The organism is Planotetraspora sp. GP83, assembly GCF_041262585.1.
Lineage (GTDB): Bacteria > Actinomycetota > Actinomycetes > Streptosporangiales > Streptosporangiaceae > JAOEGB01.
In genome coordinates this window covers 1-55,963 of sequence record NZ_JBGCBZ010000022.1, presented here as the reverse complement: position 1 = coordinate 55,963, position 55,963 = coordinate 1, and the positions used below count along the sequence as shown (strand labels likewise).

At 71.6% G+C, this 55,963-nt stretch carries 54 protein-coding genes and 2 pseudogenes (1 of these 56 cut by a window edge); 17 read left to right on the top strand and 39 right to left on the bottom strand.

Going from position 1 to position 55,963, the window contains the following annotated elements; all coding sequences use genetic code 11:
* From ABH927_RS26920 to ABH927_RS26880, 9 genes are all read right to left on the bottom strand, one after another.
* Nucleotides 1-194, bottom strand: the beginning of a protein-coding gene (locus ABH927_RS26920; RefSeq protein ID WP_370026018.1) for a 5-guanidino-2-oxopentanoate decarboxylase. Its footprint begins 1,399 nt before the window's first position; only the first 194 of its 1,593 coding nucleotides appear in the window; it begins with the start codon at nt 192-194; the stop codon falls past the left edge of the window.
* Nucleotides 191-2,197, bottom strand: coding sequence for an acetate--CoA ligase family protein (locus ABH927_RS26915; RefSeq protein ID WP_370026016.1), 2,007 nt, complete (start codon nt 2,195-2,197; stop codon nt 191-193). Before ABH927_RS26915 ends, ABH927_RS26920 begins: the two co-directional genes overlap by 4 nt.
* Nucleotides 2,194-3,363, bottom strand: a complete 1,170-nt coding sequence (locus ABH927_RS26910; protein WP_370026014.1) for an acyl-CoA dehydrogenase family protein — start codon at nt 3,361-3,363, stop codon at nt 2,194-2,196. Before ABH927_RS26910 ends, ABH927_RS26915 begins: the two co-directional genes overlap by 4 nt.
* A gap of 13 nt (nt 3,364-3,376) precedes the next feature.
* On the bottom strand, nt 3,377-4,384 hold the full coding sequence (locus tag ABH927_RS26905; protein WP_370026012.1) for an ABC transporter ATP-binding protein: 1,008 nt from the start codon (nt 4,382-4,384) through the stop codon (nt 3,377-3,379).
* On the bottom strand, nt 4,381-5,211 hold the full coding sequence (locus ABH927_RS26900; RefSeq protein WP_370026010.1) for an ABC transporter permease: 831 nt from the start codon (nt 5,209-5,211) through the stop codon (nt 4,381-4,383). The genes ABH927_RS26905 and ABH927_RS26900 overlap by 4 nt, the downstream gene beginning before the upstream one ends.
* A complete protein-coding gene (locus ABH927_RS26895) occupies nt 5,208-6,044 on the bottom strand; it encodes an ABC transporter permease (protein WP_370026008.1) in 837 nt (278 codons plus the stop codon). The genes ABH927_RS26900 and ABH927_RS26895 overlap by 4 nt, the downstream gene beginning before the upstream one ends.
* Nucleotides 6,041-7,087 carry an ABC transporter substrate-binding protein gene (locus tag ABH927_RS26890; protein ID WP_370026006.1) on the bottom strand — a complete coding sequence of 349 codons (1,047 nt, stop codon included), beginning with the start codon at nt 7,085-7,087 and terminating at the stop codon, nt 6,041-6,043. Before ABH927_RS26890 ends, ABH927_RS26895 begins: the two co-directional genes overlap by 4 nt.
* Before the next feature lie 112 nt (nt 7,088-7,199).
* A complete protein-coding gene (locus tag ABH927_RS26885) occupies nt 7,200-7,793 on the bottom strand; it encodes a TetR/AcrR family transcriptional regulator (RefSeq protein WP_370026004.1) in 594 nt (197 codons plus the stop codon).
* Nucleotides 7,794-7,861: 68 nt separating this feature from the next.
* Nucleotides 7,862-8,407, bottom strand: a complete 546-nt coding sequence (locus tag ABH927_RS26880) for a DoxX family protein (protein ID WP_370026002.1) — start codon at nt 8,405-8,407, stop codon at nt 7,862-7,864.
* 234 nt (nt 8,408-8,641) lie between these two features.
* Between ABH927_RS26880 and ABH927_RS26875 the strand changes: the two genes are divergently transcribed.
* A complete protein-coding gene (locus tag ABH927_RS26875) occupies nt 8,642-9,832 on the top strand; it encodes an NAD(P)/FAD-dependent oxidoreductase (protein WP_370026000.1) in 1,191 nt (396 codons plus the stop codon).
* 8 nt (nt 9,833-9,840) lie between these two features.
* Here ABH927_RS26875 and ABH927_RS26870 read toward each other — a convergent pair whose 3' ends face one another.
* The 3 genes from ABH927_RS26870 to ABH927_RS26860 all read right to left on the bottom strand — a co-directional run bounded on the left by ABH927_RS26870 (nt 9,841) and on the right by ABH927_RS26860 (nt 13,183).
* Nucleotides 9,841-10,953: a GNAT family N-acetyltransferase gene (locus ABH927_RS26870; RefSeq protein ID WP_370025998.1), complete on the bottom strand. Its 1,113-nt coding sequence runs from the start codon at nt 10,951-10,953 to the stop codon at nt 9,841-9,843.
* Nucleotides 10,950-12,347 (bottom strand): DUF6002 family protein, encoded by a 1,398-nt coding sequence (locus ABH927_RS26865; RefSeq protein WP_370025997.1) that lies wholly within the window; start codon nt 12,345-12,347, stop codon nt 10,950-10,952. The genes ABH927_RS26870 and ABH927_RS26865 overlap by 4 nt, the downstream gene beginning before the upstream one ends.
* 86 nt (nt 12,348-12,433) lie before the next feature.
* The gene (locus ABH927_RS26860) at nt 12,434-13,183 is read right to left on the bottom strand and encodes a sigma-70 family RNA polymerase sigma factor (RefSeq protein WP_370025996.1); all 750 of its coding nucleotides are present in this window, start codon (nt 13,181-13,183) and stop codon (nt 12,434-12,436) included.
* Between the two features lie 361 nt (nt 13,184-13,544).
* Here ABH927_RS26860 and ABH927_RS26855 point away from each other — a divergent pair, with 361 nt between their 5' ends.
* From ABH927_RS26855 to ABH927_RS26845, 3 genes are read left to right on the top strand one after another with little or no spacing between them, the layout of a single operon-like run.
* On the top strand, nt 13,545-14,255 hold the full coding sequence (locus tag ABH927_RS26855) for a TauD/TfdA family dioxygenase (protein WP_370025995.1): 711 nt from the start codon (nt 13,545-13,547) through the stop codon (nt 14,253-14,255).
* Nucleotides 14,256-14,273: 18 nt separating this feature from the next.
* A complete protein-coding gene (gene panD / locus ABH927_RS26850; RefSeq protein ID WP_370025992.1) occupies nt 14,274-14,696 on the top strand; it encodes an aspartate 1-decarboxylase in 423 nt (140 codons plus the stop codon).
* Between the two features lie 8 nt (nt 14,697-14,704).
* Complete coding sequence (locus ABH927_RS26845; protein WP_370025990.1) at nt 14,705-15,796, top strand: hypothetical protein; 1,092 nt, start codon at nt 14,705-14,707, stop codon at nt 15,794-15,796.
* A gap of 30 nt (nt 15,797-15,826) precedes the next feature.
* Here the strand turns inward: ABH927_RS26845 and ABH927_RS26840 are convergent, their stop codons facing one another.
* Nucleotides 15,827-16,651, bottom strand: coding sequence for a methyltransferase domain-containing protein (locus ABH927_RS26840; protein WP_370025988.1), 825 nt, complete (start codon nt 16,649-16,651; stop codon nt 15,827-15,829).
* Nucleotides 16,652-16,796: 145 nt separating this feature from the next.
* Between ABH927_RS26840 and ABH927_RS26835 the strand changes: the two genes are divergently transcribed.
* Nucleotides 16,797-18,047 carry an MFS transporter gene (locus tag ABH927_RS26835; protein ID WP_370025986.1) on the top strand — a complete coding sequence of 417 codons (1,251 nt, stop codon included), beginning with the start codon at nt 16,797-16,799 and terminating at the stop codon, nt 18,045-18,047.
* Between the two features lie 15 nt (nt 18,048-18,062).
* On the opposite strand, the gene ABH927_RS26830 is transcribed toward ABH927_RS26835, so the two are convergent.
* Nucleotides 18,063-19,238, bottom strand: a complete 1,176-nt coding sequence (locus tag ABH927_RS26830; protein ID WP_370025984.1) for an aminotransferase class V-fold PLP-dependent enzyme — start codon at nt 19,236-19,238, stop codon at nt 18,063-18,065.
* Between the two features lie 134 nt (nt 19,239-19,372).
* Nucleotides 19,373-20,488 (bottom strand): glycoside hydrolase family 88 protein, encoded by a 1,116-nt coding sequence (locus ABH927_RS26825; protein ID WP_370025982.1) that lies wholly within the window; start codon nt 20,486-20,488, stop codon nt 19,373-19,375.
* 430 nt (nt 20,489-20,918) lie between these two features.
* Here ABH927_RS26825 and ABH927_RS26820 point away from each other — a divergent pair, with 430 nt between their 5' ends.
* From ABH927_RS26820 to ABH927_RS26805, 4 genes are all read left to right on the top strand, one after another.
* Nucleotides 20,919-22,406, top strand: coding sequence for an acyl-CoA carboxylase subunit beta (locus ABH927_RS26820; protein WP_370025980.1), 1,488 nt, complete (start codon nt 20,919-20,921; stop codon nt 22,404-22,406).
* 68 nt (nt 22,407-22,474) lie between these two features.
* A complete protein-coding gene (locus ABH927_RS26815; RefSeq protein WP_370025978.1) occupies nt 22,475-23,233 on the top strand; it encodes a thioesterase II family protein in 759 nt (252 codons plus the stop codon).
* Complete coding sequence (locus ABH927_RS26810) at nt 23,230-24,072, top strand: metallophosphoesterase (protein ID WP_370025976.1); 843 nt, start codon at nt 23,230-23,232, stop codon at nt 24,070-24,072. The genes ABH927_RS26815 and ABH927_RS26810 overlap by 4 nt, the downstream gene beginning before the upstream one ends.
* Complete coding sequence (locus ABH927_RS26805) at nt 24,069-24,713, top strand: 4'-phosphopantetheinyl transferase (protein WP_370025974.1); 645 nt, start codon at nt 24,069-24,071, stop codon at nt 24,711-24,713. The genes ABH927_RS26810 and ABH927_RS26805 overlap by 4 nt, the downstream gene beginning before the upstream one ends.
* 16 nt (nt 24,714-24,729) lie before the next feature.
* Here the strand turns inward: ABH927_RS26805 and ABH927_RS26800 are convergent, their stop codons facing one another.
* The gene (locus ABH927_RS26800; protein WP_370025972.1) at nt 24,730-25,434 is read right to left on the bottom strand and encodes a TetR/AcrR family transcriptional regulator; all 705 of its coding nucleotides are present in this window, start codon (nt 25,432-25,434) and stop codon (nt 24,730-24,732) included.
* Between the two features lie 95 nt (nt 25,435-25,529).
* Here ABH927_RS26800 and ABH927_RS26795 point away from each other — a divergent pair, with 95 nt between their 5' ends.
* Complete coding sequence (locus ABH927_RS26795) at nt 25,530-26,945, top strand: DHA2 family efflux MFS transporter permease subunit (RefSeq protein WP_370025970.1); 1,416 nt, start codon at nt 25,530-25,532, stop codon at nt 26,943-26,945.
* A 221-nt stretch (nt 26,946-27,166) separates the two neighbouring features.
* Here ABH927_RS26795 and ABH927_RS26790 read toward each other — a convergent pair whose 3' ends face one another.
* Both ABH927_RS26790 and ABH927_RS26785 read right to left on the bottom strand, forming a co-directional pair.
* Entirely contained in the window at nt 27,167-27,517 is a 351-nt protein-coding gene (locus ABH927_RS26790; protein ID WP_370025969.1) for a hypothetical protein, read from the bottom strand.
* Nucleotides 27,518-27,840: 323 nt separating this feature from the next.
* Complete coding sequence (locus ABH927_RS26785; RefSeq protein ID WP_370025968.1) at nt 27,841-30,762, bottom strand: DUF222 domain-containing protein; 2,922 nt, start codon at nt 30,760-30,762, stop codon at nt 27,841-27,843.
* Nucleotides 30,763-31,252: 490 nt separating this feature from the next.
* Here ABH927_RS26785 and ABH927_RS26780 point away from each other — a divergent pair, with 490 nt between their 5' ends.
* Both ABH927_RS26780 and ABH927_RS26775 read left to right on the top strand, forming a co-directional pair.
* Nucleotides 31,253-32,020, top strand: a complete 768-nt coding sequence (locus ABH927_RS26780; protein WP_370025967.1) for a VOC family protein — start codon at nt 31,253-31,255, stop codon at nt 32,018-32,020.
* A gap of 424 nt (nt 32,021-32,444) precedes the next feature.
* Nucleotides 32,445-33,149 (top strand): endonuclease V, encoded by a 705-nt coding sequence (locus ABH927_RS26775; protein WP_370025966.1) that lies wholly within the window; start codon nt 32,445-32,447, stop codon nt 33,147-33,149.
* Here the strand turns inward: ABH927_RS26775 and ABH927_RS26770 are convergent.
* On the bottom strand, nt 33,131-33,475 hold the full coding sequence (locus tag ABH927_RS26770; protein WP_370025965.1) for an MmcQ/YjbR family DNA-binding protein: 345 nt from the start codon (nt 33,473-33,475) through the stop codon (nt 33,131-33,133). The two genes, ABH927_RS26775 and ABH927_RS26770, sit on opposite strands and share 19 nt — an antisense overlap.
* A complete protein-coding gene (locus tag ABH927_RS26765; protein ID WP_315967895.1) occupies nt 33,472-33,771 on the bottom strand; it encodes an MTH1187 family thiamine-binding protein in 300 nt (99 codons plus the stop codon). Before ABH927_RS26765 ends, ABH927_RS26770 begins: the two co-directional genes overlap by 4 nt.
* A 144-nt stretch (nt 33,772-33,915) precedes the next feature.
* Between ABH927_RS26765 and ABH927_RS26760 the strand changes: the two genes are divergently transcribed.
* Nucleotides 33,916-35,004: an NAD(P)-binding domain-containing protein gene (locus tag ABH927_RS26760; protein WP_370025964.1), complete on the top strand. Its 1,089-nt coding sequence runs from the start codon at nt 33,916-33,918 to the stop codon at nt 35,002-35,004.
* 42 nt (nt 35,005-35,046) lie between these two features.
* Here the strand turns inward: ABH927_RS26760 and ABH927_RS26755 are convergent, their stop codons facing one another.
* Together ABH927_RS26755 and murQ are read right to left on the bottom strand one after the other, a co-directional pair.
* Entirely contained in the window at nt 35,047-36,105 is a 1,059-nt protein-coding gene (locus tag ABH927_RS26755) for a serine hydrolase domain-containing protein (protein ID WP_370025963.1), read from the bottom strand.
* Nucleotides 36,102-37,013, bottom strand: coding sequence for an N-acetylmuramic acid 6-phosphate etherase (murQ, locus tag ABH927_RS26750; RefSeq protein WP_370025962.1), 912 nt, complete (start codon nt 37,011-37,013; stop codon nt 36,102-36,104). The genes ABH927_RS26755 and murQ overlap by 4 nt, the downstream gene beginning before the upstream one ends.
* Before the next feature lie 53 nt (nt 37,014-37,066).
* Here murQ and ABH927_RS26745 point away from each other — a divergent pair, with 53 nt between their 5' ends.
* A complete protein-coding gene (locus ABH927_RS26745; RefSeq protein ID WP_370025960.1) occupies nt 37,067-38,203 on the top strand; it encodes an exo-beta-N-acetylmuramidase NamZ domain-containing protein in 1,137 nt (378 codons plus the stop codon).
* On the opposite strand, the gene ABH927_RS26740 is transcribed toward ABH927_RS26745, so the two are convergent.
* From ABH927_RS26740 to ABH927_RS26695, 10 genes and pseudogenes are all read right to left on the bottom strand, one after another.
* On the bottom strand, nt 38,182-39,072 hold the full coding sequence (locus ABH927_RS26740; protein WP_370025959.1) for a GNAT family N-acetyltransferase: 891 nt from the start codon (nt 39,070-39,072) through the stop codon (nt 38,182-38,184). The two genes, ABH927_RS26745 and ABH927_RS26740, sit on opposite strands and share 22 nt — an antisense overlap.
* A complete protein-coding gene (locus tag ABH927_RS26735; protein ID WP_370025957.1) occupies nt 39,069-40,076 on the bottom strand; it encodes an ABC transporter ATP-binding protein in 1,008 nt (335 codons plus the stop codon). Before ABH927_RS26735 ends, ABH927_RS26740 begins: the two co-directional genes overlap by 4 nt.
* Nucleotides 40,073-41,101, bottom strand: coding sequence for an ABC transporter ATP-binding protein (locus ABH927_RS26730; RefSeq protein ID WP_370025955.1), 1,029 nt, complete (start codon nt 41,099-41,101; stop codon nt 40,073-40,075). The genes ABH927_RS26735 and ABH927_RS26730 overlap by 4 nt, the downstream gene beginning before the upstream one ends.
* A 3-nt stretch (nt 41,102-41,104) precedes the next feature.
* On the bottom strand, nt 41,105-42,016 hold the full coding sequence (locus ABH927_RS26725; RefSeq protein ID WP_370025953.1) for an ABC transporter permease: 912 nt from the start codon (nt 42,014-42,016) through the stop codon (nt 41,105-41,107).
* Nucleotides 42,013-43,032 carry an ABC transporter permease gene (locus tag ABH927_RS26720; RefSeq protein WP_370025951.1) on the bottom strand — a complete coding sequence of 340 codons (1,020 nt, stop codon included), beginning with the start codon at nt 43,030-43,032 and terminating at the stop codon, nt 42,013-42,015. Before ABH927_RS26720 ends, ABH927_RS26725 begins: the two co-directional genes overlap by 4 nt.
* Nucleotides 43,029-44,843 carry an ABC transporter substrate-binding protein gene (locus ABH927_RS26715; protein ID WP_370025949.1) on the bottom strand — a complete coding sequence of 605 codons (1,815 nt, stop codon included), beginning with the start codon at nt 44,841-44,843 and terminating at the stop codon, nt 43,029-43,031. Before ABH927_RS26715 ends, ABH927_RS26720 begins: the two co-directional genes overlap by 4 nt.
* Nucleotides 44,844-44,931: 88 nt before the next feature.
* The gene (locus ABH927_RS26710; protein WP_370025947.1) at nt 44,932-45,954 is read right to left on the bottom strand and encodes a MurR/RpiR family transcriptional regulator; all 1,023 of its coding nucleotides are present in this window, start codon (nt 45,952-45,954) and stop codon (nt 44,932-44,934) included.
* Between the two features lie 60 nt (nt 45,955-46,014).
* Nucleotides 46,015-47,499, bottom strand: coding sequence for a glycoside hydrolase family 3 protein (locus ABH927_RS26705; protein WP_370025945.1), 1,485 nt, complete (start codon nt 47,497-47,499; stop codon nt 46,015-46,017).
* A complete protein-coding gene (locus ABH927_RS26700) occupies nt 47,496-48,482 on the bottom strand; it encodes an N-acetylglucosamine kinase (RefSeq protein WP_370025943.1) in 987 nt (328 codons plus the stop codon). The genes ABH927_RS26705 and ABH927_RS26700 overlap by 4 nt, the downstream gene beginning before the upstream one ends.
* Before the next feature lie 152 nt (nt 48,483-48,634).
* Nucleotides 48,635-48,937: pseudogene (locus ABH927_RS26695) on the bottom strand (beta-1,3-glucanase family protein); the annotation flags it as partial.
* A gap of 26 nt (nt 48,938-48,963) precedes the next feature.
* Between ABH927_RS26695 and ABH927_RS26690 the strand changes: the two are divergent.
* Nucleotides 48,964-49,275: pseudogene (locus ABH927_RS26690) on the top strand (hypothetical protein); the annotation flags it as partial.
* Nucleotides 49,276-49,283: 8 nt separating this feature from the next.
* Here the strand turns inward: ABH927_RS26690 and ABH927_RS26685 are convergent.
* From ABH927_RS26685 to ABH927_RS26660, 6 genes are all read right to left on the bottom strand, one after another.
* Nucleotides 49,284-49,508 carry a hypothetical protein gene (locus tag ABH927_RS26685; protein WP_370025941.1) on the bottom strand — a complete coding sequence of 75 codons (225 nt, stop codon included), beginning with the start codon at nt 49,506-49,508 and terminating at the stop codon, nt 49,284-49,286.
* 75 nt (nt 49,509-49,583) lie between these two features.
* A complete protein-coding gene (locus ABH927_RS26680; RefSeq protein WP_370025939.1) occupies nt 49,584-51,686 on the bottom strand; it encodes a xanthine dehydrogenase family protein molybdopterin-binding subunit in 2,103 nt (700 codons plus the stop codon).
* The gene (locus tag ABH927_RS26675) at nt 51,683-52,678 is read right to left on the bottom strand and encodes a xanthine dehydrogenase family protein subunit M (protein ID WP_370025937.1); all 996 of its coding nucleotides are present in this window, start codon (nt 52,676-52,678) and stop codon (nt 51,683-51,685) included. Before ABH927_RS26675 ends, ABH927_RS26680 begins: the two co-directional genes overlap by 4 nt.
* The gene (locus tag ABH927_RS26670) at nt 52,675-53,262 is read right to left on the bottom strand and encodes a (2Fe-2S)-binding protein (protein WP_370025935.1); all 588 of its coding nucleotides are present in this window, start codon (nt 53,260-53,262) and stop codon (nt 52,675-52,677) included. Before ABH927_RS26670 ends, ABH927_RS26675 begins: the two co-directional genes overlap by 4 nt.
* 132 nt (nt 53,263-53,394) lie before the next feature.
* The gene (fmdA, locus tag ABH927_RS26665; protein WP_370025933.1) at nt 53,395-54,672 is read right to left on the bottom strand and encodes a formamidase; all 1,278 of its coding nucleotides are present in this window, start codon (nt 54,670-54,672) and stop codon (nt 53,395-53,397) included.
* A 37-nt stretch (nt 54,673-54,709) separates the two neighbouring features.
* On the bottom strand, nt 54,710-54,931 hold the full coding sequence (locus ABH927_RS26660) for an FmdB family zinc ribbon protein (protein WP_370025931.1): 222 nt from the start codon (nt 54,929-54,931) through the stop codon (nt 54,710-54,712).
* Nucleotides 54,932-55,037: 106 nt separating this feature from the next.
* Here ABH927_RS26660 and ABH927_RS26655 point away from each other — a divergent pair, with 106 nt between their 5' ends.
* Nucleotides 55,038-55,286 (top strand): DUF6400 family protein, encoded by a 249-nt coding sequence (locus ABH927_RS26655; RefSeq protein ID WP_370025929.1) that lies wholly within the window; start codon nt 55,038-55,040, stop codon nt 55,284-55,286.
* Nucleotides 55,273-55,503: a hypothetical protein gene (locus ABH927_RS26650; protein ID WP_370025927.1), complete on the top strand. Its 231-nt coding sequence runs from the start codon at nt 55,273-55,275 to the stop codon at nt 55,501-55,503. The genes ABH927_RS26655 and ABH927_RS26650 overlap by 14 nt, the downstream gene beginning before the upstream one ends.
* Nucleotides 55,504-55,584: 81 nt before the next feature.
* Here the strand turns inward: ABH927_RS26650 and ABH927_RS26645 are convergent, their stop codons facing one another.
* Nucleotides 55,585-55,728, bottom strand: coding sequence for a hypothetical protein (locus ABH927_RS26645; RefSeq protein ID WP_370025925.1), 144 nt, complete (start codon nt 55,726-55,728; stop codon nt 55,585-55,587).
* Between the last annotated feature and the right edge of the window lie 235 nt (nt 55,729-55,963).

The window sequence follows — 55,963 nt, the reverse complement described above, 5'->3', positions numbered from 1 at the left end:
CCCGTGAGCCTGGCGTAGCCGTCGGCGGCGTACCCGGCGCCCTGCTCGTGCCGCATGCCGACGTGCCGCAGGCCATACGCCGGGAGGTGCCGGTAGATCGGCAGGTTGTGGGTGCCGGGGATGCCGAAGACCGTGTCGACGCCATGCGCCGCCAGCGCCCGGACGAGGGCCTCTCCCCCCGTGACCGCGTTCATCGGGACACCACCAGCGCGTCCACGGCCAGGGCCCCGCCGGGGCCGACCCGCAAGGGATTGATCTCGCACTCCTCGATGCCCGGCCGCTCGGCGACCAGCCGGGAGACCGCGGCCACCACCGCCGCGGCGCCCTCCAGTGACACCGCCGGGCGTCCTCGCCAGCCGGTGAGCAGGGGCAGGATACGCAACCGCCGGAGCATGTCCATCGCCACCTCCTCCGTGACCGGGGCCAGCTCCACCGCGACGTCCCGGTAGACCTCGGCGTTGACGCCGCCCGCGCCCACCATGACGAGGGGCCCGAACGACGGGTCCCGCCGGGCGCCCACGATCAGCTCGGCCACGTGGGGCCGGGTGTCCATCTCCTCCAGGGCGTACTCCCCGGCTCCCAGCCGGGCGGTCATCGCGTCGAGCGCGTCGGCGGCCTCCGCCGCCCCGGCCAGGCCCACGACGACTCCCGCCGCCTCGGTCTTGTGCTCCAGCCAGGCGGCCTTGAGCACATACGGCGGGCGCAGCGGGGCGGCGAGCACGTCGTCGCGGTCGCGGACGGCCACCGCGGCGGGGTAGGCCACGCCGTACTCGCCGAGGAGCGCCCTCGCCCCGAGATAGCCCTCGGGAGGGGTGCCCATGACCTGTGCCGGACTGCTCACTGGGCGGGGCGTCCGGAGGGCCAGCTCGGTGGCGAGGCCGAGCGACCGGCCGGCCGCGTCGATCGTGTGGTAGGTCGGCATGCCGTGCTCGCGCAGTGCCGTCACGGCGGGGTTGCCGAGGCCCATGGTGTGCACCACCACGGGCAGCCCGGCCGCCCGCCCGGCGTCGCCGAGCATCCCGATCACCCGGTGCTCGGCGGCGGCCAGGCTGGGGGCGTCCTGACCGTACGAGCCGAAGTAGCCGGTCAGCAGCACGGCGTCCACCTCGCCGCTGCCGAGCAGCGTGGAGATGAGGGTCGCGTAGCTGGTCAGGTCGCGCTCGCCCGCCCCGGCGAGGTCGACGGGGTTGCGGGCTCCCGCGCCCTCCGGGAGCGTGCGGCCGAGGGCGGCGACCGTGGCGCCCGACAGCTGCGGAACCTCCAGCCCCGCCCGGGACAGCGTGTCGGCCGCCAGGGCCCCCTGACCGCCGCTGTCCCCCACGACCGCGACCCGCCTGCCGACAGGACGGGCGCCGTCGAGCAGCATCTGCGCGAGATCCACCGCCTGTGCCGGGGTCTCGGCGAGGATCGCCCCGGCGGCCCGGCAGGCGGCCTCCACCACGTCGGACGACGCGGTCAGCGCCCCCGTGTGGGAGCGCGCCGCCGCCCGGCTCGCCTCGCTCGCCCCGACGGTGAGGACGACGACCGGCTTGCCGCGCTCGCGCAGCGTCTGGAGCGTTCCCAGCAGGGCCCGGCCGTCGCCGAAGCTCTCCAGATAGACGACCACGACCCTGGTGAGGTCGTGGGACGCCAGGTCTGCCAGGATCTCCGCCGCGGAGACGTCGGCCTGGTTGCCGACCGACACGAACCGGGAGACCCCGATGCCGGCCTCGCCGGCCAGCCCGGCCAGCTCCAGCCCGAGCTGCCCCGACTGGGAGACGATGCCGAGCGAGCCGGGGGTGAAGTTGCCCCAGGCCAGCTCCAGCGCGGTCGCGGCGTCGTAGATGCCGAGGCAGTTGGGCCCGACGAGGCGGGCGCCCGCCGCCTGGACTCGGGCCGCCAGCCGGGCGTCCTCGGTCCCGGCGGTGATGGCGAGGAAGCCCCGCACGCCGAGCTCCAGGCCCTCCCCCATGACCTGCTCGATGGAGGACGGCGGCACGCAGAGCACGGCCAGCTCGGGCGTCTCCGGCAGGTCGCTCAGGCTGGGCCGGCTCGCGACGCCCTCCACGACCGCGCCCGACCGGCTCACCAGGTGGACCGTACGGCGGTGCGCCCCGCGGAGCGCTCCCCTGGCCAGCCAGTGACCCCACTTGGCCGGGTCGGCCGAGGCGCCGATCACCGCGACCGACCGCGGGTCGGCGAAGACCCCGAGACTCATGCCGACCGGGCCAGCGAGCGGGAGATGATGAGCCGCTGGATGTCCGAGGTGCCCTCCTCGATCTCCTCGAGCTTGGCGTCCCGCATCCACTTCTCGACGAGGAACTCGCGGGAATAGCCCCAGCCGCCGTGCGTCTGGACGGCGGCCCAGGTGCACCACATGGCGTTGTCGGAGGCCGTGAGCTTGGCGATCGCCGCCTCCTCCGTGGCGGGCTCGCCCGAGTCGTGCAGGGCGGCGGCGCGCATGGTCAGCAGGTGCGACGCGTCCACCCTGGCGGCCATCTCGGCGAGCCGGAACGCGACGGCCTGGTGCTCGATGATCGGCACGCCGAACTGGCGGCGCTCCTTGGCGTAGGCCAGGGAGGTGTCCAGGGCGGCCCGCGCGAGCCCGGTCGCCGCCGCGCCGATCAGGATGCGGGAGGCGTCGAAGGTCCGCATCATGCCGTAGAAGCCCTGCCCCTCCTCGCCCAGCCGGTTCTCGGCGGGGACCCGGACCTGGTCGAGCACCACCTCGGCGCTCACGATGGCCCGCTGGCCCATCTTCGGGATCGGCCGCCCCACCGAAAGGCCCGGCGTGTCACGGGCGACCACGAATGCCGTGACACCGCGCGAGCGCAGCGACGGGTCCACCGTCGCGAAGATCACGAACCACTTGGCGTAGGGCGCGTTCGAGATCCACGTCTTGGTGCCGCTCAGCACGTACTCGTCGCCGTCGCGGACGGCCCGCGTCTGCAGGGCGGCGGCGTCCGAGCCGACGTCGGGCTCGGTCACCGCGAGCGCCGTCAGCGGCGGCTCCTCACCGCAGAGCGGGCTGAGCCAGCGCCCGCGCTGCTCCTCGGTGCCGAGCGCCTCCACCGGCCCGGCGAAGAACCCGTTCGAGGTCAGCAGGTTGCCGATGCCGATGTCGCCGTAGCACAGCTCCTCGGTCACCAGGGCCTGGGTCACCAGGTCGGTCACCCCTCCGCCGCCGTACTCGGAGGGCAGCATGAACGAGGTGAAGCCCATCTTGGCCGCCCTCGCCCACAGGTCGAGGGGCGACTCGTGGTCGGCCTCGTCGACGTCGCGCGCCCTCGGGCGGATCTCGCGCATCGCGAACTCGCGGGCCAGCTCGACGAAGTCCAGCTGGTCGGACGTGAGGTGCAGGCCGTCACGGACGGGACGCGGCATGCGGTACTCCTTCTCATTCATCATCGGACACCACGACCGACGTCTCGGGATGCCAGTGCACGATCGCGGGATCCCCGGGCTTGGGGACGTGCGGCCCGCGCGCCGCCGTGCGGGCCACGACGCGCTGACCGGAGCGGAGCTCGACCTCGACCCGCAGGCCGCTGCCGAGGTAGACGACCTCGCGGACGTCGCAGTCGTACGCCTCGTGGTCCTGGGGCAGGCCCTCGCCCTGAGGGAGGACCCCGAGGTGCTCGGGCCGTACGACCAGGACGGTGCCGGCGTCGCGCCCGGGGAAGAGGTTGGACTCGCCGAGGAACTCGGCGGTGTAGCGGCTGGAGGGCCGCTCGTACAGCTCCTCGGGGGTGCCGGCCTGCACGATCCGGCCGTCTCGCAGCAGCGCGATCCGGTCGGACATGGTGAGGGCCTCCTCCTGGTCGTGCGTCACGAAGACGAACGTGATGCCGAGCTCCCGGTGCAGCCTTTTCATCTCCAACTGCAACTGCTCGCGCAGCCGCTTGTCCAGCGCGCTCAGCGGCTCGTCCATGAGCAGCACCCGCGGCCGGAACACGATGGCCCTGGCCAGCGCGACCCGCTGCTGCTGCCCTCCGGACAGCTGCGCCGGGAGCCGCTTGGCCAGCGCCCCGAGCCCGACGACCTCGAGCGCCTGCTCGACGCGGGTGCGCAGCTCGTCGCCCCGCACGCGCCTGCGGCGCAGCGGGAAGGCCACGTTGTCCCACACCGTCATGTGCGGGAACAGCGCGTAGTGCTGGAACACCATGCCGAGGCCGCGCCGGTACGGCGGGACCGTGGTGATGTCCCGGCCGTCCACCGCCACGCTGCCCGAGGTCGGCTCGGTGAACCCGGCGATCACGCCGAGGAGGGTCGACTTGCCCGAGCCGCTCGCGCCGAGCAGGGTGACGAACTCGCCGCCCGGCACGTGCAGGGTCACGTCGTCGAGAGCCAGGGTGTCCCTGTAGCGCTTGACGACGCCCCGGACGTCGACCGATCCGCCGTCGCTCAACTGCTTCTCCGTTCTCTGACGCCGCTGACTTTCACGCGGCGGGCCAGGCGGGCCAGCCCGGCCACGGCGAACAGGGCCAGCGTGACGAGCAGCAACATGCTCGACACCGCCGCCACCGTCGGGTCGATGCGGACCCGCACGCCCGACCACATCTGGACGGGCAGGGTCGTGAAGTCGGGCCCGGACAGGAAGACGCTCGTGACCACCTCGTCGAAGGAGGTGACGAACGCGAACACCGCGCCGCTCAGCACGCTCGGCAGGATCACCGGCAGCGTCACCCGGGCGAACGTGACGACCGGCGCGGCGCCGAGGCTCATCGCCGCGTTCTCCAGCCGCCGGTCGAAGGACATCAGCGCCGACGACACCGTGATCACGACGTACGGCACGGCCAGCGCCGTGTGCACCAGCACGAAGCCGAGCAGCGTCTCGGTCAGCCCGAGGTCCAGGAAGACGGCGTAGACGGCCAGGCCGATGATGACGTACGGCACCAGCACGGGAGCCATCACCAGGGCGGAGACGAGGGCCTTCAGTGGGTAGCGGCCGCGGACCATGCCGAGCGCCGCGGCCGTGCCGAGGACGACGGCGCACAGGGTGACGAGCACGCCCACCTGGACGCTGGACACCAGGCTGGAGACCCAGGTCTCGTCTCCCAGGAAGTTCTCGTACCACCGCCACGACCACGCCTTGGGCGGGAACTCCAGGAACGCGCTGTCGGAGAACGACATCGGGATCACGATGAAGACCGGCAGCACGAGGTAGAGGCCGGTGAGCACGGCGAGGGCCCCGAGGGACGCCCGGACGAGCCGCCTGCTCGTCATGCCGCTCATCGGGCGCCTCCCAGCAGCCGCCGGAGATCGACCAGGCGTGACATAAGCATGAGCAGCCCGCCCGTGACCACCAGCAGGATGACCGCGAGCGCGGAGGCGAAGCCCCACCGCAGCACGCCGGAGAGCTGCTGCACGATGAGCTCGCCGATCATTATGTTCTTGGGGCCGCCGAGCAGCGCGGGCGTCACGTAGAAGCCGAGGCTGGAGACGAAGACCAGCAGGGCCGACGCCGCGACGCCGGGCACGGCCAGCGGCGCGTAGATCCGCCAGAACGCGAACGCCGGGCGGGCGCCGAGCCCCTCGGCCGCCTGCAGCAGGCGGCGGTCGATGCCGCGCATCGCCGCGTACATCGGGAGCACCGCGAACGGCAGCATGACCTGGACCATGCCGATCAGCACGCCGGGCAGGTTCCGCAGCAGCGGCACCGGCGGGCCGGGGAGCAGCTCGTTGACGACGCCGGTGTCGCGCAGGATCAGCACCCACGCGAACGTGCGCACGAGCAGGCTCGTCCAGAACGGCACCAGCACCGCCAGCATGAGCGCCCCCCGCCAGAACGGCGAGGCCAGCGTCATCAGGTAGGAGTACGGGAAGCCGAGCAGCAGCGTGACGAGCGTGACCAGCCCGGCCGTGACGAACGTGTTGACCAGCACGTCGAGGTAGACCGGGGAGTGGAAGAACGCGAGGTAGTTCTCCACGCCGGGCTCCGGGTCGGTGAAGCTGCGCAGCAGGACGGCCGTGAGCGGCCACACGAGCACGGCGAGCAGGAATCCCGCCAGAGGCAGGACCAGCAGCCCCCACCGGTCGAGGCGTGGGAGCCCGCGCCTGACGGTCACTGCGCCATCCACTCGTTCAGCCGCTCGCTGACCTTGTCGTAGTTGTCGGCCCAGTAGGAGTAGTCGATGATCGCGGCACGCTTCGGCGCGTTCTCCGGGCTCGTGGGGATCTCCTTGCGGACATCGGGGGTCACGAAGTCCAGCGCCGCGTCGTTGGCGGGGGCGTAGGCGCTGTGGTTGGTGTAGATCGCCTGCGCCTTGGGGTTGTTGAGGAACCAGTTCAGCCACTGCTGGGCGAGGTCGGCCCGCTTGTATCCGGCGGGGATGACGAGCTGGTCGTAGGACAGCAGGTGCTGGTTCCACTCGTTGGCGACCGGCTTGCCCTCCTTGGCCGCCGCGAAGATCCGGCCGTTCCAGGCCTGGATCAGCGGGGTCTCGCCGCTGGAGACGAGTTGCTGCTGCTGCTCGCCGGTCTCGTAGAAGACGATGTCCTTCTTGATCGTGTCGAGCTTGCGGAAGGCGCGGTCGATGTCGAGCGGGTACAGCTTGTCCGCCGGGACGCCGTCCGCGAGGAGCGCGGCCTCGAACATGGCGCCCGTGGCGTACTTCCAGAAGCCGCGCTTGCCGGGGAATCGCTTGGTGTCGAAGAACTCGGCCCAGGTCCTGGGGTGGTTCTGGGCGCTGAACACCGTGGTGTTGTAGCCGATGGTGAAGGCGTACTGCAGGGTCGGCACCGCGCAGTCGCCCACGAGCTTCTGGTCGAGCTTCGACGTGTCGATCTTAGATTTGTCGATCTTGAGCGCCCAGCCGCTCTTGCAGGCGGTGACGGCGAAGTTGGGCTCGACCTCGACGACGCCCCAGCTCACCTTCTTGGCCTCGACCTGGGCGCGGAACTTGGCGTAGTCGGTGGGCGAATCCTGCTTGATCTTGACGCCCTGCTCCTTGCCCCACGGCTCGACATAGGCGGAGACCGCCTTCTGCTGGTCGTCGCCGCCCCACATGACGACGGTCAGTTCCTTCGCGTCGCCGCCGGAACCGCCGCAGCCGGCCAGCGCTACGAGCGCGCACGCGGACACGGCCGCTCGTCCCCTACCTGCCCACATGCCGCCTCCATAATTGACTGGCGGGTCAGTTATTTATGGGAGTGTGGCGTGCGCCACTCGCGGCTGTCAACGGTTAAGAGCGACCGAATTAGGGTGAAACGGAAGGCTGCCTTCAGGCGGTTTCGAGCTCGCGCACGAAGGCGTCGATGACGAAGCGCATGCGTCCCGCGGGCATGTTCCGCGAGCCGAGCATGACCTGGATGGCGAGCCCGTCGATCATGCCGATGAGCACGTTGGCGATGGTGACGGGATCGCCTCCGCGGAGCTGGCCGCGGTCCTGGCCGTCGCGGACGATCCCCGCGACGACCCGCCGCCAGTCGCCGTAAACGCGCTCGTTGAGCTCCTGCAGGTCCGGGTCGCGCAGGGCCTCTCCCCACAGCTCGATCCAGACCCGCCAGGCCTGCCGGGTCTCCGCGTCCTCCGGCAGGTAGGAGCCGAGAAAGGCGCGGAGCCGCTCACGGGGATCCTCATGGGCGGCCAGGATCGGCCGCCGCCGCTCGATCGAGCACTCGAAGTTGAACTCGAACGCGGCGTTGACGAGGTCACGCTTGGTGGCGAAGTAGTAGTGCACCGTGCCGTGGCTCATGCCGGCCTCCTTGGCCACGTCCGCGACGCGGAGAGAGCGGAGCCCCTTGTCGGCGATGACCGCGCACGCGCCCCGCAGGATCTGCTCCCGGCGCTCGACCTCCACACTGGGACGCGGCATGTCCGGCTCCTCCCCTGTGGCAGACGCGACGGCAGAACGCGGCGGCTGTTTCTCGACCGGCCAGCCAGTTATTCTGGCAGATCTTCACGCCGCCCGGAGGACGAGCCCCCGGCGGATCCGCTCACCGGCACCGCGGCGCCCCGCTCCGGCAGCTCCTCCGGCGACCCCGCCCCGGGCAGTCCCGAGCCGGACGGCCCAGCCGTGACGGCCGCCCGCCGCCGCCAGAGGCGATCGACGGCGAGGGCCCCGCCGCCGCTGAAGGCGAGCATCACGCACGCCCCGGCCAGCGCCAGGACGTACTCGTAGCCGCCGTCCTGGTTGCTGAACCCGTGGGAGCCGTGCACGAACACGATCGCGCCGACCATGGTGAGCGCGAGCAGGCTGCAGAAGAACGGCAGCGCCGCGCCGGCGATGAGGGCGACCCCTCCCACCAGTTCCAGGATCGCGATCCCTGGGCCGGCGAGCCCGGCCGCCGGGACGCCCGCGGCCTGGAAGTGCGCCGTCACCCCCGGCAGTCCTGTGACGGCGACCTTCGTCCAGCCGTGGAAGATGAAGATCACCCCGACGATCACCCGGCCCACCAGCACCGAGACACCCCGCAATTGATCGAGCATGACGACTCCCCCGAAATCCTGCTTGTGACCTGCGAGAACATGGCGAATCCATTCAACGTGCCGGAGCGGCCGGTCCCCCGCGCGAAACGCCGTGGGCGGTGGCCGATCATCGAAATCCGGCCCGGAGACACCCGTCGCGCGGGGCTGCCGTTTCGTACAGCATGAAGAGATCTTCGAAACGGAGGCCATGCCGTGGATCGCGCACCGAGGGTCGAAGACTGGGACGATTCAGGTATGCGCACATCGACACCCACGTCACGGGACCAGCACGCCGTCGTGATCGGGAGCGGCATCGTCGGAGCGAGCGCCGCCTACCACCTGAGCCTCCGGGGCGTCGCCGTGACCGTCGTCGACGGGGCGGACACCGGGCAGGCGACCGGCGCCGGGGCGGGGATCATCTGCCCGTGGGTCGACCACGAGGGAGCCGATGACTGGTACCGGCTGGCGCTCGAGGGCGCCCGCTACTACGCGCCGCTCCTGGAACTGCTGGGCGCGGACGGCGAGCACGACGTCAGCCACGCCCGCGTCGGCGCGCTCCTGGTGGCCGACGACCCGGCCGAGCTGGCCCCGGTGGAGACGCTGCTGAAGAGCAGGCGGGCGGCCGCGCCCGACATGGGGACGATCTCCCCGGTCGACCGGCCCGCCGACCTGTTCCCCCCGCTCCGCCCCGATGTGGCCGCCCTCCATCTCGACGGTCCCTCACGGGTCGACGGGCGCGTGGTCCGCGACGCCCTGCTGCGCGCCGCCGTACGACACGGCACGCGGGTGGTCTCGGGGACGGCCGCCCTCACGCCCGCGGGCGGGCTGCTGGTGGACGGCTCGCCGCTCGCCGCGGACGTGGTCGTGGTGGCGGCCGGGGCGTGGACGGGCGAGCTGTGCCGCCCGCTGGGGCTCGAGGTTCCGGTCGTGCCCCGGCGCGGCCAGATCGCGCACGCGGAGCTCGCCGGGGCCGAGACCGCGGGCTGGCCGATCGTGCTGCCCAGGCGCGGGCCGTACCTGCTGGGTTTCCCCGGGTCGCGGGTGGTGCTCGGCGCGACCGTGGAGGACGCCGGCTTCGACGCGCGGGTGACGGCCGGCGGTCTCGGCGAGGTGCTGGCGACCGGCGTGGCGCTCGCCCCCGGCCTGGCCTCCGCCGCCCTGGTCGAGACGCGGGTGGGCTTCCGTCCCGTGACCGCGGACGGCTTGCCGCTGATCGGCCACCTCGCCGACAGGGTGGTCGTCGCCACGGGACTCAGCGCGTACGGCCTGACCGCCGGGCCGTACACGGGCCTGATCGCCGCTCGGCTGGCTCTCGGGGAGACACCGCCGCTGGACGCCGGGCCGTTCTCCCCCCACCGCACGGCCTCACCTCACGGCACTGGGACGCCGGGCACGGCGGCTCCCGCCTGGGCGTCCTCCCGGAGCGCCCAGGTCGCCGAAGGGTGAGCGCCGGCCTATCCGTCCAGGAACTCGTCGAGGTCGACCAGCCGCGCCTCGCCGAGTGAGCGCGCCTTGGCGCTGATCTCCGTACGCGCCGCGCGGGCGGCGTCGTGGAAGTAGACCGGCCGCATGCCGCCCGACGGGCCGATCTCCAGGAGCGGGTTGGCCACCAGGAAGTCCCTGACCCGGGCGGTGTCGCGGCGCACGGACACGTACAGCCGCTTGGTGGCGAAGTGGTTGGGCGGCAGGACGACGTGCGGGCCGAACTTGCGCTTCCACTGGAAGATGCCCTTGGCGACGAACGCCTCCGTGCCGTAGAAGTCCACGGCGGGCACTCCCCGGTCGGCCGCCCAGCCCAGCAGCAGGTGGTAGACGGCCTTGAACGCGCCCGAGTCGTAGTGCCGCGCGTCGCCGTCGAGCACGCCGAGCAGCCGCGTGGTGAGCGTGCCGCCGCTCTCGTGACACAGGACGCCCGCGACCGGGCGGCCGTCCTCGGTCAGGAAGAACAGCCGGCCCCGGCGCAGGATGTGGTCGCGGGCGACCGTGAAGGCCTCGGTGCGGCTCTGCTCCCGGTGGCGCGCGGCCATGGTGGGCAGATGCATACGCTGGTAGAAGAACCGAAGGGCCTCGGCGGAGCCGTCCTCCACGAGCGCCCAGTCGTGGTGGCGGGAGTTCCTGCCGAACTCCCAGCGCTCCCGCTTGGAGATCGCGGCCCGGACCGCGTCCCGGCCTCCGGACGTGTCCACGACGAGGTGGACACGGAACGGCGCGATGACGGCGCGGGCGGCGGGGAGCCGCCGCACCCGGGCCTCCTCCGCGCCGACGAGCACGATGTCGGCCTCGGGGAACCGGCCCCGCCGGAGGTCCGGCCAGGTGACCGGCACGGTCCGCAGGAGCGGCTCGCCGCCGCCGAGTGCGGTCCTGCGGCGTTCGAGCAGCCGCAGGACGTTCAGGTGGCCGATCGGCAGGCCGGCGTAGGCCAGGCTGACGTCGAAGGCGGGGTCGTCGGACCGTACGGCCTGCCGCACCGGGCCGAGGGTGTCGACGAGACGGCGGGCCGCCCGCGCCGCGGGGTTGCCCGCGTTGTTCCAGTGGTAGCGCGCCGCGGCGACGGCGGCCCCGCTCATCCCACCGACTCCAGCTCGGGCAGCGTGATCCGGTCCCGCACGGCGAGGGCGTCGCACACCGCCCGCTTGACGGCTGCCACGTCGCCGGCCATGTGGAGATATTCCGGCGATATGAGGCAGAAGTCCTCGTCGGAGTAGCTGCCCGAGCCGTGGACGAGGATGTCGTCGTCGTCCACGAGCCCGCGATCGATGGCGTTGAGGACGCCGGTGAACGCCATCACGAGCGACCACTCGCGGAGCCGCCGCGGGTCGGCGGGCAGGGTGACGCTGGTGCCTCCGAGCAGCGCGCGGATCTCCGCGTACCGTCCGAGGCACTCGTGCAGCGAGACGACGACGCCGCCGCCGCCCCGGGTCCGGATCAGCTCGTTCATCGCGGCCGACGTCGGAGGGTTGTGGGTGTAGAACGTCGGGTCGAGCCGTTCCGCCGGGTCGTAGGTCGAATGCGGGAAGTGCGGGTCGGCCGCCTGCCGGTAGAGCCCGGCCGCCGCGTCGTACTCGTAGGCGGGCATCAGGTCGCGGGAGGCCGAGCCGTACAGCAGGCTGAGCACCATGTCGGGCGTGCCGAGGTGCTGCACCAGGAAGTATCGGGGCGGCGCCCCGGCGCCCGGCCGCCGCGCGTGCCCGAGGGCGTGCCCCAGCAGGCCGTACGCGCTGGACACCGAATGGACGTGCAGCCGCCCCCGCGTCTCGTCGGGCGCGTGGAAGTCGTACTCGAACAGGGCCCGCACGGCGTCGGCGCACCGGTAGTTGTCGATGTCGAGCGTGTACCAGACGTCGGCGCCGGTGAGCTCGCGCAGCCTTCCGGCGTACTTGTCGTAGAACCGGCGGGCGAGCGCCTTGACCCCGGCGGGGTCGGGCCCCTGGTAGACGACGACCGGGTTGCGCACGCGCAGCACCGGGTCGGTGCTCAGCGGCGACGACCACAGCTTCGGATAGGACGACTCCGGCACCACGGTGGTGATCTGGAGCTGGTCCGACTCGACCAGGCCGCAGCGGAGCGCGCGCAGCACGGCGTCGCGCAGCGCGGTGGCCTTGTTGGCCGACGAGGGGGTGAGCAGCATCACCCGGCGGCCGGTGCGGCGGACGTGCTCCACGGCGCGGGCCACCATGATGAGCGACGCGAGCGACTTGGTGGTGCGGGTGCCCGGGTTGCGCATCAGGTCGAGCAGGGCGAGCCGGCTGCCCCGGTAGCCGGCGAGGGAGTGGACCGCCACGCTCGACGGAGCGAAGAAGCGCACCATTTCGTCATCGAGCGGGGGCAACTCGAATCCGGGATTGAAATCGTTTCCCGCGCCGCGGCCGGCCAGCGTGCAGAGGAGGTGCTGAATGTTCCCGTAATAGCGCTCGATGACATTGTTGACGACGAGTGTGCGCGCCGCCGCTGTTTCACTCATGTGGCCACTCCGGGGTCTGGTTGGGATCTGGGTAGTCCCACCCCGGGCGTGGCGTGAAACAAGCGGCGGGGATTATCCGCCAATGATCAGCGCCAGTCGAGCGGGACGCCGATCAGGCGGCGAAGCCGGTCGAGCGCGTGGGTGCGCAGCCGTGACACCTGCATTTGCGACACCCCGACGATCTCGGCGATCCGCCGCTGCGAAACCTCCTGCATGACGCACAACTGGACGACGAAGCGTTCCCGCTCGGGCAGGGCGCACATCAGGGCGTCGACGCTCTCGCGCCGCTCCACCGCCTCGATGGCGGCGTCGTCCCTGCCGATCACCTCCCGGAGCGGAACCTCGGTGCCCGCGGCCGGCGAGTCGAGTGAGCGGGGGAACCGCATCCGGTCGGCGACGAGCGCCTCCACGACCGCCGACTCCTCGATCTCCACACGGTCGGCGAGGACGCGCGGGCCCGGCGCGGCCTGGCCGTCCCCGGCCAGCTCCTCCGACGCCGACCGCAGGCGCGTCTGCAGTTCCTGCAGCGTGCGGGGCACGCGGACGGTGCCGGGGTAGTCGCGCAGGTAACGCCAGAGCTCACCGGAGATCTTCGGTACGGCGTAGCCGACGAACGGCACCTCGAAACGCGGGTCGTAGTCGTCCACCGACTTGATCAGCCCGATGGCCGCCACCTGTTCCATGTCCTCCAGCGGCTCCACCTTCGACCAGTGCCGCCGCGCCAGCCGCCGGGAGAGCGGCAGGTTCAGCACGATGAGATCGTCGCGGATCCGGCGCCGGGCGGGGTCTCCCGGCTGCAGGTCGTGCATGCGTGCGAAGAGCGCCTGGTTCTCCATCCTCAGGCTTTCCTTCCCGTGGGCTTCGGCAGCACGGGTCCACGGAGTTCCCGGGTGGACTTCCGGCAAACATGACTTCTGGTAATGATCTCAGCAAAACATCCGATCCGCGAAAGTCGTGACCTCCGCTATCGCCGGGCGGGGCGCCGGGAACGTTCGGCGCTCGACGCTGTTTCATTCGCGGCGGCCCGTGGGACTAGGTGGGCCGGAGGAACTTTCCTCCGCCTTTCTCATCGTTTTCCGCATTCCCGCGTCAAAGCGTGGCAGCACGAAATCCCCATCTCAATCCCCTGCCCTATCCCCCGCCCCCCTCTCTAGAAAGGGTCGTCACATGCCCGCATCACCGTTGAGCATTCTCTCGTTGCGCGATTTCAACGGAGATCCGCTCTCACCGGAACTGCTGCACCGCACCTTCTCCGAGCTCATGGCCGACCACGGCTACGTCTACATGTGCAACGTGCCGGAGGAGTTCGACCCGGTGGCGTTCTGCCGGAAACTCGGTGGGTTCGTGCCCAACTACAGCGGCGCGGTCGTCGGCGACGTCCGGCCCGAGCCGGGCATGGACGACGTCTACCACGCCGGCAACACCCGCAGCCTCACCCCGCACACCGAGGGCTACGACTTCGCCATCACACCGCCCCGCTACATCGCCCTGTGGTGCGTCACACCCTGCCACGGGGCCGGAGGCGAGACGACGCTCGCGGACGCCCACCGCTGGCTGGAGCAGCTCGGCGAGGAGCGGCGCGAGTTCCTGCGCGGCCGCACCTACGAGTGGAAGACCACCGAGGGCATCCAGCGGCTGGGGCTCGACCTGCACACCAAGCATCCGGTGCTGGAGGAGACCGACCGCGGCACGATCGTCCGGTTCTCCTGCAACAACCTGATCAGGGACGACGACGACCCGGTGGCCGAGCTCCAGCTCAGGGGGCGCGAGTTCTTCGACGCCAACCACGTGGCCATCGAGTACGACCGGGGGGACATGCTCGTCTGGGACAACTGGCGGATGCTGCACTCCCGGAACGCCTTCACCGACACCGGCCGCCACCTGCGCCGGATCCAGATCGCCGCCTGAGGCCCGAGGGGGTTCCGCGTGTACCGCACGATGCTCAAGTCGAAGATCCACAGAGCTACCGTCACCCAGGCCGACCTGCACTACGTCGGCTCGCTGACCCTGTGCCGCGACCTGATGGAGGCCTCCGACCTCCTGCCGGGCGAGCGGGTGGACATCGTCGACATCGACAACGGCAACCGCCTGTCGACCTACGTCATCGAGGGCCCTCCGGGCTCCGGGATCATCGGGATCAACGGAGCGGCGGCACGGCTCATCTCCCCGGGCGACCTGGTGATCATCATCGGGTACGGCTCCTACACCGACGAGGAGATCCGGACGCTGGAGCCGCGCGTTGTCTTCGTCGACCGTGACAACCGCATCACCGGCACCGGTCACGACGCCGCCGAGCCCCCGCAGGGGTCCGGCACGCTGCGCGGCGACCACGTGCACGCGCCGGTATGAGGACCGGCATGAGGACGCCGACGGTCGTGGTGGCCGGCACCGGCGCGCTCGCCGGGACCGTCTGCCACGCCCTCGCGGCGCGGCCCGGCCCGCCGGCGCGGGTCGTGGTGGTCGGCCGCCGGACGGAAGCGGCCGGCCGCCTCGCCCGGAGCGCGGGAGAGGTCTCGGCGGCCCTGCGCCTGCCGCGGAGCTTCACCGCGCACCCCGTGGACACCGACGGCGCAACTGGCATGGCGGACGCCGTGGCGTCGCACCGCCCGGACGTGGTGGTCCAGTGCGCCTCGTGGCACTACCCGTGGGAGGCGCGCGAGCGGCCCTCCGCCTGGACCGACCTGATCCGGGAAGCCGGGTTCGGCGCGACGCTGCCGCTCCAGGCCGCGCCCGCCGCGCTGGTGGCCGCCGCCGTGCCCGGCGCGGCGTTCGTCAACGGCTGCCTGCCCGACATGGCCAACCCGGTGCTGCGCGGCCTCGGGCTGCCCGTCTTCTGCGGGATCGGCAACGCCGCCACGCTCTGGGACGGCCTGGCCGCCCGTCCCGGCTGCGGGCCGATCCGGCTGCTGGCCCACCACCTCCATCTCCACCAGCCTGACTCCCCCGCCGACGAGGCCCTGGCCTGGGAGGGAGAGCGGCAGGTCGCGGACGTGGGCGAGCGCCTGCGCCCCCTGCGGTCGCTGCCCCGCGCCGAGCTCAACGACCGGGCGGGAGGGCCCGCCGCCCTGCTGGTGTCGGCCGTCCTCGGCGACGCGGAGGCCCGGATGAGCGTGCCGGGGCCCCTCGGCCTGCCCGGCGGCTACCCGGTCGTGGTCAGCGGCCCGGAGATCCGGCTGGACCTCCCCGCCGGCATGTCCGAGGACGTGGCGGTGGCCTGGAACCACCGCATGTCCGTGCTCGACGGCGCCGCGGTGGAGGCGTCGGGGCGTGTCGCCGCCGGTCCTGCAGCGACCCTGGCGCTGCTGCCCCACCTGCCGCGCTACGCCGGCGGCTTCGACCTCGACGACCTGTCCGCCGTCGCCCGCGCGCTCACCGGCCTCCGCGACCGGCTGCGCCGGGCCCCCTCGGCCGGCACGTCCCCCCTGCCACCCCGGGCGGTGACAACGTGACCTGGCCCGGCCGCGGTGACGGAGCGGGCCTCACCGTGACGCCCCCGGCACCCTTCCCCACGCCTGGAAGAGGGTCGCATGGAGCACGATCGTGCCGGGGTCGTCGAGGTGCGCGCTCAGCTCGCGGACGCACTCGTCGAGCTCGGCCCCGGTGATCAGGCCGCGTTCCACCAGGGCGTCGCGGCACTGCTCGGCCCGCGTCACCATGAGCCGCTGGTACGGCTCGCCGTGGGTGAACACGCGGGCGGCGGCATGCGCGCCGACACCGGTGACACCGGCCCGGCGCAGCATGTGCGGCAGCCGCCGCCCGATGTGCACGTCCATGCCGTTCAGCCGCCACAGCTCGGCGATCACGCCGACGATGCGGTCCCAGGCCGGATGCGGCGGCTCGCAGATGCGCGAGACCCAGTCGACGTCCTGGACGGCGACGACCCCGCCGGGCCGTACGAGCGAGACCATCTCGCCGAGGACGGCATCCGCGTGGGGGACGTTCATGAGGACGAGACGGGTGTGGGCGAGGTCGAACCCGCCCTTGGGCAGGCCGGTGGCTCCGCCGTCGCTCGTGACGAGCGTGACGTTGCCGAGCCTCTTCTCGGCCACGGTCTCCTTGGCGAGCTCCAGCATGCGGGGTTCACTGTCGAGGCCGACCACCTCCCCGGCCGTGCCGACCCGCTCGGAGAGCAGGTCCATCACCCCGAGCGGGCCGCAGCCGACGTCGATGGCGCGCCAGCCCGGCTGGATGCCACACTGGTCGAGCAGCCGCTCGGCCTCCGGGCGGAACATCTCGCCCTGGACCAGCAGCCGTTCGCGCTCGCTCGTGCTCGCGCCGAGCAGATATCCGGATGTCGTGGTCATCGCTGTCTCCCTTGGTCAGTGGACGGCGGCCGGCTGGTGAACGGCCTGCTAGTCCCACGGCGTACCGGCCGTGAAACACGCGGGCTGTTTCAGGGCCGCCGGACGGTGGGACTACAGGGGCCCGCGGACGGAGAGGACCAGCGCATTGGAACAGCAGTCAGATCAGCGGGCGATCGTCAGGCGGCTGCTGTGGGCCCAGGGAGTCAACGGGTTCGGCGACGGCCTGTGGTTCAGCATCTGGGCGATCTTCTTCACCCGGATCCAGGGGATCCCGGCCGGGAGCATGGGGCTCGCGGTGGGGCTCGGAGGCGCGGTCGGCCTGCTGGCCGCCACGCCGGTCGGCGTGCTGGCCGACCACCGGGGGCCGCGCGAGGTCCTCGGCGTCATCATCGTGCTCCGCGGCCTCGCCATGGCGGCCTATGCCTTCGTCGGCGGCTTCTGGTCGCTGCTGCTGGTCGGCTCGCTGTTCTCGGCCGTCCAGAGCTCGGGCGCGGGTGTCCGGGTGACGCTCGTCTACGGGCTGATGCCGGAGGAGAACCGGCTCCGCACGCTCGCGCAGTCGCGGGTCGTGCAGCACATCACCTACGCGCTGGGCGCGGGGGCGGCGGCCCTCGTCCTCGCCAACGGCACCCGGCCGGCGTTCGTGGCGGCGGTCCTGCTGAACGCGGCGACGTTCCTCGTCACCGCCGTCATCACCCTGAGCGTTCCCAGGGTCCCCGCCGTTCCCGCCGAGCGCCGCCGGAAGAGCACGCAGGCCATCCGGGACGTGCCGTACGTCGCGATCGTGGCGACGACGGCGATCCTGTCCCTGTGCTGGTCGATCCTGTCCAGTGGCCTGCCGCTCTGGATCGCGGGCGACACGAAGGCCCCGGTCTGGACGGCCGCGCTCGCCGTCGCGCTCAGTTCGGCCGCCATCGCGCTGTTCCAGGTGCGGGTCACCCGGCAGGGCGAGGGGGTGCCCGGCGCGGTCCGGGCGGCCCGGTTCTCCAGCGCGGCGCTCGCCCTGTGCTGCGTCGTCTTCGCGCTGGCCGCGTGGCCCGCGTCGGCCGCCGTCGCGATGATCGTCGTCGTGCTGGGCGTGGGGGCGCACGTGCTGGGCGAGCTCTACTACGTGTCCGCGCAGTGGGGGCTCTCGCTCGGGCTGATGGCGCGCGACGCGGAGGGCCAGTATCAGGGTGTCGCGGCCAGCGCGGAGGCCGCGATCGTCGCACTGGGACCGGCGATCGTCACGACGCTCATCACCGGCATGCGCGGAGCGGGATGGCTCATCCTCGGGGGGATCCTCCTCCTCGCCGTGGCCCCGACCGGTGCCCTGGCCCGCCGGGCGATGCGCGACGGCTACCGGGTGGCCGCGGCCAGGCCGCTCATCATACCGACCGTCCAGGAGGGATCGTGACCCCTCCGAGCGCCGCTACGCGGTCTTCGGGAGCGCGGCGCAGAGCCGGTCCAGCTCGTCCTCGGTGTTGTAGTAGTGGACCGAGGCGCGCACCAGTGAGGGCAGCCCCCGCGACTCGAAGTCCCAGCGGGCCGAGGAGGCGCTGGAGACCGACACGTTGACGGCCTTGGCGGCGAGCCGGCCGGCGATCTCCTGGCTGTCGTGACCGGCGACCGTGAACGTGACGATCCCGGACCGCCGTGCTCCCGTGTCGTGGACGGTCACGCCGGGCAGCGCGGCGAGCCGCCGCCGCAGCTCCTCCGCGAGCGCGGTGACGCGCTCCTCGATGGCGTCCAGGCCCAGGTCGAGGGCGTAGTCCGCGGCCACCCCGAGGCCGATCTTCCCGGCCTGGTAGGTCTCCCAGTTCTCGAAGCGCCGCGCGTCGTCCCTGACGCTGTAGGAGTCCCGGGAGTCCCAGGTAGCGGAGTGGAGGTCGAGGAACGGCGGCTCCAGGCTCTCCAGGACGCGGCGGGAGCAGTAGAGGAACCCGGTGCCGCGCGGGCCGCGGAGGAACTTGCGCCCGGTCGCGGACAGCAGGTCGCAGCCGATCTCCTCCACGTCGACGCGCATCTGGCCGACCGACTGGCAGGCGTCGAGCAGGTAGGTCACCCCGGCCTCCCGGGCGACCTCCCCGATCTCGGCCGCCGGGTTGACGAGGCCGCCCTGGGTGGGCACGTGGGTCACGGCGATCAGCTTCACCGTCTCGTCCAGCATGCGCCGCAGCGCGTCGACGGATAACTGGCCGCTGTCGTCGTCGGGCACGACGTCCACCCGCACACCGTGGCGGCGGGCGATCTGCAGGAACGGGATGACGTTGCTGGCGTACTCGGCGCGGGCCGTGAGGATGCGGTCTCCCGGCCGCCAGGGCAGGGAGTAGAAGGCCATGTCCCACGCGACGGTGGCGTTCTCCACCACGGCGATCTCGTCGCGGCCGGCGCCGACCAGACGGGCGAGCGCGTCGTAGGTGTGCTCGATCAGGTCGCTCCGCGCGGCGGCCGCCTCGTAGCCCCCGATCCGCTCCTCCAGCCGGAGGTGCTCCACGACGGCGTCGGTGACCTGGCGCGGCGGCAGCGAGGAGCCCGCGTTGTTGAAGTGGGCGACGTGTTCGCATCCGGCCGTGTCGGCCCGCACCCGCTCGACGTCGATTCCCACGCCCACCCCTCCCCCGCCACATCCAAGTCGCACCGCGTGTCTATTGTGCCGCGAGGGTCGTCGGCGGGCGCCGCCCTGTGCGTCGTGACGGTACGGCGCGGCGCCCGCGACTGAACGCGACGTCAGACGGCCGGTCAGACGGCGAGGGCGGCGACCTCCGTGCCGGCGAGGAGGAACGCGCCGACCCCGTAGGGCTGGGTGCTGGTGGCCGACCAGGGGTAGTTGTCGCTCGGCTTCGCGCCGGGCCCCTGGACGTAACCGAGCAGGCCGTCGCTCCGCAGCGCGACGGAGATCATCCCCTGCCAGGCCCGCTCCACCACGGGCAGGTAGGTGGCGGCGTCCAGCAGCCCGTGGTTGATCCCGTAGGCCAGGCCGTACGTGAAGAAGGCGGTGCCGCTGGTCTCCGGACCGGCGTAGTTCACCGGGTCGGTCAGGCTCGCGTTCCAGAAGCCGTCGGCGCGCTGGAGCGGCTTGAGGGCGGCGGCCATGCTCCGCAGGTTGTCGGCGTACTCGCTGTAGTGTGCCGCGGTCGACGGGAGGGCGGCGAGGACCTTGGCGTGGGCCGCGATGGACCAGCCGTTGCCGCGCGACCAGTAGGTCGAGCTGCGGACGTAGTTGTTGTCACGCCACCACAGGCGCTGCGTGGGGCTCCAGAGCCCGGTCCGCTTGCTGGTCTGCGACTTGGTGTAGGTGTAGCTGTTGTAGAGGTAGTCGAGGTGCGCCGTGCTGCTCTTCAGGACGCCGAGCCGGGCGAAGACGGGCATGGCCATGTGCAGCGCGTCCACCCAGGTCCAGTAGTTCGTCCTGCCGCCGGCGATCTGGGCGCTGATCCGGTTCACGGTCGCGTCGATGTAGTGCGGCTGGGGGTCCAGCGCGTACAGGTCGAGGTAGACCTGCCCGGCCGCCTCGTGGTCGGCGTGGAACGGCGTGCTGCCGTCAGCCATCAGCTGGTAGTCGTGGTGCTCGGCCCAGGCCTTGCTGAAGTCGCGGTATTTCACGTCCTGCGTCAGCCGGTAGAGGGCCATGTTGCCGCTGTGGAACGTGGCGTTGTGCCAGTTGTTGTCATTGCTGTACATGGGCGTCCGGGACAGCCAGTAGTCGGCCGCCCGGCGGGTGTCGGCGATCACCTGCGTCCTTGACAGGGAGGTGGCGCCGGCCGCGGCGGCGGTCGCCCGGCCGCCGAGGACTGCCGCTCCCGCGAGCAGGCCGGAGGTGGCGAGGAAACCGCGTCGCGTGGGTCGGATGCTCAATGTGCCTCAGTCTCCTAGTGGTGCGCGTTCTCTCCAGGAGTGCCCCGGCTCCCAAAGCGCGCAGTGGTCACAATCTGATAGATAGGATCCTTAACGAATGGAGAGATCGTCAAGGGCTGATTTCCGGCGACCGGCGCCCTTAAAGGTCGGACCGTTTCTCGGGAGATACCCTCTAAATCGGTAGGCATTGTTGACAATGCGGCCGTCGGCCCTGCAAGTTGTTCCATGGGCACAGCGTCTCGGGAGCCGAGGCCCTGGGCGGCAAGACGACTGTTTTGAAGGTGAGCCACGCCTTTGGTTCGCCCCACACTGACGAGATGCCGGTCGGCCGTTCCGCCATCCCCACCACCCCCACCATCCCCACGGTCCTCACCGCCATCACCCAACGCCCACGCCCACGGCCTCACATCGGGCAGAACGGGAGCTGACGATGACCCACACCACCCCGACGACCCCCGCCACCCCGACGACCCCAGCCACCCCGACGACCCCAGCCATCACGACGACCCCGGCCCGGGAGCCGGAGGAGGCCGATCATCGCTCGCCTCGGGTACGGCTCTCGCAGCTCCTCGACGAAGGCTCCATGGTCGCCCTGCACGCCCCGGACGGCAGCGGCGTCACCGCCGTGCGCGGCCGGATCGGCGGCGAGAGGGTGGTGGCCTACTGCACCGACGCGACCTCCATGGGTGGGGCGCTCGGCGCGCGGGGCAGCCTTCACATCGTGGAGGCGATCGACCTGGCGGTCCGGCGGCGCTGCCCGGTGGTCGGCCTGTGGCACTCGGGCGGCGCGCGGCTGGCGGACGGCGTGGAGTCGATGGACGGTGTCGGCAGGATGTTCGCCGCCATGATCCGCGCCTCGGGGCGGGTCCCGCAGATCTCCGTCGTCCTCGGCCCGGCCGCGGGCGCGGCGGCCTACGGCCCGGCGCTCACCGACATCGTGATCATGTCCGAGGCCGGGCGGGTCTTCGTCACCGGACCCGACGTGGTCCGCGCCGTGACGGGCGAGCAGATCGACATGGACGGCCTGGGCGGGGCCGAGGTGCACTCCCGCAAGTCTGGAGTCGTCCACGTGGTGGCGGCCACGGAGGCCGAGGCGTACCTGCGGGCCCGCCGCATCACGGGCCTGCTGGCCCGCCAGGGGTCGTTCGACCTCGGCGCCTGCCGGGACGACGACCCGGACATCCGTACGCTGCTTCCCGAACAGCCGCGACGCGCCTACGACGTGCGGCCGCTGATCCGCCGGGTCCTCGACCCGGGAGGAGACGCGTTCGAGGAGCTCCAGCCGAAATGGGCGCCGAACATGGTGATCGGGCTCGGGCGGCTGGCCGGCCGGTCCGTCGGGGTGCTGGCGAACAACCCACTGCGCAAGGGCGGCTGCCTCGACTCCCTCAGCGCCGAGAAAGCGGCCCGTTTCGTCAGGATGTGCGACGCCTTCGGCGTTCCGCTGCTCGTGATCGTGGACGTCCCGGGATATCTGCCCGGCGTCGGCCAGGAGTGGGACGGTGTCGTACGGCGAGGCGCCAAGCTTCTGCACGCGTTCGGTGAGGCGGTCGTGCCCCGGGTCACGCTCGTCACCCGCAAGTCGTACGGCGGGGCGTACATCGCCATGAACTCCCGGTCGCTGGGCGCGACGACGGTCCTGGCGTGGCCGGAGGCCGAGGTGGCGGTGATGGCCGCGGAGGCGGCCGTCGGGGTGCTGCACCGCAAGAAGCTGGCGGCGGCTCCCGACGAGGAGCGCGAGACGTTGCGAGCGGCACTGGTCGAGGAGCATCGGCGGCTCGCGGGCGGCGTCGGCCGAGGGCTGGCGCTCGGCGTCATCGACGAGGTCATCGATCCGCCCTCCACCCGGCGACGGCTGGTGGAGGCCTTCCACTCCGCTCCGCCGGCGCGCGGAATCCATGGCAACATCCCCCTCTGAGTGGGCAGTGGCCGTACCGGACCGTCAACGTCAGCACGAGCACGTCAGCACGAGCAGGAGGAACCGCGGTGACCACCCTTGCCGACGTCTGGATCCGGCGCTTCCATCCCGCGCGGGAGGGCGCGGCGCGGCTGGTGTGCTTTCCGCACGCCGGAGGATCGGCCAGCGCCTACCACTCCCTGTCGGCCGCGCTGTCGCCCCACGTGGAGGTGCTGGCGCTCCAGTATCCGGGCCGCCAGGACCGTCGCAAGGAACCGCTGATCACGGACATCGCGACGCTGTGCGGCCAGGCGGCGGAGGCCCTGCGGCATCTCTCACCCACCGGGCCTTATGCGTCTCAGGGGTTGCCTGTGGCGTTCTTCGGGCACAGCATGGGAGCGATCGTGGCGTTCGAGATCGCCCGGCGGTTCGACGGCGTGACGACGCTGTTCGCCTCCGGGAGGCGGGCGCCGTCCAGGGCGCGGCACGAGGACGTTCACCTCCGGGACGACGCCCAGGTGATGAACGAGCTCAACGCGCTGCGGGGCACCGACAGCGCCGTGCTGATGGACGAGGAGATGCTGGAGTTGATCCTGCCGGCTGTGCGCGCCGACTACACGGCGATCGAGACCTACAGGTACGCGGAGGGGCCGGGACTCACCTGCCCCGTCGTCGCCCTCGTGGGCGACGCCGACCCGCTGACCACGGCCGAGGAGGCACGCGCCTGGCAGGAGCACACGACCGGCCCGTTCGACCTGCGCTTGTTCCCCGGCGGCCACTTCTTCCTGGGCGACCACGAGACCGCCGTCAGGGACGTGATCCTCACGTCTCTCCGGGCCGGTTCATGAGCACGCTGTACGGCATCAGCGACCTGCACGTCGGCTACCGGGAGAACCGCGAGATCGTCTCCAAGCTGGAGCCCGACGAGGACGGCGACTGGCTGATCGTCGCGGGCGACGTCGCGGAGACGCCGGCCGCCGTCGAGTGGGCGCTCGGCACGCTGGCGGAGCGCTACGCGAAGGTGATCTGGTCGCCCGGCAACCACGAGCTCTGGACCACGGCGGACGATCCGGTCCGCCTGCGCGGCATGGCGCGGTACGAGCATCTCGTCCGCATCTGCCGCGACCTGGGCGTGGCGACGCCCGAGGATCCCTACCCGGTGTGGAACGGACCGGAGGGGCCGGTCGCGGTCGCCCCGCTGTTCCTCCTGTACGACTACAGCTTCCTCCCCGAGGGGACCTCCACGAAGGAGGAGGGGTTGGAGTACGCGCACGGCACGGGGATCGTGTGCTCGGACGAGTTCGTGCTGCACCCCGACCCGTACCCGACCCGGGAGGCGTGGTGCGAGGCGAGGGTCGCGCAGACAGAGCGCCGCCTCGCCGCCCTCGAAATGCCGACCGTGCTGGTCAACCACTATCCCCTCGTCCGGGAGCCGACGCGGATCCTCCGTCACCCCGAGTTCGCCATGTGGTGTGGCACCGAGCGCACCGCCGACTGGCACACGCGCTTCCGCGCGGCGGCGGTCGTCTACGGGCACCTGCACATCCCCAGGACCACCTGGTACGACGGCGTCCGGTTCGAGGAGGTGTCCCTCGGTTACCCGAGGGAGTGGCGCATCCGCCAGGCCGGGCCGTCCCGTCCGCGTGCCGTGCTGTCCCCTCGCCGGGACGCCGGGGGCGCGGCGTGATCGACAAGATCCTTCCGTCCTGGGTGGTGACGGCCGAGGAGTTCGGCGACGTGCCGGACGCGACGCTGTTCCCCGAAGAGGAGGGGCTGATCGCGAACGCGGTGGCGGTCCGGCGTGGGGAGTTCGTCACCGGGCGGCACTGCGCGCGGCGGGCGCTGGGCCGCCTGGGGGTGCCTCCGGGGCCGATCCTGCGCGGCGAGCGCGGGGCGCCGCTGTGGCCGCCGGGCACGATCGGCAGCATCACCCACTGCGCCGGTTATCGCGCGGCCGCCGTCGCTTCTGAACGGGACGCGGCCATGCTCGGCATCGACGCGGAGCCCCACGGGCCGCTGCCGTCCGGCGTGCTGGAGGCGATCGCCCGGCCCGAGGAGATCGTCGCCCTGCGACTGCTCCGGAAGGCGGACCCGGCGGTGTGCTGGGACAGGATCCTGTTCAGCGCCAAGGAGTCGGTCTACAAGACGTGGTTCCCCGTCACGGGGCGGTGGCTCGAGTTCTCCGAGGCCTCGGTGGACATCGACACCTCGGGCGGGTTCACCGCACGGCTTCTGGTGACCGACGCCCGCATGGGCACAGACGTACTCTCGGGCCGCTGGCTGGTCGCCGACGGGCTGCTCGCCACCTCCATCGCCCGTGCCCGCTAAAGGCTGAACCTCTCGGTCAGGCGCCGGCCCCCTGCCGTGTGGCCCCCTGCCGTGTGCCCCGCTGCCGTGCGGGCCGGCGCCTCGCCTGGGCGGCGAAGGCACGCAGGAACGTGCGGACGCCCGCCCGCACCGACTGGTCCAGCTCGCCGGGACTGACCGGCCGCGTTCCGAGCGCCGAGAGCGCGGGGAGGTTTCCGGCGACCAACGCCATGAACTGGTTCGCGGCGACCACCGGGTCGTCGATGTCCAGGTGCCCCCGGTTGGCCAGGCTTGCCAGCCTGCCCGCGAGGACGTTGAGCGCTGGCGTCCCGCCCCTCGCGACCACCTCGTCGTACAGGTCGGGCAGGCGAGCCGCCTCGGCGTAGAGCAGCCGTTGCAGCGCCCACCCCGCCTCGCTGAGCTGGCACTCCACCATCAGGTGGGCGACCCTGGTGAGCTCGCCCTCCAGGTCGGCCCCGTCGTCCGGCAGAGTGGCGAAGGCCGCGATGATCCTGGCCGCCGTGCGGTCGGCGGAGTCCCGCATGACCGTGCGGAACAGGGTCTCCTTGTCCTGGAAGTGGTTGTACACGGTCGGCTTGGCGACGCCCGCGACGCTCGCGATCGCGTCGATGCTCGCCTGCGCGTAGCCCTCCTGCGAGAAGACCTTCACGGCGGCGCTGAGGATCGCGGTCCGCTTGTCGATCCGTCCTCTGCTCTGGGCCGGACGCTCGATGGTGGTCACCCTGTGAGAGTACCCCAGCGAAGGCCGAGTGCCGCTTGAAGAACTGAACGCGAGAGTTCAAACTAATGGGCCTGAGAGTATTGAATGGAGGTCTTATGACCACGGAACTACGGGCCGGGGAGTCCCCCGGCCAGGTCTCGGCGTCCAGAGTTCTGGGGCTGGTCCTCGTGGCGATCGTGGGTTGCGAGTTCATGCTCCAACTCGACGCCACCATCGTCGCCGTCGCGCTGCCCGGCCTGCAGTCCGACCTCGGCCTGTCCCCCGGAGCGCTGTCCTGGGTGATCAACGGGTTCGTGCTGCCCTTCGGCGGCGTGCTGCTGCTGGGCGGGCGCCTCGGAGACCTGTTCGGCCACCGCACGGTGTTCCTCGCGGGCACCCTGCTGCTCGCCGCGGCGTCGCTGCTCGCCGGGCTCGCCCCCAACTTCGGCTGGCTGATCGCGGGCCGGGCCCTTCAGGGGATCGCCGCCGCCCTGGCCGGCCCCGCCGGGCTCGCCCTGCTGTCCACCACCTTCACCGGGGAGCGGCAGCAGCGGGCCTTCGCCGTCTACTCCACGGTCACCGGCCTGGCCGCGGCCGCCGGCATGATCCTGGGCGGCGTGCTGACCTGGGCCGCCGACTGGCGCTGGACTCTGCTCGTCAACGCCCCGATCGGGCTGCTCATCGCCCTGCTCGGCGTACGGACGATCACGCCGGGCGAGAAGCCCGCCGGGCGGGCGTCACTCGACCTGCCGGGAGCGCTGCTGTCCATCGTCGGCATGACCGCGGTCGTCTACGGGTTCGTCCGGGTGGCCGACCACGGCTGGCGGAACACGGTCGCGCTCTCCTCGCTAATCGCCGGGGTGATCGTGCTGGCGCTGTTCGTGCTGCTGGAGGCCCGTACGGCCGCGCCGATGCTGCCTCTGCGGGTGTTCAGCCACCGGGCCAGGGCCGGGGCGTTCCTCAACCTCGCGCTGCTCGCCTTCGTCCTGACCGGCTTCCTGTTCTTCCTGGCGCAGTTCCTGCAGCGGGTGCTCCACCTCGACCCCCTGGTAACCGGCCTGGCCTTCCTCCCGTTCGGGCTGGCCCTCCTCGTCACCGCCCGCTCGGCCCCCAAACTCCTCACCAAGGTCGAGCCGAAGGTCCTGGCCCTCATCGGACTGGCGCTCATCACCGCCGCCACCCTCTGGCTGAGCAGGGTGAACGCGAACAGCGAGTACCTCACGGCGGTCCTCGGGCCGATCATCATCCTGGGGTTCGGGGCCGGGGCGGCCATCGTGCCGTTCAACATCATCATCCTGTCCGAGACCCCGGCCGAGGACGCCGGGATAACCTCGGGCGTCCTCCAGGCCTCCCTGTCGGTGGGTGGAGCGCTCGGCCTCGCCGTACTGCTGACCCTGTTCGCCGGGGAGGGCTCGCACGTCGCCTCCGGGGTGTCCCACGTGTTCACCGGCGCGGCGGTGACGGCCGGTGCGGCCATCCTCGTCAGCCTCGCAGCATGGTTCATCCCGTCTCAGACTCTGGTAGCAAGATAACTGAACTAAAGGGTTAATTCGATGGTCGGCTACAGACACAATCATGTCCACGCCGCCTGAGGTGCCTGCCGTGTCCCGCCGGCCCGTCCCGGTGGGACGGCAGGCCCCTCTCGGAGCCGCTTGAGACCCATGGTCACCCTGCCAACCTCTGCAAGCGGCGACTGCTCGCCCCGACACACGAGAGCCCCCGGCGGTAGGCGCCTGGGGCTCTGCTTGTTGTGTCAGGCGTGAGTGCGGGCGGCCAGCCAGGAAGTGAGGTCCCCGGCGGTGTTCCTGACGTTCGTGTGGGTCGTCAGATGGGACTCCTGTCCCGGCCCCTCGCGCCGTTCGATCTCGTAGGTCTCGTCTTCACGGAGTGACACCGAGACATACCAAGGCGGGTCGTCGCCGTCCGGCTGCACCGTCATAAAGGTATTGTCGGTATGGTTTAATTCGCTGATCAATACGACGATCGCCTCGGGGGAGGGATCGTCGAGATGGTAGCCGTCGTCGGTGTCGGCGCAATAATGCTGAGCGGCCATAACCGCCCCTTTCTCGTCTGCTGACCAGCGGAATCTCGGCATGTCCAGCATGACAGGTCCCTCGGCACCCGCGCCGGGTGTCACAACTTTCCGTGGCGCCAAAACGTAAATTCGCAGCCCGCACACTTACGAAAGGAGGATGGATTACGCCGATTTGGATTAATTCAAACCATTAAGACACCGAGCCATCTCTCAATGCGCAATCGCAAATGTCCCCGGACGCGCGACCGTGCAGTAAGACCACCCGGTGTGACGACGGAGTAAGACCACGCTGCAAGACCGGGCCAGCGCGACCGGGTGACGGAACCTCCCGCCCAGTGATCGGGAATGGGCGCACCACGACGGAAGACCTGCGTCCGGCGCCGGGCGGGGCATCAAAAGGGCGGCACATCCAGTGTGGTCTCATCCGGCGGGGGCTGCCCGGCACCTGACGATGGATCGCTCGGCGGCTGTTCGGCCGATGGCTGTTCGGCGGGCGACTGCGGTGCTACCTCTTCCATCCAGACCGGTGCGTATTCGAACGTGCTGGGCAGCGGTAGATCAACATCAGGCTCGGTCTCCGGAGTGGCCTGGATGGCCTGGGTGATCGGTTCGGGGAGGGGGTCGATGATGGGTGGTGGTGTGACCGGGTAGTGGTGGCCGGTGCGGCTGATCCAGGTGAGGTGGCCGGGTTGGGGTTGGATGACGCGCCAGCCGTGGTCGCGGAGGTCGTGGTCGTGTGCGCAGGCGGCGCCCAGGTTGGCGTCGGTGGTCGGCCCGCCGTGGCCGTGCTGGTGGGTGTGGTCCAGCTCTGATCGGCTGGCGGGGGCGCGGCAGCCGGGGTAGGTGCAGACGCGGTCGCGGATTTGGACCCATCGCCGCAATCCGGCTCTGGGGAACCGTCGCCGCTTATCCGTACCGTCAGGGCACGTGTTCCCGGCCCGCATGGGGCGTCCGCCCGATGGTTGATCCTTCTCGTTCGCGGCGTCGGCGGCCTGCGCCTGGACGTCCTCGGTTGAGGGGCCGGCGGCGGCCTCGGCGGCGTCAGCACAGAGGTTCCTTGTACTGGCACGGACGTCCCCTGCCTCGGCACGGGGCTCGGCCTCGGCACAAGAGTCGGTCTCGGCGCGGGGGTTGGCGTTGCTGCTGGTGTCCTGCTGGGTGTCGCTGTCCGCGTGGGTGTCGCTGTCCGCGCGGGTGTCGGTGGTGTGGTTGTCGGTGGTGGCCTGGTCGAGTTGGCGGGTGATGTCGGTGATGACGCGGGCCCATCCGGCGCCGAGGGCGGCCAGGTCGGAAGTCCACTGACGCAGCAGCGTAAGCGGGATCTGCAACTCGACGATGCCTCGCCGCCGGACCGGCCCGCGTGCCGCCCGCCCCGCTGCGCGTCCCGCTGCTTGTTCAGCAGCTCGTTCCGCCGTTCGTGCCGATGGTGGTTGCGCCGCTTGGTCCGATGCCCGTTGTGACGCCCGTTGTGATGCCGGTGGCGGCATCCATTCCGATGCCGGTTGTGATGCCGGTGGCGATGCCGGTTCCGGCACCGGTTGTGATGCCGGTGGCGATGCCGGTTCCGGCACCGGTTGTGGTGCGGGTTGTGGTTCTGGTGGTGGTTGCTGTTGTGGTGCCTGGGTCGTGGTGGTGGGGTGGCGGGGCCATCCGGCGGGCCGGTAGGAGGTGATCCCGGCGAACAGCAGTTGCCCGTCCTCGTCGCAGATCGCGAACCGCCATTCCCCGTTGATCTGGCGTTTGGCCAGGCGGCGGGCGAGCTGGGCGTGGATGGGCCCCCACCCGGCCAGCTCGGCGGGTAGGTCGTCCAGGTGCATCAGCGTGGAGACCCGCACCCGCACCTCCCCGGCCGCGAACCCCGCCCCACCCGAAAGCAGGCCGGCCAACACCCCACCCCGCACGGCCATCGAGGCGGCCGCCCCACCGCCCCCGCCACCTGAGCCGCCCGCAGCGGCACCGACCGCACTCCCTGATCTGTCTGTGGCCTCGCCCGAGCCGCCCGAGCCGCCCGTGGGGGCCTCGGCTGCGCTGCGTCCGCTGCCCGCACTTGCCGCGCCTTCTGCTGTGCCGGCGGCCGTCGCGGTCTGCGGTGTCCGTCTGGCCGCGCGGAGGGTGCCCTTCGGCTGCTGCGCACCGCCGGGGCCATCCCCATCGTGCGATCCTGCGAGGCCGCCCCCGTCCCGCGTGCCATCGGAGGCGCCGATGCTGTCCGCACCAGCCGAATTATGGACGCCGTCCACGTTGTCCGGGTCGGCGTCGCTGGCGGGACCCTGAGTGCGGCGGGTGCTGGCCGCAGCGGGAGCGCCATCTGGGTTGTGGGCGCCGCTGCCGACGTGGGGGTGCGCCGGGTCCCGAAGGCCGGCGTCGTCGGTGGGCTGATCGTCGGCGTCCGCGTTGGGCTGCTCGGCGTTGGGCTGCTGGTCGTCGGGGTCGTTGGCGTTGTTGTGGGGGTGGTCGTTGAGGTGCGGGTCGTAGTCGTCTTCGGTATCGACCGGGTCGGAATGAGCGGCTTTGCTGAGGAGGAGCGCGGTGATCGCGTCGTCGTCGAGACCGGTCAGGCTCCCGTCGAGCAGGCCGAGGAAAACGTCGGAGCGGATGTGGTCGATCGGGGCGTGCAGGCCGGCGCGTTTGGTCTGCCGGGCGATGGCATCCACCCGGGCGATGGCGGCCGCCGCCTGGTCCACGGGCAACTGATGACCGGTGATCGTCGCGGTCCCGTCGGCGTGACGCATGCCCTCGATGCGGCGCCGCTGCAACGCCCGCTCATACTTACGCCGCGCCCACTGCGGATCGGCGGCCACCAGCAGCGTCTTGATCTTGTCTTTCAACTGGCTGGTCGTACACGTCCCCGCCTTCGGCAGCAGATGACCGGCCACCGCCCGGGCGAGGGGGTCGGGGACACCCTCCAGCCAGTCATGAAAAACCACGGCGCGGGCTTTGTCGATGACCCCCACCGCAAGGGCCCGGTGGACGGCGGGAAGGCGGGTCGACAGATCATAAGCGAAAACGTATTCACGCTCGGCGGCGCGGCGGGTCAACACCAGCGCGGCCCGGATCTCATCGGCGGAGTAGTTGTCCGGGCGCGGCATTTTCTTCATGTCACACGGGGACGGCTCATACAGGCCGACTTCGGCCATGACGGCGGCTTTGCGGGCTTGGACGTGCGCTTCGAGCCGGGCGTAGGCTTGCAGCACCAGCACCGCGTCGTAGCCGCTCAACCGGGCGATGTCCAACCCGTCCAGGACGGCGGCCAGCCCAGGACCGGGCGCCATCCGCGCCAGCCCCTCAGGGATTCGCTGCCGTTCGACAATCACACGGTAAAACTACCAACCACCACCGACAAAAACGCTTCGGGCGGAGGGCCAGGAATTCACCATGCCCCCTTTCTGGTTCCTATGACAGTGAGAATTACGCCGATATGTCTGCGCATCGATGGACGCAGTGGTATAAGAAACCTACTTACCGGTGAGATTCCGGCGGGGAAGGCATAGCGGTTCAAATCGCCCGCCGTACACCGGAGTATCGGGGGCGCCGAGTTCAAGGCCGACGGTCCTACTGACCTGCCGACCGCAATCGCCGCCGAGGTCTGGCTGCTTCGCCGTGGCAGACGCTGACCCTTCCGTTCGTACGGCTCGGCCTGTCCGCTTCCGTGTGGCTGCCGCCTGCCCGCCAACGCCGGAGCCGACGGCGGGTGGGCTCGACGATGGCGAGTTATGGGAAGCGCGAGAATTGTCAGTGGACCCTGGCAGGCTGTGCGCGAGTCATGAGCCATTGACCACGAGGACACTCGACAAGGAAGCCGCCATGCTTACAACCAACTACGTTCCCGGTGCCCCGAACTGGATCGATCTCGGCACACCGGACACCGAAGCCGCGTCCGCCTTCTACTGCGCTCTGCTCGGCTGGAGCTTCCAGTCGGCCGGGCCCGACTCGGGCGGTTATGGGTTCTTGCAGGTGGACGGCAAGACCGTCGCCGCCGTCGGCCCGCTCACCGAGGAAGGCGCCGTCTCGGCCTGGACGGTGTACTTCCACACCAACGACGCCGACGCCACCACCAAGGCGGTCGAGCAGGCGGGCGGGACCGTCCGGTTCCCGGCGTTCGACGTCTTCACCAATGGGCGGATGGCCGGGTTCACCGACCCCGGTGGGGCGGAGTTCGCCGTCTGGGAGCCCGGAGAGACCAAGGGCCTGGATCTCGTCACCGACCCCGGCTCACTGTGCTGGACCGAGGTCTACGTCCCGGACCCCTCGGCCGTCCTCCCCTTCTACCAGACCGTCTTCGGCTGGACGTCCGAGGAAATGCCGTTCGACGACGCGACGTACATCGTGTTATCGACCGCTGAGGGCGACAACCCGAGCCTGGGCGGTGTCATGCCGCTCCAGCCAGGAGACCGGCCGCACTGGCTGCCCTACTTCGAGGTGGCTGACTGCGACGCCACCGTGGCCAGGGCGCAGGAGCTCGGCGGGAGCGTCATCGTCCCGGCGATGGGTGTCGAGGGCGTCGGCAGGTTCGCCGTGCTGGCTGACGCGTACGGCGCGCGGTTCGCCGTCATGACCAGCGCCCCGGCCTGACAGACCGCGAGGCGGCAGAGCCCTGGCCGACCCTTCTGCCTGACAAGCGCATAGGCTCTGCCGCCTGACAAGCGCAAGGGCCCGCATGTCTGACGAATCCGTGTGCCCGGCGAACTGCCACGACGGCCGGCGACAGCCGCATGGTCCCGGCAACCTCCGCGAGGCCGGGCACTGGATGGGCGGTTGCGGAGGCCCAAGTCCGGAGCTCATCCTCCCGGGCCGACCTCGTTGTTCGGCGCCCCGTCGCCACTGGTGGGCAGGTCGCCGCTCGACCGGGCCAGGCGGGACGCCATCCGGCCTGGGCGCGACGCCGCCCAGGCTGGGAGTCTCGTCTCGGGCACGTGCCTGGCCCCGAAGGCCGTGCCCGCGGCGTGTCACGGTCGACGGCTTCCACAGGGGCGTTCAGCCGGAGGAGCCGGTCGCCATGGACTACGGCGTATTCGTGACGGCCGCCGCCGAGCGGTACCAACCGTCCCCATCGGGCTCGCATCTCACGGGCACGGTCGGGGGGTCGGCGTCGGAGAGCCGAGTACGCCACGGTGGTCATGTCCTGACATCGGCCCAGGGCGCGGTGCCGGGGCTGATCGCCTTCGACTACGCCCCTGGGCTCCTGGCGTTCCGTGAGCTGCCCAGTTTGGTGCGGGCGCTGGAACGGCTCACCGTCACGCCGGATCTCATCGTTTGCGACGGGTACGGCGTGGCCCACCCGAGACGCTTCGGTCTGGCCTGCCATCTCGGCGTGCTCACCGGCCTGCCGACCATTGGCGTGGGGAAGACGGCGTTCGTCGGAACGTACGACGAGCCGGGCCGGGACCGGGGCGCGTGGAGCGAGCTACGCCTGGACGGCGATGTGGTCGGCCGGGTGCTGCGGACGCAGGACGGCGTCAAGCCCGTCTTCGTCTCGGTCGGCCACCGGGCCGACATGGACACCGCCTTCCGCAACGTCCTGGCTCTGAGCCCCTCCCATCGGCTTCCCGAGACGACCCGAGAGGCCGACAGGCTCTCCCGCGACGCCCTCCGAACGGCGCTGCAGGGTGATCGGCACCGCCAGCGGGACCACCCGGCCCGGACCGGCATCCGGGGGTTCCCGACTCATGGCACGGGGCTCGCTCAGGAGGGCGAGAGGTAGGCGGCGGCGACCCGCTTGGGGACCACCATGCGCCAGGCCTCCACGACCAGCTCCTTGAGCTCGGCCTCGTCGATGGCGGCGAGCCAGACCCGCACCCAGTTGTAGCGCTCGTCCGACGGGCGGGGCATGTGGAACTTCCGGGGCTCGGCCGCGATGAGGGCGGCCCGCTCCTCCTTGGGGAACGCGAATCCCATGGACGTCTCGTCAGCGGAGATCGCCACGTAGACGACCCTGCCCACGCGGAAGGTGACGCGCTCTCTGACCAGCTTCTCCTCGGTCCTCGGCAGCGCCATCGCGATCCGGCGCACGTCCTCGGCGGTGATCACGTGTCTGAGGCCAGGTGGCGTTCGATGGAGGCCACCTTGGTGTCGAGGCGGCCTTCGCCGGAACGCGAGTCGGCCTTCAGCACGAGGCTGACGCGCGGGCTGCGCGCCTCGACGGCCGCGACCGCGTCCTTGACGACGGCGAGCACCTCGTCCCAGCTGTCCCCTTCGATGGTGGTGAACATGGCGTCGGTGCGGTTGGGCAGGCCGGACGCGCGAACGACGCGCACCGCCTCGGCGACCAGCTCTCCCACGTCCTCACCAGCGCCGATGGGCGTGACGCTGAACGCCACCAGCACCGACATCGCTCCCCCTCACGGTCACCGGGACGCCGGGCCGTACCGAACCCAGCCGGGGCGAGCCTATCGCGGCCCGGGAGACGTGGACGGGCCCGAGCCTCGGGCGTGGGAAGGCAGGCGCGGTCGCGGTTGTTGACCACGGTCGTGAGCACCACCGTGAGCACCACCGGACTCCAGCGAGAGGTCGGCGCCGTCGTGATCGGGGCGGGGCAGGCCGGCCTGTCCAGCGCGTACTTCCTGCGCCGTTTCGGGATCGACTTCGTGATCCTCGACGCGGAGGCGGGGCCAGGCGGCGCCTGGCGGCACCGGTCCCCCACGCTGACCATGGAGAAGGTGCACGGCATCTTCGACCTGCCCGGGATCAAGCGGACTCCGGAGGTCGACCCCGCCCTCCCCGCCGCCGAGGTCCTGCCCGCGTATTTCGCCGGCTACGAAGAGGAGGCCGGGCTGCCGGTGCTACGGCCCGTGCTCGTCCGATCGGTGAGCGACGGCGAGGACGGCCGGCTCCTGGTCGCCACGGCGTCGGGCGAATGGGCGGCCCGCGCGGTGGTCAACGCCACCGGAACCTGGAGCCACCCCCACTGGCCGTACTATCCGGGCGCGACCGGCTTCCGCGGCAGGCAGCTCCACTACGCCGGCTACCGGGGGCCCGGCGAGTTCGCCGGGCTGAGGGTCGTCGTCGTGGGCGGCGGTCACTCGGCGGCGCATGTGCTGTCCGAGATCGCCGGGGTCGCCGCCTCGACGCTGTGGGTGACCCGCAGGCCGCCGGTGCTCCGCGAGGGCCCCTACGACGACGAAGACAGGCGGGCGGCCGTCGCCCTGGTGGAGGAGCGGGTGCGGGCCGGGCTGCCGCCGCAGAGCGTCGTCAGCGCGACCGGTCTCGGCTACAGCGCGGTGGTACGGGAGGCCCTGGCCAAGGGGGCGCTCAACCGGTTGCCGATGTTCAGCCGCGTCACTCCCACCGGCCTCGCATGGGACGACGGCCGGGTCGCCGGCGCCGACGTGATCGTGTGGGCCACCGGCTTCCGCTCCGCCCTCGATCATCTCGCGCCGCTCAGGCTGCGCGGGCCGGGCGGCGGCATCCAGATGGACGGCACGCGCGTGGTCGCCGAGCCCCGGCTGCATCTCGTCGGCTACGGCCCCTCGGCCAGCACGGTGGGAGCGAACCGCGCGGGCCGGGCCGCCGCGACGGAGATCCGCCGGCTGCTGGACGGCTCGACAGCGGCGGCCTGACCAGAGACGGCCTGACCAAAGACGGCCTGACCAAAGACGCGCCTAACCTGACAGGCGAAGCGCCTCGGCGGCGACGGCGGTGCGCAGGTCCCTGATGCCGGGCCGTCCGCGCAGGGGGTGGACGTTGTTGGTGAGCAGCACGACGGTGAGGCGGCGCGTGGGGTCGACGACCAGCGACGTTCCGGTGAAGCCGGAATGGCCGAGCGCATCGGCCAGCGGGCCGACGATGGCCGGGTCGCCGATCCGGACGCCGAGGCCCTGGCGGAAGGCGGCGCCCGGCACGCCGTGGTCGCGGGTCATCTCGGACAGCATGGCCGTGGAAAGGACTCCGTCGCCGCCCGCGCGCAGCATCTCTCCGAAGCGGAGGAGGTCCCCGGCGGTCGAGAACAGCCCGGCGTGCCCGGCGACGCCGCCCAGCGCGTAGGCGGTCTCGTCGTGGACCTCTCCCCTGACGCACCCCGGTCTCGCGCGCTCGGGCTTGTGCTCGGTGGCGACGACCCTGTGCAGCACGGCCGGTCCGGGCCGATAGGCGGTATCCGTGAGGCCGAGCGGCGCGGTGATCCGCTCACGCACCAGGACGTCCAGCGAGGCTCCGCCCGCGATCTCGGCGACCCGGCCCGCCGTGATCATCCCGACGTCGGAGTAGGTGTGCGTCCCCAGCGGGCCTTGCGCCGGGGTGGACAGGATGACGTCCCAGCGGGACGGCGAGGGCTCCTCCCCGACCCGCCGGCCCGGCGGCAGGCCTGACGTGTGCGTGAGAAGGTGCCGCAGGGCGATCTCCGGCCGGTGACCGTAGTGCCTTGGCAGCCAGGTCGCGACGGGCTCGTCAAGGCCGAGGCGCCCGTCCTCGGCAAGCGAGAGCAGCACGACGGTCGTGAACAGCTTGGTGATCGACGCGAGGTCGAAGACGGAGTCCGGCGTGACCGGGGGCCGGTCCGGCAGCAGCGCCTCGGAGGCGTCGGCGAACCGCGCCGTCTCCCCGGCGGCGGCCGTCGCGACCGGGCGCCCGTCCACGGCGATCACCGCGACCGCCGCAGACGCGACGCCGGGCACCGCCCCACGCAGAATCTCCGGAAGCCCCCGGCCGGGCGTCGCCGTCATCCGCGCCGAAGCGCCGTGGCCAGCCTGTCCCCGTGCGCGGCGAGCAGCGACCGCGCGCCGTCCGGGCCGAGGCCGCGCTCGATCATCACGACGGCGGTCTTCACGTCGTGCCCGGCCTTCTCCAGGGCCTCGCGGGCCGCCGGGACCTCTGCGCCGGTGATGTCGGCGACGATGCGGGCCGCCCGGTCGACGAGCTTGGAGTTGCTCGCCGACACCTCGATCATGTAGTTGCCGTAGGTCCGGCCGCACTTGACCATCGTGATGGTCGAGATCATGTTGAGGACGAGCTTCTGGGCCGTGCCTGCCTTCAACCGGGTCGAGCCGGTGACGATCTCAGGCCCGACGATGACCTCGATGGCGTGGTCGGCGGCGGCGGAGAGCGGCGTGGCGGTGTTACATCCCAGCCCCACGGTGAGCGCGCCCAGGCGGCGGGCCTCGCCGACCGCGGCGACGACGTACGGCGCGCGGCCGCTGGCCGAGATCCCCACGACGGAGTCGAGCGGGCCGACCCCCTTGGCGCGGATGATCGCGGCGCCCGCCTCCGCGTCGTCCTCGGCGCCCTCGACCGACCGGGTGAGCGCGGTGTCGCCGCCCGCGATGATCCCCTGGACCAGCTCGGGATCGGTGCCGAACGTCGGCGGGCACTCGGAGGCGTCGAGCACGGCGAGCCGTCCGGACGTGCCGGCGCCCACGTAGAGCAGCCGCCCTCCCGAGGACATCCGCCCGGCGATGCCGTCGATCGCGGCCGAGATCACCGGTACGGCGGCGGCCACCGCGGCGGGCACGGCGGCGTCGGCCGCGTTCATGAGGCGCGCGATCTCCTCCGTCGGCAGCGTGTCGATCCCGCTGTAGCGGGGATCGCTCTGTTCAGTGGCGAGAGTGCCGAGACCGGCAGGTGGTTGCGTCATGATTCCTCAGATTTCACGGGCGAAATGACGGGTCCGAAAGTGACGAGTGCGAGATGAGTCGGGTGCGTACCGGGCTGGAGAAGCTGGTCTCCGGGCCGCGACCGGCGATGGGCGGCCGGGTCGGCCTCGTCACCAACCCCACTGGAGTCCTGCCCGATCTGACCCCGTCCGCAACGGCCCTGCTGGCGGCGGGTGTGCCGCTGACCGCGCTCTTCAGCCCGGAGCACGGGCTGCGGGGCACGGCTCAGGCGGGGCACGGCGAGGGTGACGCCGCCGATCCTGTCACCGGGCTTCCCGTCGTCGACACCTATCAACGCTCGGGGCCGGAGCTGGACGAGGTCGTCGCCTCCTCCGGGGTGGACACGCTCGTGTTCGACATCGGCGACGTCGGCACCCGCTTCTACACCTACGTCTGGACGATGTACGACCTCATGGTCACCGCGGCGCGCCTCGGATCGCGGTTCGTCGTCCTGGACCGGCCCAACCCGATCGGCGGCGTGGCGAGCGAGGGGCCGCTGCTCGACCCGTCCTACGCCAGCTTCGTGGGCCGCGCCCCCATCCCCGTGCGGCACGGCCTCACGGTGGGCGAGCTGGCCCTGTTCGTCAACCGTACGATCAACGCGAAGCTGGAGGTGGTGGCCCTCCAGGGATGGCGACGGGAGGCGTACTTCGACGAGACGGGCCTGCCCTGGGTCATGCCGTCGGTGAACATGCCCACGCTGGAGACCGCGCTCGTCTATCCCGGGACCGGCCTGTTCGAGGGGACCAACGTGTCCGAGGGGCGCGGGACCACGCGGCCGTTCGAGCTGGTGGGCGCGCCGTACGCCGACGGGCGGTTCGCCGGGGCGCTGAACGGCCTGGGCCTGCCGGGCGTCCGGTTCCGCGACACGTGGTTCACGCCGGCCTTCGGCAAGCACGCGGGTGTGCCGGTGCGGGGTGTCCAGGCGCACGTCGGCGACCGGCGGTCGTTCCGGCCGGTGCTCACCGGCGTGTCGATGCTGCACGTGCTCCGCACGCTCTACCCCGCCGACTTCGCCTGCGACCCGTTCCTCGACCTGCTGTGGGGGTCGGACGCGCTTCGCCGGAGCCTCGACGCGGGCGACGATCCGCGGGAGCTGTGCGCGCCGGTCCCCTGGCTGGGCGAGGTCGAGCTGCTGTACGGCCGGCATCAGCCGAGCGGGCGGCGGTAGAGCCAGAAGACGCGCTCGACCCTCGCGGCGGCCGCCTGGGCGTAGAACCGGATCGGCCCGACCCAGCCGATCTGCACGCTGCGAAGCCCGGCCGCCGCCTGCTCGGCGAGGCATCTGCGCAGCAGAACCCGGCCGACCCCGAGCCCCCGGGCGGCCTCGGCCGTCCCCATCGGGCCGAACCAGAGGGGCCGGGAGCCCCACGCGGCGAACGCGAGGATCTCCCCGTCCCGCACCGCGTAGTGGCAGCCGGTGGCCTGCTCGACCTCCCAGGCCCACGAGTCGTTCCAGTTCCGCCTCACGAACTCGGCCACCGGAGCGCGCTCCGTCAGGGAGGCGTCCCGTACGGTCACCCCGGCCGAGGCGAGCCGATCAAGCTCGGCCCGGTCGTCGGGGACGACGGAGGGCAGGTCGGCGGTCATGTTCCAGGCCACGCGGTACCGGTCGTACCCCAGGCTCTCGACGAGGCAGGCCGCCGGGGTGTAGCGGACGTCGATGCCGGGCCAGGCGTAGCAGGGCGGGTTGCCCGCGAAGCGGGCCTCGGTGGCGCCTTCGCACCGCAGCCACTCCTCGGCCGCCCGGACGAGCGCGCGGCCTGTCCCGCGCCCCTGGGCGGCGGGCTCGACGGCGAGCAGGTCGACATGCCCCACGCCGCCCTCCGACATGGACGCGAAGACGACGCCGTCGAGGGCGGGAGTGGCGAGCGCCGTCCAGCGGCGCCCGTCGGGCGGGGTGGAGAGGCGCCGGACCAGGAGCGGCGCCTCCGCGGCGTCGGCCCAGAGGGCGGCGGCCGCCAGCTTCTCGACCCGCTCGACGACCTGGACGTCCGGGGCCAGGGGCCGGATGGCGTGTACGGCGTTCGTGGCGGTCACTCGCCCACCCCCAGCGGGATCACGCTCCGGTGCTTCGGGTGGAAGCAGGCGTGCAGCTGAACCGTTTCCTCCAGGTGGCCGAGGACGGGCGTCTCGTTCTCGCACCGGTCGGTGCTGAACGGGCACCGCCGCGCGAACAGGCAGCCCGCGTCGGCCTGGCGTTCGTCGAGGGCCTCGGTCGGCACGACCCGCTCGGCGCCCGGCCGCTCCAGCCCGTGCAGCACCGGGATGGCCGACAGCAGCGACTGGGTGTACGGGTGGACCGGGTCGGCGATGATCGACTCCGTCGGCCCGCGCTCGACGACCTGGCCGCGGTAGAGCACGTACACCTCGCCCTCGTCGCCGATGTACCTGGCCGTGGCGATGTCGTGGGTGATGAACAGCACGCTGACGCCCAGCCGCTCGCGCAGGTCCTTGAGCAGGGCCAGGATGCCGAGCCGCATGGACACGTCGATCATCGACACGGCCTCGTCGGCGACGAGCATCTCGGGGTCCATGGTGAGCGCGCGGGCGATGACCACGCGCTGCCGCATGCCGCCCGAGAGCTGGTGGGGGTAGCGCGGCAGCACGTATCCCGGGTCGATGCCCACGAGCGCGAGCAACTCCTCGGCCCGCCCGTCGATCCACGACCTCGGACGGCCCGTCTGCCGGGCACGCAGCCTGAGCGGCGCCTCCAGCGTCTGGTGGATCGTCCGGGTCGGGTTCAGCGCCGAGTACGGGTCCTGGTGGATGAGCTGGATCCGCCGGAAGTGCGGCTGCCGCTTCCGGTGGCTCAGCCCGGACATCGGGGTGCCGTCGATGAGGATCTCGCCGGAGTCGTAGGTCTCCAGGCCGGCGATGATCCGTCCGAGCGTGGTCTTGCCGCAGCCGGACTCGCCGATGAACGAGACCGCGCCGCCCTTCTCGATGGCGAAGTCGACCCCGCGCAGCGCCGGGACGTCGCGCCCTCCGAGGACGCTCCCGCGCTGCTTGAAGGTCTTGGTGATGCCGGTTCCGGTGATCACGCGTACTCCTTCCGCTTCACCAGCGGGAGCGGGCGCCCGGCCGCGTGACAGGCGACCGTCCGCCCGTCGAGGGTCACGGACTCGGGCTCCACCGTCTCGCAGATCTCCATCCGCCTGTCGCACCGTTCCCGGAACACGCACCCGGCGACCGGCAGCGTGCCCAGCGTGGGGGGCCGTCCGGGCAGCGCCCTGGCCAGTGAGATGTCCCCCGACAGGCGCGGGATGGCCCGGATCAGGCCCTGCGTGTAGGGATGCCTGGGGGCGCCCAGCACCTCGGTGATCCGGCCGTGCTCCACCACGCGCCCGCCGTACATCACGGCGAGGTCGTCGGCGACCTCGGCGACCGCGCCGACGTCGTGGGTGATGACGAGCGTGGTGAGGGCGCGCTCCTCGTGGACCTCGCGGATGATCCGCAGGATCGTCGCCTGCGTGATCATGTCGAGGGCCGTGGTGGGCTCGTCCAGCACGACGACCTGGGCGTTGAGCACGAGCGCCAGCATGATGCCGACCCGCTGGCGCATGCCGCCCGACAGCTCGTGCTGGTGGGAGTCGAGCACGCGGGCGCCGTCCATGCCCATGCGGGCGAGCAGGTCCTTCGCGTCGCGCACGAGCGCCCGCAGGTCGTCCACCTCGTGCGAGCGGCCGAGGTCGAGGAGCTGCTTGCCGATCGTCTTGAGCGGGTTGAGCGAGTTCTGCGCGGCCTGGAAGACGTAACCGACCTTGCGTCCGCGGGCCTGGCGCAGCTTCTCACCGCCGAGCTTGACGACGTCTCCGAGGCCGTCGATCTCGACGGTGCCGGACCTGATCCGGCCGGGCGGCTGGACGGCGTTCAGCAGGGACAGGGCGAGCGTGGACTTTCCGGAGCCGGACTCGCCGACCACGCCGGTGATCGTCCCCGGCGTGAGCGTGAGGTCGACGCCGGAGACGGCGGGCAGCTCGCCCACCGGGGTCTTGTAGACGACGGTGAGGTCGCGGATGCGCACCCCCGGTGCTGGGCAACTGGGTGCGGGGGAACTGGTGGTCACTGGTTACTCCTCCCGCAGCCGCGGGTTGAAGATCTCGTCCATCGCGTCGACGATGAGCACGATGCCCAGCGTGAGCAGCAGGATCGCGAGCAGGGGGGCGAGCAGGTACGGCAGGGCGGCCGGGGTGGTCAGCGCCCCGCCGTTGAAGACCGCGAGGTTGAGCATCACGCCCCAGTTGTTGGCCTCGAACGGCAGCACGCCCAGGAAGAACAGGCCGACCTGCGCGTACACGGCCCCGGTCACGGCGATGAGCATGTTCATCGCGATGTAGGGGGCCATGCTGGGCAGCAGCTCGCGGCCGATGATGTGCGTCGTCGGCAGGCCGAGCCCCCTGGCGGCCTCGATGAAGCCCCGCTCCCGCAGCGACAGCGTCTGGGACCGTACGGCACGGGCCACGCCGCCCCAGCCGAGGAGCCCGAGCACGAGACCCATCTCGATCGGGCTCTCGAACTTCCACACGGCGGAGAGCACGAGCAGCAGCGGCAGGCCGGGAATGGCGAGGTTCATGTCGGTGAGCCGCATGAGCGCGGTGTCCCACCGGCCCCGCCGGAACCCGGCGAACAGGCCGATGACGGTGCCGAGCGCGACCGTGATGACCGCCGTGGCGAGGCCCGTGAGCAGCACGTACCGCGCGCCGGTGACGACCAGCGCGAGCACGTCCGTCCCCTCGAAGTCCGTGCCGAACGGGTGCCGGAGGCTCGGCGGGGAGTAGAGCGCGTTGTCGTCGCGCGGCAGGTGTTCCGGGTAGAGGAGGGGCCCGATCAGGCCCATGACGGCGAAGAGGAGGACGATGACGACCCCGGCCATCCGGCTCGGCTTGCGGCGCAGCACCCGCCACACGCCGCGCCAGAAGTTGCGCCGCAGCGTCGCGCGGGTGGTCCCGGCCGTCACCTCGGGGATCACGGTCACGGTCATGCCGAGCCTCCGCTCCTGACCCGCGGGTCGATCGCCGTGTACAGCAGGTCGGCGGCGATGTTGGCCACGATGATGCCCACCGTGATCACCAGGAAGGTGCCGCCCATCAGGGCGTAGTCGCGGCTGCTGATGCTGTTGACGAGCAGCAGCCCGAGCCCCGGATAGTTGAAGATCTCCTCGATGAAGATCGACCCGCCGAAGAGCATGCCGATCGACAGGGCGAGGATCGTGAACAGCGGCAGGATCGCGTTGCGGGCGAGGTAGCGGAACACGATGCCGCGTTTGAGCCCGCGCAGCTCGGCCGCCAGGATGAAGTCGTCGCCGAGCACGGCCACCACGTTGGACTTCATGGCGAGGATCCATCCGCCGTAGCTCGCCAGCGTGTACGTCACGACGGGCAGCACCGCGTGCTGGAGCAGCGAGCCGACGTACCCGGGGTTGAGGCCGGGGACGAACTCGACGTCGACCGGCCCGCCCGACGGGAGAATCGGCCACAGCGTCGTGAAGATCGCCGTGAGCAGGAGGCCGATGACGTACACCGGCACGCCGTGGAGCAGCGAGCCGGACAGGGCGAGCAGGTCGCCGAGCTTGCCCGACCGCTTGATCGCCGCGTAGACGCCCATGGTGACACCGAGCAGGAAGCTCAGCAGCGTGCCCGCGAGGACGGGCAGCACGGTCCACCGGGCGGCGTGGCCGATCAGGGTCGTGACCTCGACGCCGGGCGTGCTGAGCGACCGCCCCAGGTCCAGGTGGAGCAGCGAGCCGATGTAGCCCGTGTACTGGTCCCAGAGGCTTCCCGTGGGGAGGAATCCGTACAGGACGGCCGTGGCGCGCTCGGCCTGCTCGGGCGACATGCCCTTCTGGATCAGGCTCTCGTACTGTCCCTGGACGGGATCGCCGGGGATCTTCCGGATGATGACGAAGCTGATCGTGGCGACGACCCAGACCATGACCAGGCCGCGGATCAGGTGGCCGGCCACTCGCCTCACTACGGCGCTTCCGCGGGATCGCGTCATGCCTGCCTCTTCCTGATCATCCCGAGCTGCATCCACACGCCCGACGACAGCCGCAGCGCGTCGCTGTCGTCCGGCGGGAACGCCGTGTACCGGGAGGTGTTCACGAACTGGGTGTTGACGTAGTCCCAGAGCTGCACGACCGGGAGCTGCTCGTTGGCCACCCGGGCGAGCGTGCCGACGATCCGCTTCTGCTCGTCCGGGGAGGCGAACTGGAGCCTGCTGGTCAGCTCGCCGGGGTTGACGCCGCCCACGGTCTCCGGGCCGCCCATCCAGTTGCCCTCGGCGCCCGGCGCCACGTGCTTGAGATGGCCGCCGAACATCTGCCAGCCGTTCGCCTGGCCGAAGAGACGCTGGAAGATGTTGTACGGCGAGGGCCCGAGGCCGATGAGCCAGAACCCGACGTCGTACTTGCCGGCCGCCAGCTCGCCCAGGTAGAGGGTGTAGTCGGCGGCGGTGACCACGGTGGCGTCGATCCCGTGGTCGCTGAGCTGGCTGGTGATCGACTTGGCCGCGGAGACCCAGTCGGAGAACGACGCCGGCACGTGGATCTCGACCTTCCACGGCGTGCCGTCGGGCATCGCCCACCGGTCGCCCTTGCGGGTCATGCCCGCGGCCTTGAGCTCGGCCGCGGCCTTGGCCGGGTCGAACCGGTAGGGGTCGAGCGCGCCGAATCCGTCCCCCAGCCAGGCCTTGGCCGCCTTGGCGTGGATTCCCGAGGTCGTGGCCGCCGCGGTGCCGCCCTCCGGAGAGGCGATCCTGGTCACCTGGTTCCGGTCGATCAGATAGGCCAGCGCCCGCCGCACGTGCACGTTGTCGTACGGCTTGCGCGACTGGTTGAACGCCATCGACGTGGACACGGGCGAGTAGCCCTTGATGACCTGGCTGCCCCTCGCCTGGCGGATGCGGTCCATGACGGCCGTCGGCACCGAGGTGAAGGGGGCGTTGTCGAGCTTCCCCGCGATCAGGTAGTTCCAGATCTGCTCGTTGCCGGTGTAGTTGAGGACCTTGACCTTGTCCGGGCCGATGAGCCTGCTGTTGTAGAAGTAGGGGTTCCGCTTCAGCAGCGCCGCTCCCGGGTTGACCCGCTCCAGCACGAACGGCCCGGCGGACACGTCGCGCGGCGGCGCGAAGGCGATGACCTTCTCGGCCAGCCCGGTGATCACGGCTTTGGCCCGGTCGGCCGCCGCGCCGCTCGCGTCCTGGGCCACCTCGAGCGTGTGCCAGAAGTCGGCGGGCAGCAGCGGGCCGAAGACGTGGGCGGGGACGACCACGGTCGACAGCAGGTTGCTGAGGAACATGCCGCTCTTGTTGGCGCCCTGGGTGATCCTGATGGTCGTGGGGTCCACCACCTGGATGGTGGCGGCCGCGCCCGCCGCCTTTGGGTCGAGGGCGTAGGCCGTGCCGCCCTGGGTGTAGGCGAGGCCGATCGACACCCGGACGTCCTCGCTGGTCACCGGCTTGCCGTCGGACCACCTGGCGTTGGGCTGGAGGTGGATGACGACCTCCGACTGGTCAGGGGTGGCCGTCCAGCTGCCGGCGAGCGCCGGATAGAACTGGTTGGGGTCGATGGGGTCGTTCTTCGGCCAGGCCAGCGTCATCCCGTTGTAGCCCGCGAAGACCGAGCCGACGGGGTTGAAGGGGTTCACCGGCGCGCTCGCGTTGATCTGCTTGCTGCCGTCGATCGTGGTGTAGACGCCTCCCAAGGGGTCCGAAGTCCCGGCTGATGTCCCGGTGGATGTCCCGGTGCTGCTGCCGCACGCGGTGGCGGTGGCGACCGACGCCAGTGCCGCAATCGCCGCGAGTCGCTTCATGGGCTGCTCCTGGTTCCCGATTGCCTGGACAATACGGGCGGCCGAGCAGCGGCGTCAATTTTTTCCGTCTATAGAGTCAGTCATGGAGTTAATTTTTACCAACGCCGTCTAGCTGCGAAGACGTCGCAGAAGACGCCTGAGAAGACGCCTGAGAAGACGTCTGGCGAGAGCGGCGGCGAGGGTCGGTGAGGAACCTGTCGAGCGCTCCTCTGGTGGCCCTCAGGGCGCCGTCCGACGCCTCGAACGTGCGCTGGGCGACGCCCACGAAGACGCAGTCGACGATCAGGAGCTGGCTGATGCGGCTCGCCAGCGCGCCCGGCCGGAAAGCGGTCTCCCGTCCGGCCGACACGAGCACGTGGTCGGCCATCGCCCCGAGCGACGAGCGGGGGTTGTTGGTGATGGCGACAGTCGTGGCGCCCGCCTCCCGCGCGGTCCACATCGGCTCCAGCACGTCGGGCGTCTCGCCGGTGCAGCTCACGCCGACGGAGACGTCCGAAGGCCCGGCGAGCGCGGCCCCCGTGAGCGCCAGATGCACGTCGGCGAACGCGTGGCTGGACACGCCGATCCGCATCAGCTTCTGCGCCATGTCCGCCGCCACCAGGCCGGACGCGCCCACGCCGTACACGCTCACCCTGCGGGCCGCGACGAGGGCGTCCACGACCGCGCCGAGCCGCTCCGGGGAGAGCTGCGCCGCGGTGTCCGCCAGCGCGTCGGACTCCGCGCGGGCCACCTTCGCGATCACGTCGGCGAGCGGGTCGTCGGGGGCGAGGTCGCCGGGGACCAGCCGATCCGGCCGCTCACCGGCGGACGCGGCGGCCAGCGCCAGGCGGAGCTCGGAATATCCCGAGAAGCCCAGCGCGCGGGCGGTCCGGACGATGGTCGCCTGGCTGGTCCCCGAGGCGGCGCTCAGCTCGGTGATCGTGCTGCGGGCGACCGTCGCCGGGTCGTCGAGGATCAGCTTGGCGATGGCCCGCCCCGCCGGGGTGAGCGAGGGCAGCACCGCGCGCACGCTCGCCACCAAGTTCGGGGCCACCAGGTTCGGGGCCAGGAGGTTGGGGGCCACGGGAGTCGGGGCCGCGGGCCCGCCCTGGGAGGGCGAGGGCTCCTTCATGGGGCTCCTTGCGATGTGAGGGGATCTACGGGGGGATTCAGGGGATGTCCGGAACGCCGGTCAGCCGCCGCCGGTCAGCCACCGCGCGGCGGCCCGCGCCGACGCGGCGGAGTTGCCGTGGGTGGCAAGGTACACGGCCCCGGCGGGGGTGCCGGGAAGTCCCGTCTCGACCACCACCGCGTCGGGCCTGGCCCGTACGGCTTCCGCGAGCAGCCGCTGGATCCAACCGTGCCGGGCGGCCTCGTGGACCGCGACGACGAGCGGCCTGCCGGGATCGGCGAGGTCCGGCAGGTCGCCGCCCTCGGCCACCTCGACCCGGACGGTCCCCGGCAGCACCTCGGCGAGCGCCCCGCCGACGCCGAGGGGCGTCGCCCGCCCCACGGCCTGGGTCGGCCGGGCCGACATCTCGACGACCAGGGGCGCGACCCTCAGCGCGGGACGGCCCGCCGTACCGATGACACGCAACGCCGCGGTGGCGGCCGCCAGGCCGAGGCCCTCGTCGGCGTCGCGGAGGGCGGCGGCCCGGGCGGGGGCCTCCCTGGCGTACCAGCCGGCGAGCCGCAGCGCGCGGCCGGCCGCCTCCGCCAGCCGTTCCTCCGCGAGGCTGCCCTCCCGGACGGCGTGAACGACGGCGTCCCGGAGCGCGTAGACGCTCTCCCCCTCCGGCGAGGAGACGCCGACGCAGACCGCGTCGGCCCCGGCGGCCAGGGCCCCGACGGCGATCTCGCCGGGCGAGCGGAGCGCCGCGACCGCGCGCATCTCGATCGCGTCGGTGACCACGAGGCCGTCGAAGCCCAGCTCCTCACGGAGCAGCCCGGTCAGTACGGCATGGCTGAGCGTGGCCGGGGCGTCGTCGAGGGCGGGCACGAGCAGGTGGCCGCACATCACGGCCCGCACCCCCGCGTCGACCGCGGCGCGGAATGGCGGGAGGTCCCGCCGTTCGAGCACGTCACGCGGCACGGGAACGGTCGGCAGCGCGAGATGCGAGTCGGTCATGGTGTCGCCGTGGCCCGGGAAGTGCTTGGCGCAGGCCGCCACGCCGGCCCCCTGCATGCCCTGGATCCAGGCCACCCCGTGGCGCGCGACCAGCGCGGGATCCGCACCGAAGGACCTGACACCGATGACCGGGTTGCGGGGGTTGGAGTTGACGTCGACCACGGGCGCGTAGTCGAGCGTGATGTCCGCGGCGGCCAGCAGCCGGCCCATCTGGCGGGCTACCCGCTGGGTCAGCGAGACGTCGCCGGCCACGCCGAGCGCCAGGTTGCCGGGCCAGGAGCTGCCCGTCCGCGCCTCCAGGCGGGTGATCGCCCCGCCCTCCTCGTCGACCGCGACGACCACACCGGGGTTCTCCTCGCGCATCGCCGCCACGAGGGCGGCCGTCTGGTCGGGATCGGCGATGTTGCGGGCGAAGAGCACCGCCCCGCCGAGGCCCTCGGCGAGCGCCCGCCGCAGCCAGTCCGGCGGGCTCGTGCCGTCGAAGCCCGGCTGCAGCACGGTCAGGGCCATCCGGTCGAGCTCGGAGGACTCGGAGGAGCCGCCCATCATCCACCGTCCGGCGCCGCGGCCATGCCGATCAGCCGGTGGTGGGCCTGAAGCGCGCGGGGCTCGCCGGGCGGCAGGGCGGCCCGGAGGGCGAGCGCGGCGGCTCCGGCGGCGCCGTCCCGCGCGGGCACCCACTGGGCATGCTCGCCCAGCTCGGCCCTGACCCTGCGGGCCAGCTCGGTGGGCTCGGTCAGCAGAGAGCCGGCGAGCACCAGCGGCCCGTCCCCCTCCCCGACCACGCGTGCCGTACGGCCCAGCCGCCGCGCGGCCTCGTCCAGGATCTCACCGGCCACGGGGTCGCCTCGCCGGGCGGCGTCGTCGGTCACGGGGGCGAGCGTGCCGAGCCAGGCCGGGCCGGATTCGGCGACGCGGGCGTGGACGGCGGAGACGATCGCCTGCGCGAGGGACCGTTCGTCGCCGGGAGCGTCGCTGAAAGCACAGCCGAGAACGGCGGAGGCGACGCGGCCGGTCAGCGCGGTGTGGGCGGTGCGGCCGTCGAGAGCGGTCAGCGCGGCGGTGACGGCCCGCCTGCCGATCCATACTCCCGAGCCCTCGTCGCCCAGCAGCCAGCCGAGGCCGTCGGCACGCCGTACGACCCGCCACTGGTGGATCCGTGCCGCCACCGCGCCGGTGCCAGAGATGAGCACGGTGCCGTAGGGGCACGCGGTGGCGCTGGTGAAGGCGACGAGCACGTCCGGCACGACCGAAGGCCGGCCCGGGAGCCCGGCCGCGCGCCACGCATCCCCCGCCACCCGTTCGGCGGAGGCCGCGCCGGCGAGCCCGAAGACGCCGCCGGCCACCGACGAGCGGTCGAGGCCGCCGAGCGCGGCCGTGAGCGCGGCCAGCACGTTGGCGGAGGGGTCCTTGACCGACAGCGCGTTCGCGCCGCCCGCGCGTCCCCGGCCGGCGATCTCCCCGGTCTCCCCGGCCACGACGCAGCGAGTGCTGGTGCCGCCCCCGTCGACACCGACGAACAGAGCCGTCACGACCGCCCCCTCCCCCGGTTGTGCCGCCCCCGGCCAGTGGGCGCAGATACCCTCCAACAAACTATAAGAGCGTGAAGATTTTCTACAACGGCGCATGCGGTGACGGCCGGGCAGGCGTGCCCGGCCGTCGTCTCCTCATGTATTCCCCGGGGTTACCAGCCGATACCGATCGTGAGGCGGCTCGGCGGGTTGCTGTTCGGCAGGATCTTGACCGAGCTCTGGTCGTTGATGTCGTCGTAGGCGAAGCCGTACGCGCGGTGGTCGATGCCGATGGTGTGGAAGAACCCGGCGAAGTCGTTCTTCGGGGTGGCGGCCGGGTAGTAGGAAGCCGGGCTGTACCAGTTGGCGGTGTTGAGCGCCACGCCACGGTTGAAGGCGGCGCAGAACTCGGCCCCGAACTCCAGCTCCACCGTGCTCATGCCGGCCGACGCCAGCGCGCCCGAGCATTGCATGACATCCGTGGTGCTGCCAGGCGGCCTTCCACACCTACACGATGGAGTGGGATCGCAGCATCAGCCCGGAGCAGCTCCGGTTCTACCTCGACGGCGTGCGGTTCCACACCATCAACTCCAACCAGGTCGCCGCGGGCACCTGGGGCCAACGCGACCAACCACGGCTTCTTCATCCCGGCGTGACGCTGGAGACGACCACCGACACCGGCGGCGGGCAGGACATCTCCTCGCTGGCCAACGGCGAGTGGGCCCTCTACCAGGGCGTTCTGAAACCCGTGTGTCCCACGGGCTCCCCTCCTGAGGCGAGCCCGTGGGACCGCACCGTCTACTGGGCCAACTAATGGACCGTCTACTTGATGCTGTCCGCGAGATCGGTGATCGCAGTGGCCGCCCGGAAGAACTTGTTGCGGCCCAGGTCGCCGATCGTCTTGATGTTGAAAGCGTTCTTGAGGAACTCGGCGTCGCCCTCGCTGACGCCGGACAGCGCCGCCACAGGCGCCTTGACCAGTTCGGCCAGGCTCATATCCTCGTACTTCCGGTCGAGCAGCTTGGCCAGATCAGCTGTAACAGCCATGAGTTCTCCCATCGACAGGGGGCGATCAGCCCTAACCTCTCGGTGCCCAAACCGCCCTTTCCTATGCGAGACAGCTCAAATGGCCCCATGAACGATCTTGTCCAGGCGGATCGGCAGGTCGCGGACTCGGATGCCGGTGGCGTGATGCACCGCGTTGGCGATCGCCGCGGCCGTGCCGACGATGCCGATCTCGCCGATGCCCTTCGACCCCATCGGGTTGAGGCCGGGGTCGTCCTCCTCGATCCACACCGCGTCGATGTCGCGGACGTCCGCGGAGGCGGCGACGTGATATTGGGCGAAGTCGTGGTTGAGGTAGTCGCCGAACTCGTGGTCCATGACGCTCTCCTCCAGCAGGGCCATGGACAAGCCCATGGTCATGCCACCGATGAGCTGCGACCGCGCGGTCTTGGGGTTGAGGATGCGGCCCGCCGCGAACACGCCGAGGAGCCTGCGCACCCGGGCCTCCCCAGTGTCCATGTCCACGGCGACCTCGGCGAACTGGGCGCCGAACGCGTGCTGGGCGAACCGCCGCTGCGCGCGGACCTCCTGGGTGGTGTCGGCGCTCGCCTCCAGGCCCTCCGGCGGCACGTCGTCCGCGCGGCCGTGGAGCGCGTCCATCAGGGCCTCGCACGCCCGGACGACCGCGGTGCCCCACGACGCGGTGCCCGCCGAGCCGCCCGCGACCCAGGCCGGAGGCAGCGCGCTGTCGCCGATCTCCACCCGGACGCGGTCCATCGGGGCGTCCAGCGCGTCGGCCGCGATCTGGGTGAGCACGGTCCGGGCCCCCGTGCCGATGTCGGCGGCGGCGATCCGGACGGTGAACCCGCCGCCGGGCTCCGCCCGCGCGGTGGCCTGGGACGGCATCCGGTAGACCGGGAAGGTGGACGCCGCCACTCCGGTGCCGACCAGCAGCCTGCCCTCACGGCGAATCCCCGGCTCGGGGTCGCGGCCTGCCCAGCCGAACCGGCGGGCCCCCTCGCGGAGGCAGGCCACCAGGTTCCGCGAGCTGAACGGCCGGCCGCTCTCGGGGTCGACGTCCGGCTCGTTGCGGATCCGCAGCTCGATGGGGTCGATCCGGCACGCGATCGCCAGCTCGTCCATCGCCGACTCCAGCGCGTACATCCCCGGGGCCTCCCCCGGCGCGCGCATCCAGGAGGGCGTCGGGACGTCGAGCCGTACCAGCCGGTGGGTGGTGCGCCGGTGCGGCGCCGCGTACATCATCCGGGTCGGCACGGTGGTCTGCTCGGCGAACTCCGCGACGGTGGAGCTCTGCTCGATCGCCTCGTGCACGATGGCGGTCAGCCGCCCGTCCGCGTCCGCGCCGAGCCGTACGCGCTGGATCGTCGGGGTGCGGTAACCGGTGACCGCGAACATCTGCTGGCGGGTCACCGCCAGCTTGACGGGTCGCCCGACCTGCTTGGCGGCGAGCGCGGCGAGGACCACGTGCGGGTGGGCCCTGGCCTTGGCGCCGAAGCCGCCGCCGACGTGCGGGGAGATCACCCGGACGCTGCCGGGCGGCAGGCCGAACAGCGGCGCGAGCGCGCCGCGGATGTTCGACACGCCCTGGGTGGAGTCGTACAGCGTGAGCCCCTCGGCGTCCCACACGGCGACCGTGGCGTGCGGCTCCATCGGGTTGTTGTGCTCGGCCGGGGTGCTGTAGGTCGCGTCGACCACGACCGGAGCCGCCGCCAGAGCGGCGTCGGGATCCCCCTGCTCGGTGTCCGTCGGGAAGTACGGGTTGACGTGGTCGGGCCGGTAGAGCCCGGGATGGCCGGGGCGCAGCTCGACGTCGTGCTCGTCCGCGTCGTACCGCACGCGCAGGAGCCTGGCGGCCTCGCTCGCGCTCTCCAGCGTCTCGGCCACCACGACGGCCACGTACTGCCCCCGGTAGGCGACCCGGGGCGACTGGAGAACGGCCAGCTCGGGGTCGCCGTTGCGGGGAGCCAGCCGTGGCGCGTTCGCGTGCCAGATCGCCGCGATGACGCCGGGAAGCTGAAGCACGGCGTCCACGTCGACCGCGCTGATCTCGCCCCTGGCGATCGTGGCCTGCACCGGCACGGCGTAGGCGAGGTCGGCCGGGAAGTTCTCATAGGCGTACCTGGCCCGGCCCGTCACCTTCTCCAGGCCGTCGACCCGGTCGAGCGCCGAGCCGACGTTCGGCATGGCCACGGTCGTCATGACGCCTCCCCGTTGTCATGGATCATGAGATCGAGCAGGGTGCGGACCAGCACGTTGCGGGCGAGCGGCACCTTGAAGGCGTTCCGCGGCAGGGGGCTCGCCTGGGCCAGCTCGGCCTCGGCGGCCCGCGCGAACTCCCCGGCGGTGGCGGGCGCGCCGCGCAGCGCCGCCTCGGCCCGCTCGGCGCGCCACGGCGCGTGGGCGACGCCGCCCAGCGCGATCCGGCAGTCCCGCACCACGCCGTCGGCCATGTCCAGGGCCACCGCCACCGACACGACCGCGAACGCGAACGACGCCCGGTCGCGGACCTTGCGGTAGCGGGACCTGGCCGCGAACGGCAGGGCGGGCAGCTCGACCGCGGTCACCAGGTCGCCGGGCTCCAGCACGGTGTCGCGGTCCGGCTCGTCGCCCGGCAGCCGGTGGAAGCCCGGCATCGGGATCTCACGCGGCCCGCCGCGCCCCTCGACGTGGACCACCGCGCCGAGCGCGGCCAGGGGAACGGCCATGTCGGAGGGGTGGGTGGCCACGCAGGCCTCCGAGTGGCCGAGGATCGCCAGATTGCGATGGTCGCCCTCGCGGGCCGGGCAGCCGGAGCCCGGCACCCGCTTGTTGCAGGGTTTGGTGATGTCCTGGAAGTAGGAGCAGCGGGTGCGCTGCAACAGGTTCCCGGCGACGGTCGCCATGTTGCGGATCTGGCCGGAGCCCCCCGCCACCACCGCCTGGGCCAGCATCGGGTAATTCCGCAGCACCAGTGGGTGGGCGGCCAGGTCGCTGTTGCGCAAGCCCGCGCCGATGAGCAGGCCCCCTCCGGGGGTCTCCTCGATCGTGTCGAACGGCACGCGCGTGACGTCCACGAGGACCTCGGGCGCGGCCACGCCGAGACGCATGAGATCGACCAGGTTCGTGCCGCCGCCGAGATACATGGCCTGCCCGGTGCAGGCCATGACGGCCGACGGGACGTCGGCGGCACGCTGGTAGACGAACGGCCTCACGGCGCCACCTGCCGGATGGCCGCGACGATGTTGGGATAGGCGCCGCAGCGGCACAGGTTGCCGCTCATCCGCTCGCGGATCTCGTCGTCGCCGAGCGGCGGCCGGCCGTCCACGCCGGGGGCGACGCCCCCCGGGCTCACGGCGCCGAGCGTCACGGAGCTGGGCCAGCCCGCGGCGAACTCGGCCAGCATGCCGACGGCCGAGCAGAGCTGCCCGGGCGTGCAGTAGCCGCACTGGAAGGCGTCCTGCTCGACGAACGCCGCCTGCAGCGGATGCGGGACGCCGTCTCGGGCGAGCCCCTCGACCGTGGTGATCTCCCGGTCGTCCACCGACACCGTCAGCGTCAGGCAGGCCTTCGCCCGCCGGCCGTCCACCAGCACCGTGCACGCGCCGCACTGGCCGTGGTCGCACCCCTTCTTGGCCCCGGTGAGGCCGAGATGCTCGCGCAGCGTGTCGAGCAGCGTCTCACGGGTGTCCACGGTGACCGGATGCTCGTCCCCGTTGACGGACAGCCGGATGTCCGCCGTGACGGGGGCCGGAAAGGCCGGTCCGTTGTTGTCTTCGCCTCTCACGGGCCCTCTCATGGGCGCTGCCGTACCCTTCGCCTCTTCACCGCATGCGTCCCTTTCACTGTGATCTACTCATTGTGATCTACCGGCGTTGTGCGGTTGCGCGCGCTGTAGGTGCCGCGGGGGTTGCTCGGGGGGTGCTGTGGGTTACGAGGTCACCGCGCACTGACCCCGGTCCTTGGCCACGGGCCCCGCCGCGCCGGGCCGTACGTCGAAGTCGAAGATCGCCGTCGGGATGTAGAGCGAGCAGCAGGCGTTGGGAATGTCCACGATCCCGCTGATCCGGCCCTCGATCGGCGCCGAGCCCAGGAGCAGGTAGGCCTGCTCGCCGGTGTAGCCCCACTTCTTGAGGTACTCGATGGCGTTGAGGCAGGCCCTCCGGTAGGCCACCGTGGCGTCCAGGTAATGGTTGGTTCCGCTGTCGTGGTCGACCGAGATGCCGATGAAGGACATGAACTCCGAGTAGCGCGGCTTGACGTTGCCTGGCATGAAGACCGGATTGGTGGTCACGCCGTACTTCTCCATGCCGCCCTTGACGAGGTCGACGTGGAAGTCGATGAACCCGCCCATCTCGATCGCGCCGCAGAAGGTGATCTCGCCGTCGCCCTGGCTGTAATGGAGATCGCCCGCCGACAGCTTGGCGTCCTTCACGAACACCGGGCAGAGCACCCGCGCGCCACGAGTGAAGTTCTTGATGTCCTGGTTCCCACCGTTCTCGCGTGGCGGGACCGTCCGGGCGCCCTCCCGGGCGATCCGGTCGGCCACCTCGCCGGTCGCCGTGCCGGCCAGGGCGTTGCCCGGCTCCGGCGGCAGGCCGAGAGGCGGTACGCGCTGGGGATCGGTGTCGATCAGTGCCCGCTCCCGCCGGTTCCACGTCGCGAGCAGGTCCTCCGAAGGCGCCGTGCCGAACAGGCCGGGATGGGTGATCCCCGTGAACCGGACGCCCGGCAGGTGGCGGGAAGTCGTCTGGACGCCGTGGAAGTCCCAGACGGCCTTGTAGGCGTCCGGGAAGTGATCGGTCAGGAAGCCGCCGCCGTTGACCTTGGCGAACACCCCCGTGTAGCCCCACCCCTGCCCCGGCACGTCCCTGGTCTGCTGGGGGCCGGTCTGCTGTGGGCCGGTCTGCTGTGGGACCGGGCCGATGTCCAGGATGTCGACGACCAGAAGATCGCCGGGCTCCGCGCCCTCAATGGCCACGGGGCCACTCAGCATGTGTGGCAGCGTCAGGTCGATGTCCCGCACGTCGTTGGCGGAGTCGTTGTTCCCGATCTGCGCGTCGGTCCAGTCACGGCATTCCAGCCGGAACTCGTCGCCGGGCCGTACCGACGCCACAGCCGGGATGTCGGGATGCCACCTGTTGTGGCCGGGGACGTCCTGGTCCCGCATGGACTTCGACTGGTCCACGCTGAACGCGACCTGCGGCATGGCAGCCTCCCTTACTGTCCTCCCTCGCTGGATGTCGTCAGTGGACGTCCCTGACGACCTCGGGCGTGTCCCGGCTGCGCTCCTCTCTGTCGAGCGCCTCCGCCAGCGCCCGGCCCACGCGGGACAGGCTCGGGGCGGAGAAGATCCTGCGGGCCGGCCCGCCGCACTCTGGGCAGTCGCGGTACGGCGTCGCGCCGCCCATGGGCAGGGCCACGTCGTACGGCCCGCAGCCCGAACAGACGTACTCGTAGGTGGCCATGGCACCTCCCCGTTCAGCGCTCCGTGCCCGCCCGCCGTCCAGCTATTCGGACAAAAGCCATATAAGGTGCATAGGCCCCGCAAAACTCTTCCCCAGGACAGTGGCAATGGACCAAGAGAGTGGCGGCGACCACGCCGTCTTCGAGATCGACCTCGCCCTCGAGGAGGCTCGGCGGAGGGCCGCCGTGGTCGCCGGAATCGGCCCGCACTGGGACCCGGCGGCCGCGCTGCGGTCCGAGCAGGAGGCCTACGACCTGCTCTACTCGGAGCTCGACGAGCACCAGCGCAACACGTACGCCATGCTCGCCGACGCGGGCGTCCTCCCCCGGCGGGACTTCAGCCATGCTGCCGATTGACCCCCACGCCGACCGGGGCCGCCGCGCCTGGGTTTCCTGCCCCCGATGCCTCGACGACAAGGACTGCGGCGACTGCGGCGCGGGCCGGAACTGCCGGGACCACTGGCGATACCTCCTCGGCACCACCGGGAGCCTCCTGCACGTCCAGTGCCCGCGCTGCGCCTACCTCTGGGACCACGAGACCCGCTTCCGCGGCGGCCATACCGCGGCGCGCTGACCACGGTCAACGACGCGGCACTTCAGCGACGGGGCTTCAGCGGCTGAGCTTCAGCGGCTGAGCTTTCCGCGGCGCCGGCCGTCAGCGGCGCAGTGCCACGATCACCTCGTCGGCCGCCCGCTGGCCGGACTCGACCGCCCTGTTGAGGTAGCCCTGGAAGTAGCAGGGCGGTATGCCCCTGGTCGATGAGCTCGCCCCCGGCGCTCGGTCGCGGGTGCGATTCAACAGAGCCCAATGCGTGCTGGAGCAAAGCCCGTGCGCGCTTCAGCAGGATCTGTGCGAGGTTCACCGTGGTCAGCGTTGCGCTGTTTTCTGCTCAGGTTCGGAATCTTCCGGCGTAGCGGCCTTTTCTGCCGAGGTGGGTGTGTCGCGCGTCAGACTTAGTGGCGCAGGAGTTAGTTGGGTCTCCTGAGCCTGGAAGAGAGACGCATGATGAGTCGCCCCCCGCAGTTCCCCGTTG

Bases quoted from the DNA above. Each gene is read 5' to 3' on its own strand.
- ABH927_RS26705 (WP_370025945.1), bottom strand. From the start codon at position 47,499: ATGATGGGCGGCTCCTCCGAGTCCTCCGAGCTCGACCGGATGGCCCTG.
- ABH927_RS26685 (WP_370025941.1), bottom strand. From the start codon at position 49,508: ATGGCTGTTACAGCTGATCTGGCCAAGCTGCTCGACCGGAAGTACGAG.
- ABH927_RS26860 (WP_370025996.1), bottom strand. From the start codon at position 13,183: ATGGAGAACCAGGCGCTCTTCGCACGCATGCACGACCTGCAGCCGGGA.
- ABH927_RS26715 (WP_370025949.1), bottom strand. From the start codon at position 44,843: ATGAAGCGACTCGCGGCGATTGCGGCACTGGCGTCGGTCGCCACCGCC.
- ABH927_RS26780 (WP_370025967.1), top strand. From the start codon at position 31,253: ATGCTTACAACCAACTACGTTCCCGGTGCCCCGAACTGGATCGATCTC.
- ABH927_RS26840 (WP_370025988.1), bottom strand. From the start codon at position 16,651: ATGACCACGACATCCGGATATCTGCTCGGCGCGAGCACGAGCGAGCGC.
- ABH927_RS26810 (WP_370025976.1), top strand. From the start codon at position 23,230: ATGAGCACGCTGTACGGCATCAGCGACCTGCACGTCGGCTACCGGGAG.
- ABH927_RS26650 (WP_370025927.1), top strand. From the start codon at position 55,273: ATGCTGCCGATTGACCCCCACGCCGACCGGGGCCGCCGCGCCTGGGTT.
- ABH927_RS26755 (WP_370025963.1), bottom strand. From the start codon at position 36,105: ATGACGGCGACGCCCGGCCGGGGGCTTCCGGAGATTCTGCGTGGGGCG.
- ABH927_RS26660 (WP_370025931.1), bottom strand. From the start codon at position 54,931: ATGGCCACCTACGAGTACGTCTGTTCGGGCTGCGGGCCGTACGACGTG.
- ABH927_RS26900 (WP_370026010.1), bottom strand. From the start codon at position 5,211: ATGAGCGGCATGACGAGCAGGCGGCTCGTCCGGGCGTCCCTCGGGGCC.
- ABH927_RS26655 (WP_370025929.1), top strand. From the start codon at position 55,038: ATGGACCAAGAGAGTGGCGGCGACCACGCCGTCTTCGAGATCGACCTC.
- ABH927_RS26670 (WP_370025935.1), bottom strand. From the start codon at position 53,262: ATGAGAGGGCCCGTGAGAGGCGAAGACAACAACGGACCGGCCTTTCCG.
- ABH927_RS26745 (WP_370025960.1), top strand. From the start codon at position 37,067: ATGAGTCGGGTGCGTACCGGGCTGGAGAAGCTGGTCTCCGGGCCGCGA.
- ABH927_RS26710 (WP_370025947.1), bottom strand. From the start codon at position 45,954: ATGAAGGAGCCCTCGCCCTCCCAGGGCGGGCCCGCGGCCCCGACTCCC.
- ABH927_RS26870 (WP_370025998.1), bottom strand. From the start codon at position 10,953: ATGAGCGGGGCCGCCGTCGCCGCGGCGCGCTACCACTGGAACAACGCG.
- ABH927_RS26885 (WP_370026004.1), bottom strand. From the start codon at position 7,793: ATGCCGCGTCCCAGTGTGGAGGTCGAGCGCCGGGAGCAGATCCTGCGG.
- ABH927_RS26775 (WP_370025966.1), top strand. From the start codon at position 32,445: ATGGACTACGGCGTATTCGTGACGGCCGCCGCCGAGCGGTACCAACCG.
- fmdA (WP_370025933.1), bottom strand. From the start codon at position 54,672: ATGCCGCAGGTCGCGTTCAGCGTGGACCAGTCGAAGTCCATGCGGGAC.
- ABH927_RS26720 (WP_370025951.1), bottom strand. From the start codon at position 43,032: ATGACGCGATCCCGCGGAAGCGCCGTAGTGAGGCGAGTGGCCGGCCAC.
- ABH927_RS26915 (WP_370026016.1), bottom strand. From the start codon at position 2,197: ATGAGTCTCGGGGTCTTCGCCGACCCGCGGTCGGTCGCGGTGATCGGC.
- ABH927_RS26910 (WP_370026014.1), bottom strand. From the start codon at position 3,363: ATGCCGCGTCCCGTCCGTGACGGCCTGCACCTCACGTCCGACCAGCTG.
- ABH927_RS26680 (WP_370025939.1), bottom strand. From the start codon at position 51,686: ATGACGACCGTGGCCATGCCGAACGTCGGCTCGGCGCTCGACCGGGTC.
- ABH927_RS26890 (WP_370026006.1), bottom strand. From the start codon at position 7,087: ATGTGGGCAGGTAGGGGACGAGCGGCCGTGTCCGCGTGCGCGCTCGTA.
- murQ (WP_370025962.1), bottom strand. From the start codon at position 37,013: ATGACGCAACCACCTGCCGGTCTCGGCACTCTCGCCACTGAACAGAGC.
- ABH927_RS26795 (WP_370025970.1), top strand. From the start codon at position 25,530: ATGACCACGGAACTACGGGCCGGGGAGTCCCCCGGCCAGGTCTCGGCG.
- ABH927_RS26790 (WP_370025969.1), bottom strand. From the start codon at position 27,517: ATGCTGGACATGCCGAGATTCCGCTGGTCAGCAGACGAGAAAGGGGCG.
- ABH927_RS26880 (WP_370026002.1), bottom strand. From the start codon at position 8,407: ATGCTCGATCAATTGCGGGGTGTCTCGGTGCTGGTGGGCCGGGTGATC.
- ABH927_RS26820 (WP_370025980.1), top strand. From the start codon at position 20,919: ATGACCCACACCACCCCGACGACCCCCGCCACCCCGACGACCCCAGCC.
- ABH927_RS26845 (WP_370025990.1), top strand. From the start codon at position 14,705: ATGAGGACGCCGACGGTCGTGGTGGCCGGCACCGGCGCGCTCGCCGGG.
- ABH927_RS26725 (WP_370025953.1), bottom strand. From the start codon at position 42,016: ATGACCGTGACCGTGATCCCCGAGGTGACGGCCGGGACCACCCGCGCG.
- ABH927_RS26875 (WP_370026000.1), top strand. From the start codon at position 8,642: ATGCGCACATCGACACCCACGTCACGGGACCAGCACGCCGTCGTGATC.
- ABH927_RS26865 (WP_370025997.1), bottom strand. From the start codon at position 12,347: ATGAGTGAAACAGCGGCGGCGCGCACACTCGTCGTCAACAATGTCATC.